Origin of the sequence: Corynebacterium occultum (genome assembly GCF_009734425.1) — a bacterium.
Lineage (GTDB): Bacteria > Actinomycetota > Actinomycetes > Mycobacteriales > Mycobacteriaceae > Corynebacterium > Corynebacterium occultum.
The window spans coordinates 2,234,528-2,292,198 of record NZ_CP046455.1 but is presented as its reverse complement, the minus strand read 5'-3'; the positions used below and the strand labels follow the sequence as shown (position 1 = coordinate 2,292,198).

44 protein-coding genes and 1 pseudogene (2 of these 45 running past the window's edge) are annotated in these 57,671 nt (G+C 64.1%); 36 read left to right on the top strand and 9 right to left on the bottom strand.

Going from position 1 to position 57,671, the window contains the following annotated elements; all coding sequences use genetic code 11:
- The 3 genes in view from COCCU_RS10540 to COCCU_RS10530 are tightly spaced (at most 3 nt apart) and all read right to left on the bottom strand, a layout consistent with a single transcriptional unit that may run on beyond the window.
- On the bottom strand, positions 1-213 hold the 5' end (the start) of the coding sequence (locus COCCU_RS10540) for a carboxymuconolactone decarboxylase family protein (protein ID WP_156231468.1). The gene continues 258 nt to the left of window position 1, outside the view; only the first 213 of its 471 coding nucleotides appear in the window; the start codon lies at positions 211-213; the stop codon falls past the left edge of the window.
- A gap of 3 nt (positions 214-216) precedes the next feature.
- Positions 217-570 carry a GNAT family N-acetyltransferase gene (locus COCCU_RS10535; protein ID WP_156231467.1) on the bottom strand — a complete coding sequence of 118 codons (354 nt, stop codon included), beginning with the start codon at positions 568-570 and terminating at the stop codon, positions 217-219.
- Positions 571-573: 3 nt separating this feature from the next.
- Complete coding sequence (locus tag COCCU_RS10530; protein ID WP_156231466.1) at positions 574-1,605, bottom strand: pirin family protein; 1,032 nt, start codon at positions 1,603-1,605, stop codon at positions 574-576.
- Between the two features lie 126 nt (positions 1,606-1,731).
- Here COCCU_RS10530 and COCCU_RS10525 point away from each other — a divergent pair, with 126 nt between their 5' ends.
- The 10 genes and pseudogenes from COCCU_RS10525 (at position 1,732) to COCCU_RS10480 (ending at position 14,952) form a co-directional block, all read left to right on the top strand.
- Positions 1,732-2,040 carry a hypothetical protein gene (locus COCCU_RS10525; protein ID WP_156231465.1) on the top strand — a complete coding sequence of 103 codons (309 nt, stop codon included), beginning with the start codon at positions 1,732-1,734 and terminating at the stop codon, positions 2,038-2,040.
- A gap of 88 nt (positions 2,041-2,128) precedes the next feature.
- A complete protein-coding gene (gene ndk / locus COCCU_RS10520; RefSeq protein ID WP_156231464.1) occupies positions 2,129-2,539 on the top strand; it encodes a nucleoside-diphosphate kinase in 411 nt (136 codons plus the stop codon).
- Between the two features lie 367 nt (positions 2,540-2,906).
- Positions 2,907-6,617: a translation initiation factor IF-2 N-terminal domain-containing protein gene (locus COCCU_RS10515; protein ID WP_156231463.1), complete on the top strand. Its 3,711-nt coding sequence runs from the start codon at positions 2,907-2,909 to the stop codon at positions 6,615-6,617.
- Positions 6,618-6,816: 199 nt separating this feature from the next.
- Entirely contained in the window at positions 6,817-7,122 is a 306-nt protein-coding gene (rplU, locus tag COCCU_RS10510; protein WP_156231462.1) for a 50S ribosomal protein L21, read from the top strand.
- A gap of 48 nt (positions 7,123-7,170) precedes the next feature.
- Positions 7,171-7,452: a 50S ribosomal protein L27 gene (rpmA, locus tag COCCU_RS10505; protein ID WP_156231461.1), complete on the top strand. Its 282-nt coding sequence runs from the start codon at positions 7,171-7,173 to the stop codon at positions 7,450-7,452.
- Positions 7,453-7,880: 428 nt separating this feature from the next.
- The gene (gene obgE / locus COCCU_RS10500; protein ID WP_156231460.1) at positions 7,881-9,398 is read left to right on the top strand and encodes a GTPase ObgE; all 1,518 of its coding nucleotides are present in this window, start codon (positions 7,881-7,883) and stop codon (positions 9,396-9,398) included.
- Positions 9,399-9,482: 84 nt separating this feature from the next.
- Positions 9,483-10,730: a glutamate 5-kinase gene (gene proB / locus COCCU_RS10495; RefSeq protein ID WP_156231459.1), complete on the top strand. Its 1,248-nt coding sequence runs from the start codon at positions 9,483-9,485 to the stop codon at positions 10,728-10,730.
- A gap of 53 nt (positions 10,731-10,783) precedes the next feature.
- Positions 10,784-11,701, top strand: coding sequence for a D-isomer specific 2-hydroxyacid dehydrogenase family protein (locus COCCU_RS10490; RefSeq protein WP_156231458.1), 918 nt, complete (start codon positions 10,784-10,786; stop codon positions 11,699-11,701).
- 58 nt (positions 11,702-11,759) lie between these two features.
- Positions 11,760-12,676 (top strand): annotated as a pseudogene (locus COCCU_RS10485) (D-isomer specific 2-hydroxyacid dehydrogenase family protein).
- Positions 12,677-13,665: 989 nt separating this feature from the next.
- Complete coding sequence (locus COCCU_RS10480) at positions 13,666-14,952, top strand: glutamate-5-semialdehyde dehydrogenase (protein WP_156232796.1); 1,287 nt, start codon at positions 13,666-13,668, stop codon at positions 14,950-14,952.
- A gap of 123 nt (positions 14,953-15,075) precedes the next feature.
- Here COCCU_RS10480 and COCCU_RS10475 read toward each other — a convergent pair whose 3' ends face one another.
- Positions 15,076-17,976, bottom strand: a complete 2,901-nt coding sequence (locus COCCU_RS10475; protein WP_156231457.1) for an FAD-binding and (Fe-S)-binding domain-containing protein — start codon at positions 17,974-17,976, stop codon at positions 15,076-15,078.
- A 271-nt stretch (positions 17,977-18,247) separates the two neighbouring features.
- Here COCCU_RS10475 and COCCU_RS10470 point away from each other — a divergent pair, with 271 nt between their 5' ends.
- The 7 genes from COCCU_RS10470 (at position 18,248) to COCCU_RS10440 (ending at position 24,060) form a co-directional block, all read left to right on the top strand.
- Positions 18,248-18,928, top strand: coding sequence for a GntR family transcriptional regulator (locus COCCU_RS10470; RefSeq protein WP_156231456.1), 681 nt, complete (start codon positions 18,248-18,250; stop codon positions 18,926-18,928).
- Between the two features lie 118 nt (positions 18,929-19,046).
- On the top strand, positions 19,047-20,210 hold the full coding sequence (locus tag COCCU_RS10465; RefSeq protein WP_156231455.1) for a cutinase family protein: 1,164 nt from the start codon (positions 19,047-19,049) through the stop codon (positions 20,208-20,210).
- Between the two features lie 75 nt (positions 20,211-20,285).
- Positions 20,286-21,176: a hypothetical protein gene (locus COCCU_RS10460; protein WP_156231454.1), complete on the top strand. Its 891-nt coding sequence runs from the start codon at positions 20,286-20,288 to the stop codon at positions 21,174-21,176.
- 89 nt (positions 21,177-21,265) lie between these two features.
- Entirely contained in the window at positions 21,266-21,913 is a 648-nt protein-coding gene (gene nadD, locus COCCU_RS10455; protein ID WP_156231453.1) for a nicotinate-nucleotide adenylyltransferase, read from the top strand.
- Positions 21,914-22,101: 188 nt separating this feature from the next.
- On the top strand, positions 22,102-22,569 hold the full coding sequence (rsfS, locus tag COCCU_RS10450; RefSeq protein ID WP_156231452.1) for a ribosome silencing factor: 468 nt from the start codon (positions 22,102-22,104) through the stop codon (positions 22,567-22,569).
- The gene (locus tag COCCU_RS10445; protein ID WP_156231451.1) at positions 22,566-23,261 is read left to right on the top strand and encodes a histidine phosphatase family protein; all 696 of its coding nucleotides are present in this window, start codon (positions 22,566-22,568) and stop codon (positions 23,259-23,261) included. Before rsfS ends, COCCU_RS10445 begins: the two co-directional genes overlap by 4 nt.
- A gap of 1 nt (position 23,262) precedes the next feature.
- The gene (locus COCCU_RS10440; RefSeq protein WP_156231450.1) at positions 23,263-24,060 is read left to right on the top strand and encodes a DegV family protein; all 798 of its coding nucleotides are present in this window, start codon (positions 23,263-23,265) and stop codon (positions 24,058-24,060) included.
- Between the two features lie 83 nt (positions 24,061-24,143).
- Here COCCU_RS10440 and COCCU_RS10435 read toward each other — a convergent pair whose 3' ends face one another.
- The gene (locus COCCU_RS10435; RefSeq protein ID WP_156231449.1) at positions 24,144-24,899 is read right to left on the bottom strand and encodes a hypothetical protein; all 756 of its coding nucleotides are present in this window, start codon (positions 24,897-24,899) and stop codon (positions 24,144-24,146) included.
- A 231-nt stretch (positions 24,900-25,130) separates the two neighbouring features.
- Between COCCU_RS10435 and COCCU_RS10430 the strand changes: the two genes are divergently transcribed.
- From COCCU_RS10430 to COCCU_RS10410, 5 genes are all read left to right on the top strand, one after another.
- The gene (locus COCCU_RS10430) at positions 25,131-25,964 is read left to right on the top strand and encodes a helix-hairpin-helix domain-containing protein (protein WP_156231448.1); all 834 of its coding nucleotides are present in this window, start codon (positions 25,131-25,133) and stop codon (positions 25,962-25,964) included.
- Entirely contained in the window at positions 25,961-27,640 is a 1,680-nt protein-coding gene (locus tag COCCU_RS10425) for a ComEC/Rec2 family competence protein (protein ID WP_156231447.1), read from the top strand. Before COCCU_RS10430 ends, COCCU_RS10425 begins: the two co-directional genes overlap by 4 nt.
- A 140-nt stretch (positions 27,641-27,780) precedes the next feature.
- Positions 27,781-28,746, top strand: a complete 966-nt coding sequence (holA, locus tag COCCU_RS10420; RefSeq protein ID WP_156231446.1) for a DNA polymerase III subunit delta — start codon at positions 27,781-27,783, stop codon at positions 28,744-28,746.
- Between the two features lie 141 nt (positions 28,747-28,887).
- The gene (locus tag COCCU_RS10415; protein ID WP_156231445.1) at positions 28,888-29,310 is read left to right on the top strand and encodes an ankyrin repeat domain-containing protein; all 423 of its coding nucleotides are present in this window, start codon (positions 28,888-28,890) and stop codon (positions 29,308-29,310) included.
- On the top strand, positions 29,307-29,954 hold the full coding sequence (locus tag COCCU_RS10410) for a LysE family transporter (RefSeq protein WP_156231444.1): 648 nt from the start codon (positions 29,307-29,309) through the stop codon (positions 29,952-29,954). Before COCCU_RS10415 ends, COCCU_RS10410 begins: the two co-directional genes overlap by 4 nt.
- 162 nt (positions 29,955-30,116) lie before the next feature.
- On the opposite strand, the gene rpsT is transcribed toward COCCU_RS10410, so the two are convergent.
- Positions 30,117-30,380 carry a 30S ribosomal protein S20 gene (rpsT, locus tag COCCU_RS10405; RefSeq protein ID WP_156231443.1) on the bottom strand — a complete coding sequence of 88 codons (264 nt, stop codon included), beginning with the start codon at positions 30,378-30,380 and terminating at the stop codon, positions 30,117-30,119.
- Between the two features lie 236 nt (positions 30,381-30,616).
- Complete coding sequence (locus COCCU_RS10400) at positions 30,617-31,183, bottom strand: type II toxin-antitoxin system PemK/MazF family toxin (protein ID WP_231598743.1); 567 nt, start codon at positions 31,181-31,183, stop codon at positions 30,617-30,619.
- A gap of 428 nt (positions 31,184-31,611) precedes the next feature.
- On the opposite strand from COCCU_RS10400, the gene lepA reads away from it, so the two are divergent.
- From lepA to COCCU_RS10350, 10 genes are all read left to right on the top strand, one after another.
- Complete coding sequence (lepA, locus tag COCCU_RS10395) at positions 31,612-33,459, top strand: translation elongation factor 4 (RefSeq protein WP_156231442.1); 1,848 nt, start codon at positions 31,612-31,614, stop codon at positions 33,457-33,459.
- A 319-nt stretch (positions 33,460-33,778) separates the two neighbouring features.
- Positions 33,779-35,401 (top strand): (2,3-dihydroxybenzoyl)adenylate synthase, encoded by a 1,623-nt coding sequence (locus tag COCCU_RS10390; protein WP_156231441.1) that lies wholly within the window; start codon positions 33,779-33,781, stop codon positions 35,399-35,401.
- A gap of 43 nt (positions 35,402-35,444) precedes the next feature.
- On the top strand, positions 35,445-35,672 hold the full coding sequence (locus COCCU_RS10385; RefSeq protein ID WP_156231440.1) for a phosphopantetheine-binding protein: 228 nt from the start codon (positions 35,445-35,447) through the stop codon (positions 35,670-35,672).
- A 2-nt stretch (positions 35,673-35,674) separates the two neighbouring features.
- Entirely contained in the window at positions 35,675-39,487 is a 3,813-nt protein-coding gene (locus COCCU_RS10380) for a non-ribosomal peptide synthetase (RefSeq protein WP_197088343.1), read from the top strand.
- The gene (locus COCCU_RS10375) at positions 39,484-40,194 is read left to right on the top strand and encodes a thioesterase II family protein (RefSeq protein WP_156231438.1); all 711 of its coding nucleotides are present in this window, start codon (positions 39,484-39,486) and stop codon (positions 40,192-40,194) included. The genes COCCU_RS10380 and COCCU_RS10375 overlap by 4 nt, the downstream gene beginning before the upstream one ends.
- Entirely contained in the window at positions 40,191-41,423 is a 1,233-nt protein-coding gene (locus COCCU_RS10370; RefSeq protein ID WP_231598742.1) for an MFS transporter, read from the top strand. The genes COCCU_RS10375 and COCCU_RS10370 overlap by 4 nt, the downstream gene beginning before the upstream one ends.
- 242 nt (positions 41,424-41,665) lie before the next feature.
- Positions 41,666-43,636, top strand: a complete 1,971-nt coding sequence (locus tag COCCU_RS10365) for a hypothetical protein (RefSeq protein ID WP_156231436.1) — start codon at positions 41,666-41,668, stop codon at positions 43,634-43,636.
- 1 nt (position 43,637) lies between these two features.
- Positions 43,638-45,134, top strand: coding sequence for a hypothetical protein (locus COCCU_RS10360; RefSeq protein WP_156231435.1), 1,497 nt, complete (start codon positions 43,638-43,640; stop codon positions 45,132-45,134).
- The gene (locus tag COCCU_RS10355; protein ID WP_156232790.1) at positions 45,118-46,554 is read left to right on the top strand and encodes a glycosyltransferase; all 1,437 of its coding nucleotides are present in this window, start codon (positions 45,118-45,120) and stop codon (positions 46,552-46,554) included. Before COCCU_RS10360 ends, COCCU_RS10355 begins: the two co-directional genes overlap by 17 nt.
- On the top strand, positions 46,554-48,284 hold the full coding sequence (locus COCCU_RS10350; RefSeq protein WP_231598741.1) for a glycosyltransferase family 39 protein: 1,731 nt from the start codon (positions 46,554-46,556) through the stop codon (positions 48,282-48,284). Before COCCU_RS10355 ends, COCCU_RS10350 begins: the two co-directional genes overlap by 1 nt.
- A gap of 234 nt (positions 48,285-48,518) precedes the next feature.
- Here COCCU_RS10350 and cycA read toward each other — a convergent pair whose 3' ends face one another.
- Together cycA and COCCU_RS10340 are read right to left on the bottom strand one after the other, a co-directional pair.
- Positions 48,519-49,979: a D-serine/D-alanine/glycine transporter gene (cycA, locus tag COCCU_RS10345; RefSeq protein ID WP_156231434.1), complete on the bottom strand. Its 1,461-nt coding sequence runs from the start codon at positions 49,977-49,979 to the stop codon at positions 48,519-48,521.
- A 190-nt stretch (positions 49,980-50,169) separates the two neighbouring features.
- A complete protein-coding gene (locus COCCU_RS10340) occupies positions 50,170-52,107 on the bottom strand; it encodes a gamma-glutamyltransferase family protein (RefSeq protein ID WP_156231433.1) in 1,938 nt (645 codons plus the stop codon).
- A gap of 308 nt (positions 52,108-52,415) precedes the next feature.
- Here COCCU_RS10340 and COCCU_RS10335 point away from each other — a divergent pair, with 308 nt between their 5' ends.
- From COCCU_RS10335 to COCCU_RS10320, 4 genes are all read left to right on the top strand, one after another.
- A complete protein-coding gene (locus COCCU_RS10335) occupies positions 52,416-54,572 on the top strand; it encodes a catalase (protein ID WP_156231432.1) in 2,157 nt (718 codons plus the stop codon).
- Between the two features lie 426 nt (positions 54,573-54,998).
- Entirely contained in the window at positions 54,999-56,018 is a 1,020-nt protein-coding gene (locus tag COCCU_RS10330; protein WP_156231431.1) for a hypothetical protein, read from the top strand.
- A gap of 130 nt (positions 56,019-56,148) precedes the next feature.
- Positions 56,149-56,901, top strand: coding sequence for a sulfite exporter TauE/SafE family protein (locus COCCU_RS10325; protein WP_156231430.1), 753 nt, complete (start codon positions 56,149-56,151; stop codon positions 56,899-56,901).
- A 183-nt stretch (positions 56,902-57,084) separates the two neighbouring features.
- Positions 57,085-57,671: the beginning of a glycerol-3-phosphate dehydrogenase/oxidase gene (locus COCCU_RS10320; protein ID WP_156231429.1), read on the top strand. Its footprint extends 1,114 nt past the window's final position; the window shows 587 of its 1,701 coding nt (coding positions 1-587); it begins with the start codon at positions 57,085-57,087; its stop codon lies off the right edge, out of view.

The window sequence follows — 57,671 nt, the reverse complement described above, 5'->3', positions numbered from 1 at the left end:
CACCCCGGCCTTGAGCGCCTGGGGGACATGCAGGCTCAGGCAGGTGCCGCAGCCGTTGATCTGGGAGACCCGGACATTGATCAGCTCGATCAGGTCCTCGCCGAGATCCACGTCGGGGTAGATCTTCCTTAACGTCTTGGTGACGTTGAGCATGGCTTTGTAGGGCTCGGGGAAGAATTTGTCGATATAGGGCGGGTGGGGTTCAGAGGTCATGGATCATTCTCCTTCAAGTTCGCCGCGGATCCAGGTGATATCAGCTGGGGTGGGGTTGCGGAAGGGGCCATCGTGGCCCTTGCGCTCCAGGTGTGTCTTGACGAAGGGGCAGACCGCGACGATCTTCAACCCCTCTGCGGTGGTTGCCGCCAGTGCCTGGGTGACCACAATGCCGGCCAGACCGCGGCCACCAAAAGCTTCGTCAATCTCGGTGTGGAAGAAGATGCGCTCACCTTCCCGGTCGCGGTATTCAGTGAAACCGGCGAGCTCCGCGGTGTCGGGGTAGCGCAGGGAGAAGCGGTGCAGGTGCTCCTCCTTGACCACGGAGACCGAGGTGCCGTGTTTATCAGTGCTCATGGTCTAGATCCTCTCCTCGGGACGGGCCTGGGGTGCCGGGTTCCTGCGTGGTTTGATGGCGGCATTGGGCAGGGCGGGGGCGGGAAGTCGGTGCAGACCATCCGGGGTTTTGCCGACGTACCCCTCGGTCACACCAAAACGTTCCCCATGCTCCTCCCATTCCTTGCGGTACCGGGAGATCTCCTCATGGTTGCGGCCGATGAAGTTCCACCAGATCACCACGTCCTCCTCGAAGGGGGTGCCACCGATCAGCAGCATCAGCGCCGGGGTGTCGCCGTGGTTGCGGATACGCAGCAGTGTCTCCCCGGTGCCGGTGTAGGCCAGTTCGGTGGGGTTGACCTTCACACCCTCCAGGTCGATGTCTCCGGAGTCGACGAGCAGGCCGTGCTCGAAGGTGGGGTTCACCTCAAGCTCGAGGACAGCGCTGGGATCCAGGCGGAGTTCCGCGCCGAGCAGGGGAGTGAAGGTCTTCACCGGGGAGCTCTGGCCCAGCAGCTTGCCCAGGAAGACCAGTGCCTGACCGCCCTCGAATTTGTGGGGGTGGGGAGCGAAGTGGTCGAAGCGACGCGGGCCCTGGCGGGCGTCCTCCGGCAGCACGGTCCACAGCTGGGCACCGTGGAGCACCGTGGTTTCCGGGGTGGAGACCTCGGAGTGGCAGATGCCGGCACCAGCGGTCATCAGGTTCACCTCACCGGGCAGTACCTGCGCGTGGATGTTGCCGGAGTCATGGTGGTCAACGCGGCCCTTAAAGAGCCAGGTGACGGTCTGCAGTCCGGTGTGGGGGTGCGGTGCCACGTCCATGCCGCCGCTGAGGGAGACATCGTCCGGGCCGTAGTGGTCGACAAAGCACCAGGCGCCGATCAGGGAGCGTTGCCGCTGGGGGAGGGTGCGGCGGACCATCATCGCCCGGGGTCCTCCGAGGGGGACCTCGCGGGAGGTGATGATCTCAACATCGGCACCGCCCTCGCAGATGACGTTCACCTCGCCCTTCTGGTTCAGATCCAGCTCCTCTGGCTGGCGCTCAGTGTTGGACATGTGGTGGTCCGCCTTTCGCTGGGGCTGTTGGGCCCGATCATAGTGGGCTGGGCCCTGACCGGAGTTTGATGACGTGTCATCAAATTTAGCATCTGTTCCTTCTCTGGCACAGGTAGGGTGTGAGACATGCGTGGTCTCTATCTCGGGCTGGCCGCAGTTTTTTGCGTCGCGGCCCTGGCAACCAACTTCTTCGACATCCCCCGATTCATCGCCATCGCCGCCATTGTCATCGCGGGAATCTTCCTGGTGCTCGGACTGCGGGCGACCGCGGAGAACCGGGAGCCCGCCCCCATCGAACTCGATGCGAAGAAGAAAGCCACCATCCGCGCCATGCTCGAGCGTGGGGATGAGGGGGCCGCCATCCGGCAGGTCCAGCTCTGGTTCCGCGACACCACATCCGAAGAGGCCCGGCGAGCCGTGCAGGGAATGGGTTGAGCTGAAAAGGTGCTGCGCTGAAAGCGGGACTCACCCACACCCCGCCCTCAACGCGCTGAGTGGCATGGCCTCAGGTAAACTCTCCGACATGACTGAACGCACTCTCATCCTCATCAAGCCGGACGGCGTCACCAACGGCCACGTCGGCGAAATCATCGCCCGCATCGAGCGCAAGGGCCTGAAGCTGGCCGCCCTCGACCTGCGTGTCGCAGACCGCGCAACCGCGGAAAAGCACTACGAGGAGCACGCTGACAAGCCCTTCTTCGGTGAGCTCGTCGAGTTCATCACCTCCGCACCCCTGATCGCCGGCATCGTCGAGGGCGAGCGCGCCATCGATGCATGGCGTCAGCTGGCCGGTGGCACCGACCCGGTCTCCAAGGCCACCCCGGGCACCATCCGCGGCGATTTCGCCCTGACCGTCGGCGAGAACGTCGTCCACGGCTCCGACTCCCCGGAGTCCGCGGAGCGCGAGATCGGTATCTGGTTCCCGAACCTCTAAATCAACATCTCCCGCCCTCTGGCGGGTAGTGCCCCCCGGGTTTCCTCAGGTTGAGGAGGTCCGGGGGGTTTTTCCATGCCCACCCCAGGGGGACGGCGCCCGGTCAGGGGAGGGGTGCGGCCGGGGCGGGGCGTCGATAAGCGCGGTGGGGCAGCGAACACTGCCCGGGCATTCTGTGCCAGAATGGAACGACGGTCAAGGATGAGGTTCACTCCCCGCAAAGATGATGGGGATCTGTTGAACTACTACCGGGCCGTGTGAAACGCCAGACTTTCAAGAAGAGACCGCAGGAACCTGTGCGGCGGCGGCAGTGGAGAAACTGCCAGCGCCCGGGAACCTCCGCGGAACAATGACATAAGGAGCAAACATGGCAGATTCCGCCAACCCAACTGAAAATGACACCGGGGAAGTAGAGCCGCCGCGCAAGCGCCGCAGCACCCGCAAAACCACCCGGAAGACGAGCACCCCGAAGGCCACCACCCGGGATGACAGCGCGGCTCAGGCTTCCGCCACAGAGGTCAATGAGCAGCCGGTGGAGAAGGCCCCCGTCAAGAAGGCCCCCACCAGGAAGGCCCCGGCAAAGAAGAGCAGCCGCCGCACCCGCAGCAGCACCAGCCCGGCCGCACCGCAGGCTGAAACCACAGCTGAAGCAACCTCACCGGAGGTACCTGCCTCCGCGGTGCTCGCCGCCGATTTCGACCGCTCCCAGCTGACCCCGAAGATGCGGGTCCACGCCCTGGCCAAGCTGCTGGGGATGACCTCCAAGGACCTCATCCTCGCCCTGGATGACATCGCCATGGTCAAGGTCGCACAGTCCACCCTGAGCCTGGAGGAATCCACCAAGCTTCTCGACGCCCTGGGCAAACCCGCCCAGGAAGCACCCGGCACCCTCGATGCGGAGCCGGTGGAGAAGATCCGCCAGCGGGTGGAGAAGAACGTCGCCAATGAGATCCACCAGATCGAGGAGAGGGTGGAACGGGAACTGGCCGAGGTCGCGGAACACCCGGAAACCCAGGAGACCACGGGAGCTGTCGAAACAACCGACACCCCGGCGGAGGAAGAGACCAACGACTTCTTCGCCACCACCCCGGGGGAGGATGAACTCCTGGAGGACATCGTCTCTGAGATCACCCCGGCACCACAGGTGGAACCCGCCTTCCAACCGCCGATCTTCCGCGCCCCCACCGCCGCCGAGGCGGCCGCCGCAGCCAGTGGCGGACAGTCCGCGGAACATGAAAACGAGGATGAGGAAGACGCTTCCAGCAGCGCTTCACGACGCCGTCGTCGCGGCCGCCGAGGCGCCGGCCGTGGCCGCGGTGCCGAAGACAACACCGCAGGCAGTGAAGACCACTTCGACACCCCGGCACCCGAGGTGGAAGAGGACGTCGACAAGCAGCCTCAGGTGGACCCCGAGGAGCCGGCCGAACCGCTCTCCGATGAGCCGGTGGCACTGAAGGGATCCACCCGCCTGGAGGCGCAGCGCCGCCGCCGCACCGAGATGCGGGAGGAGGGCAAGAAGAAACGTCACATCGTCTCCCAGGCGGAGTTCCTGGCGCGCCGGGAATCGGTGGAAAGGACCATGGTGGTCCGGGAACGCAGCCGTCGGGATCACCCCGGTGTGGTCACCCAGGTTGGGGTGCTCGAGGATGAGCTGCTGGTGGAGCACTTCGTCACTTCGGAGGAGCAGGGTTCCCTGATCGGCAATATCTATCTGGGCAGGGTGCAGAATGTGCTGCCTTCGATGGAGGCCGCCTTCATTGATATCGGCAAGGGTCGCAATGGTGTGCTCTACGCCGGTGAAGTCGATTGGAAGGCTGCCGGACTCGGTGGTCGGAGCCGCCGCATTGAGCAGGCCCTGCGCAGTGGTGACCAGGTTCTGGTTCAGGTGACCAAGGACCCGGTGGGCCACAAGGGTGCCCGCCTGAGCACCCAGATCTCGCTGGCCGGTCGTTTCCTGGTTTATGTTCCGGGTGGTCGTTCCGCTGGCATCTCCCGCAAGCTGCCGGCCCCGGAGCGCAAGCGTCTCAAGGAGATCCTCAAGGCCGTGGTACCGGGTGAGGGCGGAGCCATCATCCGTACCGCTGCTGAGGGAGTGTCCGAGGACGCCATCGCCGCCGATGTCAACCGCCTGCACTCCCTGTGGGAAGACATCCAGGAGCGCACCGAGAAGGAGAGGAGCGCCAAGGGTGCCAAACCGATCAGCATGTACGAAGAACCGAATATGCTGGTCAAGGTCATTCGCGATCTCTTCAATGAAGATTTCCAGCGGCTGGTCGTCGAAGGCGACAAGGCCTGGAACCTGGTGCACGCCTATGTGAAGTCGGTTGCCCCGGACCTGCTGGACCGCGTGGTGCGCTACCACGCTGAAGAACATGACAATCAGGATGCCTTCATCCACTACCGCATTGATGAACAGCTGCAGAAGGCGCTCTCCCGCAAGGTGTGGCTGCCCTCCGGTGGTTCGCTGGTCATCGACCGCACTGAGGCAATGACCGTCATCGACGTCAACACCGGCAAGTTCACCGGCACCGGCGGCAACCTTGAGGAAACCGTCACCCGCAACAACCTGGAGGCAGCCGAGGAAATCGTCCGGCAGATGCGGCTGCGTGATATCGGCGGCATGATCGTCGTCGACTTCATCGACATGGTCCTGCCCGAGAACCGGGATCTGGTGCTGCGTCGACTCAATGAGTTCCTCGGTCGGGATCGCACCCGCCACCAGGTTTCCGAGGTCACCTCCCTCGGCCTGGTGCAGATGACCCGCAAGCGCCTGGGCACCGGTCTGCTGGAGACCTTCTCCACCGACTGTGAGCACTGTGAGGGCCGCGGCCTGATCCTTCATGAGGATCCGGTCGAACACGTCGAGGACCGGCCCCTCTACGGCCGTTCCGCTGATAAGCGGGAGGAGCAGAAGTCGGAGCCCAGGCAGGGAGATACCCCGGAAGCCACCGGCTTGGCAGCTGCGACCCGCAGGAAGTCGGAGCCGCAGCCGCACACCGGCACCCCGGCCCGCAGCATCGAGGATCTGGCCGCTGCTGTGGTCATCGTCAATGAGCCCGAGAAGGACACGGACACCAGGGCAGCTGAGCCGAAGCAGCGGGAGCGTGAGCAGGAGCCCGCTAACGCTCGCCGTGGTGGTCGGAGCAGGGGGCGTCGTCGCCGCGTTGAACCGGATGAGGTGAGCAACGGCTCCCGTGGTTCGGAGACCAGGCGGGGTGCGGCAGCTGAGTCGGACACCTCCGAATTGGAGAGCATCGTCGCCGCCGCCCTCAACCTGGCTGAGCAGGAGGACCCGGATGAGCCCAGCGCCGCCGATTATGCCCCGCGACTGCATGAGAAGGCTGTCACTGACTCTGTGGCCACTCCTGAAGCGGCCGCTGAGGCTGTTGCTGCTGTCGAACCGGCGGTAGCCCCGGGGCAGAGCTATGAGGCGGCGGTGGCCGAGTTTGAGGCGTCCCCGCGCCGCCGTCGCCGCACCCGCGGCAACTCCCGTTCTGATCAGCGACCCCAGCCGGAGGACTTCAAGGCATCGGCCAAGGATTCCTCCCGCAGCCGTCGCCGTCGAGGTGCCCAGGGCAGTGGTGATCAGGGCCGAGGTGGGCAGGAGTCTTCGGCTCCGGACACCACCGCACAGCCAACCGTTGTGCAGGACGCTCCCATCCGCGCCACTGCCACGGCTCCGGAACCGGAGGTCCAGGTGGAGCGGGTCGGTTCCTCCGGTGGCCGCGGCCGTCGTCGGGTAGTTCGCCGGGTGGTCAAGCCCATTGTCGAGCAGCCTGAGGTTGCTGAGACGCCACAGAAGCGGCAGCGTGTGGCGGCCCAGCAGGCTGCGGTGCGTGAGGAGAAGGGCGCGCTGAACCGCAGTGGTCGGGGCCGTCGTAGAGTGGTGCGCCGCACCAGCACGACACCGGATGATGGGGGTGCAGGTGTGGATCCGCAGGTTCCGGAACAGCGTTCCGGGCGGCCTGGGGAAGCGCCCGTGCAGCAGCCCCCGGCACCGCAGTCGAAGTCTCGACAGGGTGGGGGTGAAGCGCGTCGTTCCGGGCGTCGCTCCACCCGCAGATCACAGCGTTCTTAGCAGCGGTTTGTTATTTTGCCGCCCCACGCGGTAGTCTTTGACAGTCGCTGTTTTGGGTCCCGTGAGCGTGCTTTCAGTGCGCGATCGAGCCCCCGGTTCTCCGGTTGATCCGAAACGCTATACAGCAATTTTTTTCAGTCCAATCAGGCAGCTGATTCCGGCCGCCTGTGTCGAGTTATAGATAAGGGGTAGCCCTCCTATGTACGCGATCGTCAAGACCGGCGGAAAGCAGTACAAGGTTGCCGAAGGTGACCTCGTCAAGGTCGAGAAGATCGAGGGTGAGCCAGGTTCTGCCGTGGCTCTCACCCCGGTTCTGCTCGTCGATGGCGCCAACATCAAGTCCAATGCTGATCAGCTCTCGGGTGTCAGCGTTGATGCAGAGATCGTCGAGCACACCAAGGGCCCGAAGATCCGCATCATGAGGTACAAGAACAAGACCGGCTACAAGAAGCGCCAGGGTCACCGTCAGAAGTTGACGGTTCTCAAGGTCACCGGTATCAAGTAAGCCCTTCTCGGGCTATCGTCAAGCTTTCTCGCTAAGGAGGGAAACACCATGGCAACTAAGAAGGGTGCCTCAAGCTCCAGCAACGGTCGTGATTCCGAGGCCAAGCGCCTGGGTGTCAAGCGATTCGGTGGTCAGCAGGTCAAGGCCGGTGAGATCCTGGTGCGTCAGCGTGGCACCAAGTTCCACCCGGGTGAGAACGTCGGTCGCGGTGGCGACGACACCCTGTTCGCCCTCGAGGCTGGTGCTGTCAAGTTCTCGACCAAGCGTGGCCGTCGTATGGTCAACATCGTCGAAAATGAGCCGGCAGTCGTCGAGACCGTCGACGCCTAACTCACCTGAGCTTCGGCTCTGTCTGAGTTAAGACTTCATCCCCGGGCACCGGAAGGTGTGCCGGGGATTTGTCTTTTCATCCCGCTCAGTCGGCCCAGCGGATAGTCCCGCTGTGCCACTGGAAAACATCCCGGCGTGAGGAATTTTTCCCCTCACCGCCCAATCGTGGAAGAATCGGGGGTGAATGCGGTCACGATGCTTAACCGAGGCGCCAGGTTGGTACCCCGGGGAAGCCCAACTGACACCGGGACCGCCCACACACCCCGCCATCGAATCAACCACCCCCTGGGGCGTTGGAATGAACGCCCCCGTCGATCTCCGGCATTCACCAGAGTCCCGGTACAGTGCCTCCCTGCAAGTAGCAGGGGGGGGAACGCTGGGCCGGTGAGGGGATCGACCCACCTTTAATCTTTATGGAGGAATCCCCAATGTCGACCCGCTTCGTGGACCATGTGGTCCTGCACCTGCTCGCCGGCGACGGTGGCCATGGTTGCGTGTCTGTCCACCGCGAGAAGTTCAAACCGCTGGGCGGCCCCGACGGCGGCAACGGCGGACATGGTGGTGACATCATCCTGGAGGTTTCCAGCCAGGTACACACCCTCCTGGACTTTCACTTCCGCCCCCACGTCAAGTCGGAGCGCGGCGGTAACGGCGCCGGTAACCACCGCAGTGGTGCCCGCGGCGAGGACATCATCCTGGAGGTGCCGATCGGCACCGTGGTTCGTGGGAATAAAGGTGAGGTCCTGGCGGACCTGACCACCCCGGGCACCCGCTTCATTGCGGCCAACGGAGGTGTCGGCGGCCTGGGCAACGCCGCCCTGGCATCCAACGCCCGCAAGGCCCCCGGCTTCGCCCTCAAGGGCGAGGAGGGGGAGAAGAAGGACCTTGTCCTCGAGCTGAAGTCCATGGCCGATGTCGGTCTCGTGGGTTTCCCCTCCGCCGGCAAGTCCTCCCTGATCTCGGTGGTGTCCGCCGCGAAGCCCAAGATCGGTGACTACCCCTTCACCACCCTGGTCCCGAACCTGGGTGTGGTTGATGTCGACCATGAGACCTTCACCATCGCTGATGTTCCGGGTTTGATCCCGGGGGCCAGCGAAGGCAAGGGCCTGGGTCTGGACTTCCTCCGTCACATTGAGCGCACCGCGGTCCTGGTACATGTGGTGGATGCCGCCACCATGGACCCGGGACGCGATCCGGTCAGCGATATCGAGGCTCTGGAGGCCGAGCTGGCCGCCTATCAGGATGCCTTGAAGGAGGACACCGGCCTGGGCGATCTGCGTGAGCGTCCCCGCCTGGTGGTGCTGAACAAGGCTGATGTGCCGGAGGCTCGCGAACTGGCGGAGTTCCTCAAGGAAGACCTGGAGGAGAAGTTCGGCTGGCCGGTGTTCATCATCTCCGCGGCTGCCCGTCAGGGACTGGACCCGCTGAGGTACAAGCTGCTGGAGATCGTCAAGGAGTCCCGCAAGAAGCGACCCAGGGAGAAGATGGACCACTCCCACACCATCATCCGCCCGAAGGCCGTCAAGGCCAAGGGCAAGGTCCAGGAATTCGAGGTTTCCCCGGACAAGCTCAACCCGGGTGGCTATGTGGTCACCGGTGAGAAGGTGGAGCGTTGGATCCGACAGACCGACTTTGAGAATGATGAGGCCGTGGGTTACCTCGCCGACCGCCTGGCGAAGCTGGGCGTGGAGGGTGCCCTGTACAAGGTCGGCGCCCGGGAGGGGGTTGAGGTCACCATCGGTGATGTCACCTTCGAATGGGAGCCGCTGACCGGTTCCGGTGTTGACCCGACCCTGACCGGACGTGGTCTCGATGCCCGCCTGGTGCGCAATGACCGTATTTCCGCGGCCGATCGTAAGCGCGCCTCCCAGGCCCGTCGTGGTCTGATCGACGAGTATGACTACGGCGACGGTGAAGTAGCTGATCGCCAGCGTTGGGAAGGCTAGTTTTCCCTGAGAGTCGCAGGTTAAAGGAGTCCACCCCACGAATGCGGGGGTGGACTTCATACTTTGCATCTACCATCGGTAGCCATGAATCAGTCCAAAGAACCGATTGACACTGATGCCCTTCTTCCGGTGACCCCATATCAGGACGATGAGCTCTCTGATGCGCTCTTTCCATCGGTCACCGAGGAGACCGCAGGGGGACCTGCCTTCGGCCATGAGTCAGCGATGCGGGAGCGGATCCGCAATGCCAAGCGCATTGTGGTCAAGATTGGTTCCTCTTCCCTGACCACCGAAGATCTCCATGTCGACCCAACACAGATCAACAAGCTCGCCGATGCCCTCCAGGCCCGGATGATCCGCGATAATGATGTCATCGTGGTCTCCTCCGGTGCGGTGGCCGCCGGCCTGGCACCACTGGGGCTGACCCAACGCCCCACCGATCTGGCCACCAAGCAGGCCGCTGCCGCGGTCGGCCAGGTCCACCTGGCCTATGAATGGGGCCGATCCTTTGCCCGTTATGGCCGTAATATCGGCCAGGTGCTGCTGACCGCCTCTGATGCGGGGCGACGCGACCGGGCCAGGAATGCACAGCGCACCATTGACCGGCTGCGTCAGCTGCGCACCATCCCCATCGTCAATGAGAATGACACCGTCGCCACCTCCGAGATGCGTTTCGGTGACAATGACCGCCTCGCTGCCCTGGTGGCCCACCTGGCATCCGCCGATGCCCTGATCCTGCTGTCCGATGTGGACGGACTCTATGACAAGAACCCGGCTGAGCCGGGTGCCCGCTTCATCTCTGAGGTTCGCACCGGTGGAGATCTCAAGGGTGTGATCGCCGGTGATGGCGGCAAGGTGGGCACCGGAGGCATGGCCTCCAAGGTCTCCGCCGCCCGCCTGGCGGCCCGGGGTGGTGTCCCGGTGCTGCTGACCTCGGCGGAGAATATCGGTCCGGCTCTGGACAACGCCCAGGTGGGTACGGTCTTCCATCCCCAGGAGAACCGACTCTCGGCCTGGAAGTTCTGGGCGCTCTACGCCGCTGACAGTCAGGGTACGCTGCGGGTCGACGCCGGTGCCGCCAATGCGCTGAGCACCGGTGGCAACTCGCTGCTGGCGGTCGGTATCAGGGAGGTCGAGGGTGACTTCCGTTCCGGTGAGATCGTGGAGATCTGTGGCCCGGAGGGTGAGATCCTCGGCCGTGGTGAAGTGGCCTATGACTCCGAGACTCTGGTGGGCATGCTGGGTAAGCACACCGCTACTCTGCCGGAGGGGATGCAGCGCCCCGTGATCCACGCCGACTACCTCTCCAGTTACGCCACCCAGGAGGACTGACACCCCCCTGGTGCGGAGTGCCCCCTCCGGCGGCTCGGGATACGCTATTCACTATGAAGTTCACCATGTATCCCGGGCCCTGGCCGAATGTGATCGAGGAGATCGCAGCTGCCGGCCACACCTATGTCAGCGATATCAGGGAAGCCGAGTTCCTGATCTACAACGGCGGCCCCGGCGGGCTCCCCAGCCCGCTGCCGGAGTCGATCGGTTTCATCCAGTATCCCTTCGCCGGGGTGAATCACCTGGTGGAATCCGGGACGGTTCAGCCCGATGTGCGCTGGGCCAATGCCGGAGGAGTGTATGGCCGCCCCGTCGCGGAGATCGCCCTTTCCCTGCTGCTGTCCCAGATGCACCAGATCAAGGCGGCGACCATGAGCGGTTCCTTCCGCAGCCGCAACGCCCTGGATGCCCGCCAGGGTTGGCTCTTCGACAACGCCAAGGTTGCCCTGATCGGAGCCGGTGGGATCGGCACCGCCCTGATCGAACTGCTCAAACCTTTCGGGGTTCACAGCATCGCCGTGAACCGCAGCGGTCGTCCGGTTGCGGGGGCCGATGAAACCTTCGCCATGGCGGAGGCCGGGCATGTCTGGTCCGAGGCGGACTATTTTGTGCTCACCGCACCCCTGACCGAAGAGACCCGGGGCCTGGTCAACGATGAGGTGCTGGCGCAGATGAAACCGCATGCCGTGCTTGTCAATGTCGGCCGGGGCGAACTCGTGGTCACCGATGATCTGGTGGCGGCCCTGACCCAGGGCACCATCGCCGGTGCCGCCATGGATGTCACGGACCCCGAGCCGCTGCCGGAAAGCCACCCCCTGTGGGCCTTGCCGAACTGCACCATCCTGCCGCATATCGCCGCAACGGGGAGGATCGCGCAGAAGATGGTGGCCCCGCAGATCATCGCGAATGCCGCCGCCTTTGAGGTGGGGGAGCGGATGCCCACCGAAGTGGATCTCGAAGCCGGTTATTAGTGGCTAGGGTGGGCGGGAGCTAAGAAAGACATTCATCAGGAAGGATCCAGCACCCCCCATGAAGTTCACGATGCTGCCGGAGCCCTGGGACCACACGGTCACCGAGGTGGAGGCTGAGGGACACCAGTTCGTCCGTGATCTGGATCAGGCCGAGTTCCTGATCTTCACCGGAGGCCCTGATGACTATCCGGAATTGCCCGAGAACATCCGCTGGGTGCAGTTCACCTTCGCCGGGATCGACGCTATCCGCGCCTCCGGCAAACTGCTCCCTGATGGACCCCGCTATTCCAATGCCTCCGGCACCTATGGCAAGCCGGTGGCGGAGTCCTCCCTGGCGCTGCTGCTGGCGGTGCTCCACCAACACAAGACGGTCACCCTGGCGAAGTCCTTCGACTGCCGGGATGAGGTGCTGGAAACCACGGATTGGCTGCATGGCGGAAAAACCGTGGCGCTGATCGGTGCCGGGGGCATCGCGAAAGAGATGATCCCCATGCTCCGGCCCTTCAACACGAAGATCATCGCGGTCAACAACTCCGGCCGGACAATCGAAGGCGCGGATGAGACTTACCCGATGGACCAGGCGGCGGAGGTCTTCGCGGAAGCGGATATTTTCGTGGTGCTGCTGCCCCTGACCGGGCAGACCCACCACTTCTTTGATGCGGAACTCTTTTCGAGGATGAAGCCTGGAGCGGTGATCATCAACGCCGGCCGTGGCGGGCTGATCAACACCGATGATCTGGTGGTCGCCCTGAAATCCGGACAGCTCGGTGGTGCCGGGCTGGATGTCACAGACCCGGAACCGCTGCCGGATGGGCACCCCTCTGGGAGATGCCGAATGTGGTGATCACCCCGCACACCGCCAACACCTGGGAACGGATCCGGAGTGCTGCCGGTGCCCTGACCCTGAACAATGCCCGGGCTCTCCTCGCAGGGGAGCGCATGCCCAATGAGGTGGATCCGGTGGCCGGATACTGAGTGTGGAGAAAACACCACCAGCGTCCCTGCCACCGGTCGAAACCTGGACCCTGAGCCACCCGGAGCGTGGCCAGATCCAGGTTCATATCGGGACGGATCAGCAGCTCCGGGATATTGACCCGGGGTTCCCGGTAGCGGAGAACGGGGAGAACCCGGCCACATCATCCGGGGTCCCGTCGGAGGAGGAATCTGAGGTAGCTGAGCAGGTTTTCCTGGAACAGCAGTTGGCCAAGCTCAGTTCGGATGCCCCGAAACAACGGGTACTGATCATGATCGACGGGGATCCGGTGGGCCGCCTCAAGGATCTGGGAAATTCCAAGCTCTCCCTCAAACCGGATCAGATCGGAAAATTGAAACACGGGGAGTACACCCCACCTTCACCGGTCCTCGAGGCCCCGATGCTCAAGCTCGAGAGCAACCTCATGAACTCCTGGATGCGCAGCATCGTGTTCAAGGCAGAAGGAGAGCCCGGCATCGAGCTGGATCCACCGGAGGGCTCCTTCGCGAACAAACGCCTGGCGGCGATGGCGGCCTCGCCGTGGAAGCGGGTCGTCTACCCGCTGGGCGCCGGACTGGGTAAAGGCGGCTGGGCCTTGGCCAGTCTGATTCTGATCCCCATGGTGATCCGGTTTCTGGAGCCGGTGATCACCTGGATCCGCGAGCTGCTGCCGGACTGGGAGATCAACATTCCCTGGCCTGAAATCAACTGGCCGGAGATCAACATCCCCTGGCCGGACTTCGGTTTTCCGGACTTCACTGCCCCGGACTGGGTGCTCTTCCTTCTGGAGTACTCGAAGGTGTGGGTCCCCATCCTCATCGGTCTGGTGCTGGGCGTGCTCGCCTTGCGTCGGCACCGTAAATCCCAGGAGCTCAAGCGCCGCTGGGCGGCTGGTGAGGCAACTCCGAACCAGGATGGAGCAGACGCCGACCGGCGTGCAACACCCCCACGCAACGGCGAGGGGACGGAGAAGTCGTTATGCTGGGGAGGTATGACGGATGCAACGATCGCCCGAGAAACTGAACGCGAAGAGGTACTGGCCAAGGCCCGGGCCGCCAAGGCCGTGACCCGCACCCTGGCCAAGCTGACCAGCACCCAGAAGAACGAGATCCTGTTGGCAGCCGCCGAGGCACTGGTCACCGCCACCCCGGAGATCCTCGCCTCCAATGAGGAGGACATCGCCGCCGGCCGCGAACGCGGTTTGAACGAATCCCTGATCGACCGACTCAAGCTCGATGCCGACCGCATCGAGGGTATTGCCGGCGGTCTGCGCCAGGTCGCCGGTCTGGCTGACCCCGTCGGTGAGGTCATCGGCGGTCACGTGATGGGCAACGGTATCCAGATGAAGCAGATCCGGGTGCCGCTGGGTGTGATGGGCATGGTCTACGAGGCCCGCCCCAATGTCACCGTGGATGCCTTCGGCCTGGCGCTGAAGGCCGGAAATGTGCCCCTGCTGCGCGGCTCCAAGTCAGCCCGCTACTCCAATGAGAAACTGGTGGAGATCCTCCAGAACGTGGTGGAGAAGTTCGATCTGCCGCGTGAGACGGTTCAGCTGCTGCCCTGCGAAACCCATGACAGCGTGCAGGACCTGATCACCGCCCGCGGGCTGGTTGATGTCGTGATCCCCCGTGGTGGTGCCGGCCTGATCGAGGCCGTGGTCACCGGAGCCACGGTGCCCGCCATCGAGACCGGCACCGGCAACTGCCACTTCTACATCGATGGTGACGTGGACCTGGATTCCGCCATCGAGATGCTGCTCAACGGCAAGACCCGCCGCTGCAGCGTCTGCAATGCCACCGAGGTCGCGCTGCTCGACGCCGCCCTCTCAGATGCCGATAAACTCAAGGTCGTCGAAGCCCTTCAGGAGGCGGGAGTCACCGTTCACGGCAAGGTTTCCGAGCTTGAGGCCTTCGGCGCCACCAAGGTCGTCGAGGCCACCGAGGAGGACTGGACTGATGAGTACCTCTCCTTCGACATCGCCGTTGCAGTGGTCGACGGGGTGGATGCCGCGATTGAGCACATCGCCAAGTACACCTCCGGTCACACCGAGGCCATCGCCTCCAACAATGTCTTCACCATCCAGAAGTTCGCCGATGAGGTCGATGCCGCAGCAGTGATGCTCAACGCCTCCACCGCCTTCACTGACGGTGAGGTCTACGGCATGGGTGCTGAAATCGGTATCTCCACCCAGAAGCTGCACGCCCGCGGCCCGATGGCGCTGCCTGAGCTGACCTCCACCAAGTGGATCCTGCAGGGCACCGGCCAGATCCGCCCCTAGTTGCTCACCGGCCGGGCATAATCGGCTCCAGACCCGCTCACCGGGGGAGACAATGATCTCCCCGCCGTGAGCGGGTCTTTTGTCTGCCCCGGAAAGTCGGTGGAGCCTAAGATCCCGGGTTTCCTAACGCGGGGATGTCAGGCCCCCTGGGGCAACAGCCTTGGCCAGGGCCTCCAAAACATGGGTGTAGGGCTGCCCGGTGGCCCGGCTCATCCCGATCTCACAGGTGCGGTTACAGGAGGCATGTGCCCCCGCCCCAAGCTCCGCGACCTCAGCGGCCTCCGGGGCGGTGGCGGCGGCCGTCAACTCGGGGTGCAGCATCCCGCGGTCCCCGGCGAAACCACAACAACCCCAGGCAATCGGGGTGTGCACCTGCGCCGCGGCCGCCTGCGCCACCAGCTGCAGATCCCCGTCCAATCCCAGATGCTTCGAGGAGCAGGTGGGGTGCAGCACCAGCTCCGGCAGCGGATCGGTGACCTCCAGGGCACCCAGCAGATGGTGGGCGGTGAAAGAGACCGCATCCAGCACCGCCACCTCCTCCTCAGCCAGGATCTTGGCAAAACCCTCGGTGCAGCTGGCGGCATCACTGATCACCGGCAACTCACCTTCCCGGGTGGCATGACGGATGAAGTGACGCACCCTGGCGGCCATGGTTTCATGTCCGGTGGCCATCCCCTTGGAGGACCAGGGGGTGCCACAACAGATCGACTCCACTCCACCCGGTACCAGAAGGGTCACCCCGGCCTCGACCAGGAGCTTCCGGAAGGCCTCGGTGACTCCAACCTCACCCTCCTCGGGGCCGAACATGGAGTTCACACAGGCCGGCAGATACACCCCCGCAACTGTGGTGTCGGGACCCGGCGCGGCCCCGAAGAAACCTTCATGACCCCTGCGGGCGCTGCCACCGGCGGGCAGTCCAGCCTCATAGCGGGGTACAGTCTCGGTGCCCATCACACCCCGGGCTATCTCGCTGGCGCCCCGGACCATGGGGGTGGGTAATTTTTGTGCCACATGCAGCGCGGTCGCACCGATGCGGGTGGCAGGGCCCCAGGCTCGGGCGGCCAGGTCCCAGCCGAGATCCTCGATCCGGCCCCGGTTTTCCTGCCTCAACCTTTTGACCAGGTCGCCGGTGTTGATCTGCACCGGGCAGGCGGTCTGGCACATGCCGTCCACCGCGCAGGTCTGTATCCCGTCATAGTCGTAGTCTTTCTCCAGCTCCTCGATGAAGGCCTGATCACCCCTGGCCCGGGCTTTGGCTTCGGCGCGGCGGACCACGATCCGTTGCCGCGGGGTCAGGGTCAGCTGCCGGGAAGGGCAGACCGGTTCGCAGAAGCCGCATTCCACGCAACGTTCGGCCTCTGCCTCGATGGTTTCGGTGACCTTCATGTTCCGGATGTGTGCGCCGGGAGTCTCGTCCAGGATCACGCCGGGGTTGAGCATCAGGCCCGGGTCGATGGCTGCCTTGAGTTCGAGCATCACCTCATAGAGCTCATCGTTGTACTGACCGCGGACGTAGGGTGCCATGGCGCGTCCGGTGCCGTGTTCGGCCTTGAGGTTGCCGTGGAAGCCCCACACCATCTCGGCCATCCCGTCAATGAAGGTTTCATAGCGGAGCAGGGATTCCTCGGTGTCGAAGCGGTCCCCGATCACGTAGTGGAGGTTTCCGTCCTTGGCGTGGCCGAAGATCACGCCGTCCTCGTAGCCGTGTTTTTTGAAGAGCTGTTGCAGGGACTGGCTGGCTGCGGCCAGGTCCGGGACGGGGACGACAATGTCCTCGAGCAGGGCGGTGGTGCCGGGGCGACGTGCCCCGGCAACGCTGGCATAAAGACCTTTGCGGAAATTCCAGGCCGAGTTGCGGTTGGCGGCATCCGGGCTGAAGGTGGCGGGGGAGTGTAGTTCCACCCCGCCGAGTACCTCGGTGCCGAGTCGGGTCAGCTGCGTCAGCTCTTCCTCTTCATCGGCGTGGTATTCAATGAGGAGGGCGGCCTGCTGGTCCACCTCGAAGCCGTTGATGGCCGCCGGGGTGTCCGGCAGGGTTTGGCCGACCCGGATGGAGGTGGCGTCCATCAGTTCCAGGGTGGCGGCCCCGGTGTCCACCAGGGCGGGCAGCACCCTGGCACCGATCTCCAGGGTGGGGAAGACCGCGAGGGTGGTGGTGGCCAGGCGGCTGATGGGGACGGTCCGGAAGATGGCCTCCGAGACGAAGGCGAGGGTGCCTTCGGAGCTGATGATCAGGTGGACCAGCAGGTCCAGCACATTATCGAAGTCCAGGAAAGCGTTGAGACCATAACCCATGGTGTTCTTCATGGCGAACTGGCGTTTGATGATGCGCACCGACTCCGGGGTGGAACGTACCCTGCGCTGCAGTCCGATCAGGGATTCCACAAGTTCCGGCTCCAGCGCCCGCAGCCTGGTCTCCGCATCTGCGTCGGCGGAGTTGATCACGGTCCCACTGCTGAGCACGAACTCCATGGACTCCAGGGTGCGGTAGGTGTTGAACTCTGTGCCACAGGCCATGCCGGAGGAGTTGTTGTTGATCACCCCGCCGATGGTGGCGGCTCCCTCGCTGGCGGGGTCGGGGCCGATCTTGGAGCGGTAGGGGGCCAGCTGGGCGTTGACCTGTCGGACGGTTGCGCCGGATTGGGTCCAGACCCGGGTGCCGCCATCCAGGACCTTGATGGCGCGGAAGTTTTTCCGGACGTCGATAAGCAGACCTTCGGTGCTGCCCTGACCGGCCAGGCTGGTGCCACCGGAGCGCAGGGTCACCGGGGTGTGGCTCTCACGGGCGGCCCGCAGGATCTGCCCCACCTCCTGGGCGCTGTGGGCGATGATCACCGCCTGCGGGGTCTGGTGGTAGTGGGAGGCGTCGCTGGCGTAGGCGACCCGGTCGATCAGGCGGGTGCGGATTCGTTCCGGGTCGGCGACCGCCTCGCAGATGCGCTGGTCCAGGGGTGGGGCCTGCAGGTCGGGGATGCTGTTGTGCGGGGTGTGGTGTGCGGCGCTGGATGCGGTGGCGGTCGACATGGTTGTGGTCCCTGTCTGGTGTGGGGCGGTCCGGGGGTGTGGAGGTGTTGGGGAGGTGCCTGGAAAAGTTGTTCAGCAATATGACTGGATTGTTCAACAAGTATGAAATAGCTTTAGGGGTGAGTCAAGTCACATTTGTGAGGTGTGTGGGAGGTTGGCCTCTTCTTCCTCGAGCTCCCCCCCCCGGGGAATTTCGAGGGGGTGGGGAACCCCTGGGTGGAACCTGGGGAGAGGGAACAGGAACCAGCACAGTTTGAGGAGGGGAGCGGAGATGGTTGCGGAGATGGTTCATTCCGCCGCGGAACAGGTCGGTGCGGACCTGCGGCGTCGGGTGCTCACCGGGGAACTTCCCCCGGGTACCCCGCTCGGGGAGGTCTGGTTGGCGGCGGAATATGAGGTGTCCCGGGCTACCGCCAAAACCGCCATCGAGACCCTGGTTTCCTCCCGGTTACTGAGCCGACAGGCGCACCGCAGTGCCCGGGTCACGGTGCTGAGCAGCGGGGAGGTGGAGGATATCTACCGAACCCGGGAGCTCATCGAATCCGAGGTGGTGCGTCGACTGGCACAGCTCCGCATGGTGCCGGAGGCAGCTCGGGAAGCCAATGCTGAGATCCGCTCCCTGGCCGGGGTGGCTCCGATCCAGCTGGTCGAACCTGATGTGCGCTTCCACTCCGCCTTGGTGGAGTCCCTGGCCAGTGCCCGGACCACCGCCATCTACCGGGGGCTCAGTGATGAAATCAGGTTGTGCATGATCCAGGTTCAGGGTGCCACCCTGCTGGAGGAGGGGGCCATCGCCCAGGAACATGAATTATTGCTGGAGCTGATTGCGCAGGGGTCGGAAGCCCTGGCGGTGCGGTTGTTGCAGGAGCATATTTCCCGTTCCCGCCGTTTGCTCAGCGCCCGGTTGCGGGCCGCCGCCACTGGAATCCGGGGCGGCGACAGGGTGTTGTGAGATTTCCGGCCCATGTCGGACGCTGTCCCAGAGGGTCGTTCTATGATGGGCCTGAGACTGGGGTAGAAGGGCGGATCGCCTCCCGCACGGTCCTGGGAATGAGACGAAGGAGCCTGTGATGTCGGGAAATGTGAAGAAACGGGTTGCGGCGGCTGCGGTGTTGTTCAGCGCCACCCTGCTGGCCACCACCCCAGGTATGGCCGGCGCCCAGTCCGGGCCCGGCAGTTCGCTGAGCAGTCTGGGCAGTTCCGGCAGCTCGCAGAGCAGTTCTGAACTCTCCGCTTTCTCGGAGTGGCTCAGCTCCTCGGATCAGGAACGCCGGGACAGGTACCTGCATGAGCAGGTCGACGCGGGGAATATTGCCCGGCTGGTGGCTGAGGGACATCTGCGTCGTCTGGTGGAACTGGGGTATGTGGAGAAGCTGATCATGGCCGGTTTCATCGATGAGCTGGTGGAGATCGGCTACTACGAACCAGCCATCGGAATTGAGGAATCCGGGGTCTGCCCCGCGGTGGTGGTGATCACGGGGCGGGGGAGCGGACAGAACTTTGTTCTCGTGCCGACTCGCTACTCCGACAACGCCCCCTGGGTCTCCAATGGTCGGGAGGCGGAGACCTGGCGACGCTTCTTCCACGCTGCGGAGGCCCAGTACCAGCTGGATCATCCGGGGCAGTCCCTGATGGAGGATGTCTATGTGCTGGGACTGGATGAAAGTCTCTACCCGGCCACCCATATCCGCCCCACCCAGGATCTCTCGGATGCCGGCAGCAGTGCAGGACAGGTGATCCAGGAGACCGCCAGCGGTTTCTTCGACAGTGTGGAACGAGGCACCAAAGGGGTGAAGGCAGCGGTGGGGATGGTGGAGGACACCGGTTGCTCCCCGCAGTACATTCTGGCCGGCTACTCCCAGGGGGCGGCCGCCCTGGCGCATGCGGAGGAATCGCTGGCGGAGCGCGGTACCCTGGCCGGGGCGATCTATCTGGGCAACCCCCTGCTGGAAACGGGCAGCCCCTGGCTGGTCGGGGAGGGAGCCAAGGGCGGCGGGGTGCTGCGGATCCAGGGACCGACCTCCGGGGAGCTGGCAGCCACCGAGAACCGGGTGGAGTACTGCCTCCACGAGGACCTGGTCTGTGACCTGCGCTTGGCCACCTCCTCGGTGGCTGCTTCCGGGATCATGGGCACCCACCTGCAGTACTTCACCCAGAATCCGGCACACCGCACCGATGATGAGGCTGTGCTGCGTACCTTCGCCACCTGGGTGGATGAGGTACGCGGGAACTGACCCCGCCCCCAGATCCACCGCCCCGGATACCCTGGCCACAGTGATGGTGAAAATCTCTGCGCAAGGAGCTGGGCAATGCGAAAACTCGGGGCTGTCCTGGTGGCAGTACTCACCACCTGGTGCTTGACGACGCCCCCGGTGACCGGGGCGTCGATAAGCGCGGCCGGGTCAGCCGGGGAGCTGATGGGTAGTTGCCCGGCCGTGGTGCTGCTGGTCGCCCGCGGCAATGATGCCGAAGCGAGTTTCGAGCCCCGCCGCTATGGCGGCGCAGCGGGCTTCTGGTCCAACGGCCGGGAAAGCACCCGGATCGGTGACTACCTGGAGCTGGTGGAGCAACGCTACCGGCAGACCCATGGGGGAGCTTCTCTTCTTGATGATGTGCAGGTCCACGGGGTGCCGGAGCAGTATTATCCGGCCGATATCCCCCTGCCGGAGGAGGGCAAGGACGGGGAGCTGAGCGACCTGTTCAGCAGCGCCGGAAAGCTGGTCCCGGCGGTGGCCGCCGGTGTACGACGCGCCATGACAGCCGGCGCCCAAGGCCCCAGGCAGGCCATCACCGCCTATGAGACAGACACGGGCTGCACCCCGAAGTACCTGCTTTTCGGCTACTCCCTGGGGGCCCTGGTGCTGCCCCAGCAGGAGCAGTGGCTGGCCGAGCGGGATCAGCTCGCCGGGGCGGTCTACCTCGGCAGCCCCTTCCTCCGTGACACCGGGGCGGAGGTGATCGGTGTGCCGGGGTACACCACCGGGGCATTGCACTGGTTTGAGCCTGCCGCCCACACCCCCAACCGGATCCATTACTGTCTTCCCGATGACCTGGTCTGTGATCCTTCCCCGCAGGCGGTCAGCCGTTCCCTGCAGGAGGACGGCGGTGGCCCCCACGCCAACTACTTCCGCCAGCTCGGTGACAGCGGACAGCTGGCACTGGCCGATGCCCTGGGAGAATGGGTCGACCAGGTCCGCTGAGGGGAAGCCATCGGCCCCAGGGGGAGGGGGTGGGGAGGGGACGGCACCCCCGATACTGTCGGCCCCCGGCGCGGATATACTTCCGGGCCATGAGCGACTCCACTTCCGCCTCCACCAGCACCCGGCCCCGCCGCCTCGGGATCATGGGTGGCACCTTCGACCCCATCCATCACGGACACCTGGTCGCGGCCAGTGAAGTGGCGAACCGTTTCGACCTGGACTCGGTGATCTTCGTGCCCACCGGCCAACCCTGGCAGAAGGCGGAGCGGAGGGTCAGTCCGGCGGAGGACCGCTACCTGATGACGGTGATCGCCACCGCCTCCAACCCACGTTTCACCGTCAGCCGGGTCGACATTGACCGTGGTGGGCCGACCTACACGGTGGACACCCTCCGGGACTTGGCCGCCCACTATCCCGGGGCCGAGCTCTACTTCATCACCGGGGCAGACGCGATGCACAGCATCATCACCTGGCGGGACTGGGAGAAGATGTTCGACCTGGCACACTTCGTCGGGGTCACCCGGCCCGGTTATGAGCTGCACACCGACATCATCCCCGAGATCCACCGGGAAAGAGTTTCCCTGGTGGAGATCCCGGCCATGGCGATATCCTCCACCGACTGCCGGAAACGTGCCGCCGAGGGGCGCCCCGTCTGGTACCTGGTGCCGGATGGGGTGGTCCAGTACATCGCCAAAAGTGATCTCTACGCCGCCGCCCCGGAGCCGCACACCAGCTGATCCCGGCAGGGATGGGTGCCGCCTCGGGGAGCGCGGAGGTGACCGAGCGGGTTAATCTGGGTGGGAAAACCCACGACTTTAGCCCGTGACTAGGAGAAACCGGCGCATTCGTGGAAAACTGGTGGATAACTCGTATCTGCCCGCATACCCGCGGGGGATCCGAAACCACAAGCTAGTAAAGGACCCATGTGACTGTTACCCAAGAATCCCTGCGCCTGGCCACCATCGCGGCCCTGGCCGCCGATGAGAAGAAGGCCGACAACATCATCGTGCTGGACGTCTCTGATGTCCTGGCGATTTCCGATGCTTTCGTGATCGCCTCGGCAGACACTGAGCGCCAGGTCCGCGCCATCGTCGAAGAAGTCGAGGAGAAGCTCACCGAGGCCGGCATCGAGCCGATCCGCCGTGAGGGAAACCGCGAGAACCGCTGGGTGCTGCTGGACTACGGCATTGTCGTCGTGCATGTCCAGCGTCAGGCCGAGCGTGAATTCTACGGCCTGGACCGCCTCTACCGTGACTGCCCGGTCATCGCCATCGAGGGTCTGCCCGAGGCCAGCCGCCCCGGTGAATTCGGCGATGAAGTTGATGTCCGCAACGTCAGCTCCATCGACGAGATCCCCCTCGCCGAGCAGGAGCCGGAGGTTGAAGAGGAATGACCCGCCGCCTGATCCTGCTCCGACACGGGCAGACCGAATACAACGCGACCCGCCGTATGCAGGGCCAGCTGGATACCGATCTGTCCGACATCGGTCGGGCTCAGGCACAGCGAGCCGCAGAGTTGCTGCGCTCCGAGGGCATCTCCCGAATCATCTCCTCCGACCTGACCCGGGCCTTTGACACCGCCACCGTCGTGGCCGAATTTCTCGGCATCGGGGTCAGCACCGACCGCCGCCTGAGGGAAACCGACCTGGGGCAGTGGCAGGGACGTTCCCATGCCGAGGTCGACACGGAACTCCCCGGGGCACGTGCCCTCTGGCGCCATGACGCCACCTGGGCCCCGCCCGGCGGGGAATCCCGGGTGCAGGTCGCCAGACGGGCCCGTCCCGTCATCGAGGAGCTGATGAGCGACTTCCAACAGTGGGATGATTCCGCTGTCCTGGTGGTTGCCCACGGGGGCACCATCTCCGCACTCACCTCCAGCCTCCTGGGCCTGGAGGTGTCCCAGTACCCCATGTTCTCCGGGTTGGGAAACACCAACTCCTCCCGGCTGAGCGCACGCCCACGTTTCCTCCCGGGAAGCAATGATGCCGATGGAGAATCCGAGCCGGACCCCCTCAGCGCCCGATTCCACAGCGGCAACGTCAACGACGCCCAGTGGTACCTGGACGGCTGGAACGTGGGGGCCTGATATGGCGGTCCGCATCGTCACCGACTCCTCCGCCGGGCTACCGGCGGGGGTCATCGAAGAACTCGACATCACCGTGGTGGACCTCCACGTCATGCGGGGTGAGGAAACCTCCACCTCCGGACTGTCCTCCCTGGAATTGACCGCGGCTTATGCCCGCCAGCTGGAACGCGGTGGAGATGATGGGGTACTCGCCCTCCACCTGTCCAAGGAACTCTCCTCCACCTGGTCCGCTGCGGTGACCGCGGCCGCCGTCTTCGATGACACGGTGAAGGTGATCGAGACCGCGTCGGTGGGAATGGCGGTGGGGGCTGCCGCCATGGCAGCCGCCAAACTTGCCCTGGAAGGTGCGACCCTGGCGGAATGCCAGGACATCGCGGAGGACACCCTCAAACGTTCCGGCACCTGGATCTACCTCCACCGCCTGGATGAACTGCGTAAATCCGGCCGGATCTCCACCGCCACCGCAGTACTCTCCACCGCCCTGGCCACGAAACCGATCATGAAGGTCAACAATGGTCGACTGGAACTGGCGGGCATCACCCGCACCCAGGTCAAGGCCTTCATCAAACTGGTGGAACTGGTGCGGGAACGCGGCACCGAGAAACCCGCCTTCGTGGCCATCCAACACCGCAACACCCCCGAATCCGCGGACAAGCTGGAGGACATGCTGACAGAGGCACTGCCCGAAGGATCCAGTTTCATGATCCTGGACCTGGAGGACACCCTTGCGGTCCACACCGGTGATGGGGCCGTCGGGGTGTCGGTGATCTTCGGGGACCACCCCGAGGGAGCCGACTAGCTTCTCCCCGGGGGGTTTCCCCCGGTGGGACGCTGGTTCCGGATCCCCCAGAATGGGGCGGCTCTTTTCCGCTGCCCGTTTTCCTAGCGGCTGCTGTTCTCGGCGGTGCTGACCCACTCATCGATGAGGGCGCCCACCCGTCGGGCAGGAGCATGGTCCTCGCTGCAGCGATAAGCCCGCAATGCCGCCAACGCCTCCTCGCTCAGTGATTTCCACTCGGCGGTCGGCATCGGGCAACCCCGTTCCCTGAGCATGCCGTGAAAACCACACAGCTGGCGTAGCAGAACCCGTTCCTCAGCGGACAGTGACTGCTCGCCCACATAGAGCACCGGCAGTTCCTCCAGGGTGGTACCCAACTCCTTCTCCAGAGCCTGACGGGATTGCGTGATCTGCAGCTGGGGTCTCCCTGCCGCGCGCAGCAACCCCTTGAGACTGACACCCACACCCAACGCCCCGGGAAGCAACGAACCCGTCACCCAGGCCCCTCGAACCCAGCCTGGGATGTCCCGCCCAACCCTCCCACCGGAGAGGGGGAGGGCGGTGAGCAGGAATGCCGCTGAGATCCCCAACCCCAGGAACAGGGGGCCGCTTTCACCCGTCAGGGAGGAGAACTTCAGCGGCAACCCCTCCGGCTGATGTGCGGCGGCCTCAATCAACTCCTCCGGGGAGGTGGCCACCCCGGCGGCCTCTCCCCGCAACAGCTCAGCAGCAGAGGGACGGCCGCTGAAGGTATGGAAATCATGATGAGCCAGCACCATTCTGACCGCCGGGAAAGCTGCGGCAGCCACGACCTGAGGATCAAAATCAGGCTGCGGGGACTGTGCTGCAGAAAACGTCACAAACGGCTCCTTCAATTCCGAGGGGGTTGCACCCCATCAAAGCACAGGCACCGGACCGAGGTGGGAAGCTTTCCCACCTCTGTCCGAGAACCCGCAAACGGGTATCTGAACTGACCCGCTCACGCCCGAAAGGTCGGGTTCTCCACAGCCGCGGCCTGGAAGGAGAAGTTATCCACAGCCATTTCAGCTGCACAATGGCACTTTTTCCAACCACCCCCTAGCTTCAGCGACATGAGCGCAATCATGGACAGACTCCGCGAATTCACCCGCCCCACCGGGGAAGAGGAACTGATGAACGTGGACTATCCCACCCCCAGACTGCGGGTGGGAGTCAAGGAGGCAGCAGCCCTGGCGGTTCTTCTCCTGCTGGCACTCTTCAGTTGGCTGGGCATCCGGGGGATGAACCCGGAACCCCACACCCCGACCCCCGCCGCAATCGGATCGCAGTTGGAATCCCCGGCAGCCGACGACGCCCTGGCGAGCAGCCTCAGCGAAGACCTCGGGGAGCAGGGAATGCCAACCACCGGCCCTGCTGACATGACCGGCTCCCCGGCCCCGCAGCAGGAAGCGGATGTGGTGGTCAGTGTGGTCGGCGAGGTGCTGCACCCCGGACTGGTGACCCTGGCACCAGGCGCCCGGGTGGCCGACGCCCTGGCGATCGCGGTGCCCCGGGAAGAAGCCCAGCTCCAGTCCCTGAACCTCGCCCAGAAACTCAACGACGGGGAACAGGTCCACGTGAGCACTCATCTTCCAGAAGCACCCGGACCCGGCATTGCAGGTGCTTCCTCCCCGCCGGGGGCCTCCTCGAACGGGGCCGTCTCCGGGGTGATCGGGACCGGGCACGACAATGATCTCCCCGATAAGGAAGCGGCAGGGAAGGTGTCCCTGAACACCGCGGATGCAGCCGAGCTGATGACCTTGAGCGGGGTGGGGGAGAAGACCGCAGCAGCGATCCTGGCCCACCGTGAAACGATCGGTGGTTTCCACACCATTGAACAACTCCAGGAGGTCAAGGGCATTGGGCCCGCCAAATTCGAGGCGATCAGGGAACAGATAACACTATGAGTGAACTGCGCCTGGTACCCACGGCACTCCTGCTCTGGGCACTGACCCTCCTGGCGCTGTTCACCCGGGGAATCTGGCCCAGCCTCGGCCTGGTCCTGCTGGCCGTCCTGATCGCCCTGATACTGCGCCACCCCGGGCAGGCACTCCTGCTCGGCAGCACCGGAACAGTGGCCAGCGGATTCGTCCACACCAGGCTCAGCGCAGTGGCGGCCGCAGAACTCGGCGACACCCTGAAAGGCCGGCTGGTCGGCAGCCCCGCAGAGGTTAACCCCGGGACCTGGATACTCCGGATCCGAGTGGACGACTATCCGACACCGGTGCCCACCCTGCTCAAGACCACGGCACTACCCGAAGAGGCGGTGGCCGGGGCCCTGGTGCACCTGCCGGTCCGACTGCAGGACTCCGAGCGCCCCGGGTTGGGGGAGGTACTCGCCCTGGCCACTGAAATTGAGATGGCACACCCGGCGAGTGGGATGAGTGCCTTCGCCGCGCACGTCCGGGAGTGTTTTTCCACCGCGGTGATGGAGAGCGTGGGACCCTCCTCCCAGGGGTTGCTGCCCGGCATGGTGCTCGGTGACACCTCCCTGCAGACGGAAGTGGAGAACCAGCTCTACCTGGACACCGGGCTTTCCCATCTGAGCGCGGTAAGCGGTTCCAATGTGATGATCGTGACCACCACCGTCATCCTCCTGTGCCGTTGGCTCACCCTCGGCCCCAGGATCCAGACCTGCGCCGCAGGTGGAGCCCTGCTGCTCTTCGTCTGTCTGGTGGGAACTGAGCCCAGTGTGTTGCGCGCCGCCGTCACCGGGGTGGTGGGGTTGTTGGCGGTGCTCAACTCCGCCCGGATGGAACCCATCCATGCTCTCAGCCTCTCGGTGGGTGCCTTGCTGCTCTATGACAGTGATCTGGCGGTCTCCTATGGTTTCGCGCTTTCGGTGGCCGCCACCGCCGGCATCGTAGCCCTGAGCCCACTGCTGGCCCGCGTCCTGGCGCCGACCAGGTGGCCGGAGATCCTCGTGCGTGCTCTGGCTGTGGCCATCGCTGCTGATGTGGTGACCATGCCGCTGATCGCGATGATGAGCGGTCGGGTTTCCCTGGTGGCGGTGTTAGCCAATGTGCTGGTCAGCCCGGCAGTGGCACCCGTGACCCTGTTCGGGCTGCTGGCTGCGGGTCTCAGCCTGCTGCCAGGTGGGTTGGAGTGGTGGCCCCTGAAAGTGGTGGAACCCTGTACCTGGTGGATCCACCACACCGCCGCCTGGTGTGCGCAGTTGCCCTCAGCCACCATCGACACCCCGGATGGCTGGGTGGGTCCGGTGTGGGTGCTGCTCTTCTGCTGCTGGCTGATCGCAGCCTTTCTCCACCACCATCCCCGCAAGGTGCTCGGGGGTCTGCTGTCCTGCTACCTGTGTGCCGGTGTGGCGGGAATCCAGCCATCGTTTTTCCGGTCCCCGGAAATCCCGCTGGCACAGCTGCAGCAGCATGTGGTCGACAGCGAGGCTGGAATTGCGCCGGTGCCGGTGGGAACCCAGGTGGTCATCGTGCAGGATGGGGGAGGTGAACCCAGCCTGCTTCCGCTGTACACGGGGGAGGGGATCCCAGTGCTCTTCCCCAATCGGGATGGGCCGGTCAGTCTCCACCAGGATGGGAAGCAGCATGCTGCGGACGGCCGTTTCTAGAAAGGTGGTTTCGGCTTGGGGGAAGGTCGAAATGAACTGTCCTCAGGATATCGGTTATGAAGAAAGCCGAGGGAAATGGAATCCCACCCCGGGTTTATCGGTGCGCAGCCGGAAAGAGGGGGTGTGGCACGATATATGCCATGAGCAACCCCGTGGCATCCGTCCACCTGATCGAAGGCACCGAGGAGTTCCTCGCGGAGCGTGCCAGGAACCAGATAATCTCCGCGATCCGGGCAAGCATCCCGGAGGGAGCTGACCTGCCGGTCAACACCATGCGGGCCGGTGACATCACCGGCCCGGAGCTTCTGGAGCTGCTCAGTCCCTCCCTCTTCGGCGAGGACCGTGTCATCGTGCTCACCAACACCGATGAGGCGGGAAAGGAACCGGCGGAGCTGCTGCTGAAGGCGGCCCTGGATCCGGCGCCGGGTATCTACCTGATCATCATGCACTCCGGTGGTGGGCGCACCAAGAACATGCTGCCCAAGTACCGCAAGGTGGCCAACCAGGTTTATGAGGTGGCGGAACTCAAGGATCGGGAGCGCCCCGGCTGGGTGAAAAATGAGTTCCGTTCCCATGAGGTGGAGGTCACCCCGGATGTGGTCCAGGCCCTGCTGGAAGGGGTGGGCTCTGATCTTCGGGAGCTGGCTTCCGCGGTCAGCCAGCTGGTGGCTGACACCGGTGGAGCAGTCACCGCGGCGAAGGTACGCGAGTATCATGCCGGTGTCGCCGAGGTGTCCGGTTTCGATATCGCGGACCTGGCGGTCACCGGGCAGACCGCCAAAGCGGTGGCCAGCACGCGGCGTGCCCTGCAGCTGGGTACCTCACCGGTGGCACTGGCCGCGGCCCTGGCTTCGAAGGTGGGGGCGATCGCCCGGCTCTACACCTCCCGGGGCAGTGATTCCCGTCGTCTGGCAGGCACTCTGGGGATGCATCCCTTTGTGGTGGAGAAGACGGTGAAGGTAGCCCGGAAGTGGAATGGGGAGGCGATCAGCGATGCGGTCATCCTGATAGCGGAGCTGGACTCGGCGGTGAAGGGACAGGGCGGCGACCAGAACTATGAGATTGAGGCGGCGGTGCGGCAGATCGCGGAGTTGGCGCAAAAATAGCGACCCGGCCACCTGCCCGGCCCTGCCCGGCCCCGGTCCCGGCGGTAGGAGAAGGGCGCGTCGCAAAGCGGGAGGGGTCGGACCGGTGGGAGAGGGCGGTCCCTGGTACGTTCCCGGCACCACAACAGTACGATACGGGGCATGGAAAACACCCAGAATCAGCCCAATGAGCTGCCGGAGGATGTCCAGCAGCTGGTCACCAAACTCTTTGAACTCGCCCGCACCGAAGGGGCGGAGGCCGCCGCCACCCTGGGGGCCTATATTGACCAGGGGGTTGATGTGAATCTGCGGAACCAGGAGGGCAACACCCTGCTGATGCTCGCCGCCTACAACGGGGCCACCGAGGTGCTCGAGGCCCTGATCGCCCGGGGCGCGGATGTCAATGAGCTCAACGAGCGTGGTCAGTCCCCGCTGGCAGGTGCGATCTTCAAGCGTGAGGATCTGGTCATCGAACAGCTCATCCTCGCTGGGGCAGACCCCTTGGCGGGGCACCCCACCGCAGTGGATTGCGCAAAGATGTTTGGGCGTGAAGATCTGCTCACCCGCTTCGGGGCGGGGGAGTGAATCTCAGCCAACTCGGTGCCCTGGCACTGATGAACATGATGGGGGTGATCACCCCGGGGCCGGACATCTTCCTGGTCACCAGGTTCGCCACCCGCTCCCGTCGGCACGCCCTGGCCGGGACCGCCGGGATCCTGACCGGACTGTTGTTCTGGTCCAGTGTCACCGTGCTGGGTGCGGCCGCCCTGCTCAACGCCTACCCTTCCCTTCTCGGGTTGATCCAGGTGGCCGGTGGCGCCTGGCTCCTGTGGATGGGGCAGGGGATGCTGCGTTCCGGGTTGGATCAGCTGCGCACCCCGAACCTGATCATCGTCGATGCTGAAGAGGTCTTCGGCACCATCTGGCAGGCCTACCGTCAGGGTGTGATCACCAATCTCTCGAATCCGAAGGTGGTGCTTTATTTCGCGGCCCTGATCGCGCCGCTGCTCCCACCCAGCCCGGGTGTGGTGGCCGCGGTGCTGGCGGTGGCGACGATCATTGTCACCGCGGGTGTGCTCTTCACCATTATTTCCCTGGTGATCAGCACCAAGGCGATGCGCAACATGTTCCTCAAGGCTGGCCCCTGGGTTGATCTTGGGGCAGGTGTGTTCTTCCTCATCGCGGGTTCAGTGCTGATCTTCGCCGGGGTGAGTGAACTGCTGGGCTAGAGGGACCGCGGTTTGAGGACCATTGCGCCCCCACCCCTGGCCCGCCTGTGTTCCCGGGCCTCTCCCCGGGATTCCCGGCCAAAAAACTCACCCCCCTGCCTTCCGGAGAACCGGCGGCAGGGGGGTGAGCTGAAGAAGTCTGTTGAACAGACGGCTTAAAACTTAGGCCATCTTGTTGAAGGCAGCTGCGAGGCTGGACTTCTTGTTGGCGGCGTTGTTGCGGTGGAACACGCCCTTGGAGACGGACTTGTCCAGTGCACGGGAAGCGGAACGCAGCTGGGTCTCAGCAGCGGCCTTGTCACCCTCGGCGACAGCGGCCTGGAACTTGCGGATCTCGGTGCGGACTGCGGAGCGGACAGCCTGGTTGCGCTGGCGGGCCTTCTCGTTGGTCAGGATGCGCTTCTGGCTGGACTTGATGTTTGCCATCTTTAAATACCTCTTGGAATCGGATTGATTGGTGTGGTGAAACCACCGGCCGGACATGTCCCGGTTATCGAACGTCCTGGGACGTGATACCTCGGTGTGGATATTCGATGAACGGACCCAAGGTCCTGCCCGCCCCGACCCACACACCCGGAAAGTGAATAACAGCGGAAATTTTAGCAGCCTTGGGTGACAGCTCCAAATAACCTCTGTTCAGCTCCGAAGGTTCTGAAGGTGTTTCAGCCCCAGGCGTAACGGCTGCGCAGGCGGTTGGCCACCCGTTCGAAGCGGCGGCGGGGGAAGATCGCGCCCTGGCGTCGGATGCCCAGTTCGGAAACCTCGACAACGCGGTCGATGCGGAGCCAGCACTGGCGTCCGGAGGTGTCCCACTCGCCGGCCCCGATGTCCATCCACCCCTCCTCGCCGTCATGTTCGGGGTTGGGGGAGATCAACAGGCCGAGGATGGTGTGCCGGGTGCGGCCCACCACCAGCAGCGCGCGTTCCCGCAGCGGCTTATCGGGGCCGTCGGAGGGCGCCCAGATCCAGACCACTTCGCCGGGGTCCGCCTGCCCGTCCATGTCCGGGGCGTAGAAGATGCTTCTCGCCATCTGGTCGGTGGGCTCGACGTGGATTGCGGTGGCGGCCCTGAGCTCCGGGTCGACATCATCATTGTTATTCAGTCCGAGGCGGTCGTTCAGTCGTTGCAGACCCAGTTCCAGGGGACTTTCCGTGGGGGGCGGTGCCGTGGGTCTGAACCTCTCCCGCAATTTGCCGAGGAGGTTGTGGATACCGTCTTTGAGCCCCATGCTCTTCTACCCTTATCTAGCGCTGGCTGTCATGGATTTCATGGAAGCCCATGTTCTGTGACCAGTTTCTCATAGTGGCCACCCTACTCAATAATTTTCATCGCATCCCTCAGGGAAAACGTGACGGGGGCTGATTTCCTTTAATGAATCAGCAGGTCAGGGGGGGGATGTTGTTCAAGGGGAGGGGGTGAGATTGAGGGGTGCTGGGGGTCGCCCTATGGTGGGTTTGCACCCACTACCTTGGGGGGTTGGGGTGGGGGAACTGCCACGTGCCCATGGCTGTGTCGGGCTTCACCGCTTCCCTTCCGGACGTCCCAGGGGGGATCGTCTTCGGCATCCCCGGGGAAGCGATGTGGAACTGCTGGTTAAGCAATCCCCCCTAGTCGGGTAGGGTTGAAAAAGATATATAGAAAGGTGCCGCCACACATATGAGCAGCAATTATGCGGAGAAGACGTTCACTGATCCTTCGCGGATCCGTAACTTCTGCATCATCGCCCACATTGACCACGGCAAGTCCACTCTTGCGGACCGTATCCTCGGTCTATCCAATGTTGTGGCTGCCCGCGACATGCGCGAACAGTACCTGGACAACATGGACATTGAGCGCGAGCGTGGCATCACCATCAAGGCGCAGAACGTCCGGCTGCCCTGGGTGCCGCGGAGTGGTCCTCACATCGGGGAGGAGATCGTCATGCAGATGATCGACACCCCCGGCCACGTCGACTTCACCTATGAGGTTTCCCGCGCTCTCGAGGCCTGTGAGGGTGCGGTCCTGCTTGTCGACGCCGCGCAGGGCATCGAGGCGCAGACTCTGGCCAACCTCTACCTGGCCATGGAAAATGATCTGACGATCATCCCGGTGCTGAACAAGATCGACCTGCCGGCCGCTGATCCGGACAAGTTCTCCCTGGAGATCGCCAATATCGTCGGCTGTGAGCCGGAGGATGTGCTGCGTGTCTCCGGCAAGACCGGCGAAGGTGTGCCGGCTCTGCTGGATAAGATCGTTGAGCTGATCCCGGCACCGACCTCCGAGTACGGCAAGGAAGCCCCTGCCAGGGCGATGATCTTCGACTCGGTCTATGACACCTACCGTGGCGTGGTCACCTATATCCGGATGATCGACGGCACCCTGAAGCCGCGTCAGAAGATCAGGATGATGGCCTCTGACTCGGTCCATGAGGCTCTCGAGGTGGGCATTGTCAGCCCCACCCCGAAGAAGTGTGAGGGCCTGGGTCCCGGCGAGGTGGGTTACATCATCACCGGTGTGAAGGATGTCCGGCAGTCCAAGGTCGGCGACACCATCACCTGGGCCGCCGGCGGTGCCGAGGAACCCCTGCAGGGTTATGCGGAGCCGACCCCGATGGTCTACTCCGGTCTCTTCCCGATTTCCCAGGCCGATTTCCCGGACCTGCGTGACGCCCTAGAGAAGCTGCAGCTCAATGATGCTTCCCTGACCTATGAGCCGGAGACCTCCGTTGCCCTGGGCTTCGGTTTCCGCTGTGGTTTCCTGGGTCTGCTGCACATGGAGATCACCCGTGACCGCCTGGAGCGCGAGTTTGACCTGGATCTGATCTCCACCGCACCTTCAGTGAACTATCACGTAGTCACTGAATCCGGTGAGCATGTCCGCGTCCACAACCCCTCGGACTGGCCGGGTGGCAAGATCCCGCAGGTCTTCGAGCCGATGGTGAAGACCACCATCATCGTTCCCGCGGAGTTCGTGGGCACCACCATGGAGCTGTGCCAGACCAAGCGCGGCGAGCTGGGGGGCATGGACTATCTTTCCGAGGATCGTGTGGAGCTGCGCTACACCATGCCCCTGGGTGAGATCATCTTCGACTTTTTCGACATGTTGAAGTCGCGGACCAAGGGCTATGCCTCCTTCAACTATGAGGAGTCCGGCGAGCAGGAGGCTGACCTGGTCAAGGTCGACATTCTGCTGCAGGGCGAACCGGTGGATGCCTTCAGTGCGATCGTCCACAAAAACAATGCGCAGTGGTACGGCAATAAGATGACCGTGAAGCTGAAGGAACTGATTCCCCGTCAGCAGTTCGAGGTGCCGATCCAGGCGGCCATCGGCTCCAAGATCATCGCCCGTGAGAATATCCGCGCCCTGCGCAAGGACGTTCTCTCCAAGTGCTACGGCGGCGACATCTCCCGTAAGCGCAAGCTGCTGGAGAAGCAGAAGGCCGGTAAGAAGCGCATGAAGAACATCGGCTCGGTGGAGGTCCCGCAGGAGGCCTTCGTCGCAGCCCTGTCGACCGACGCGGAGTAACGCAGGGATCCTGAAGGACATCGCTTAAAGAGCGGGTCTGATCAGTCGCCGAGGGGCGCTGAACCATCACTGGTTCAGCGCCCCTCGGCGTTTTCATGTTCGCGCCCCCTGGGGTAGATCGGATCCTGTTGGTGCAGGTCACCTTCCCTGGTTACCCCCAGGTGAGGTCACAGACTTGGTTGGTGGGCCATATGGGGTGTGAAATTGAGGCTGCCCTAAAAAAGGGCAGGCTAACTTAACTATTTGTTATTGTTCCGGTGGCAACGCATACGGACATTTCCTGTGCTGCACTTCCCACCCATCAGAAAGGCACCACACCATGCCCCAAGAAGTCCGCTACTTCCCGGAGGAATTTGCCGCCCACTATCGCGCCGTGGGTTATTGGAATGAGGAGACCTTCGCCGACTTCCTCCCCCGGGCGGCGACCCGCTTCGCCCGGAATGAGGCGGTGATCGGCAAGGACTACCGGGGCCGGCACCACCGCCTGAACTACCGCGAGTTCGATGAACACGTCGCCCGCTTCGCCGGTGGCCTCCGGGCGGCTGACATCGGCCCAGGCGATGTGGTGGTGCTCCAGCTGCCCAACACCGTGGACTACCTGGTGGCGGTCTTCGCGATCTTCCGGATCGGGGCGATCCCCCTGTTCACCCTCCCGGCTCACCGCCGCGCCGATATCCAGCACTTCCTGAAGGAATCCGAAGCCAAGGGTTATATCGTGGCTGGCCGTCACGCCGGTTTCGACTACCGCGAGATGGCTGATGAGCTGGAGACGAATGCCCATATCTGGGTCGCCGATGAAGACCCCGGCAAACACCGCAGCATCGCCGAACTTCATGAGTCCACCCACCTGGCGGAACCCGTCGAGGTGGCCCCGGAATCCCTCGCCTTCCTGCAACTTTCCGGTGGCACCACCGGCACCCCGAAGCTGATCCCACGGACCCACGCCGATTACCTCTACTCGGTGCGCGAATCCGCCCGGATCTGCGAACTGGATGAACACACCCGCATGCTGGTGGTGCTGCCGGTCTCCCACAACTTCACGATGAGCTCCCCGGGTGTGCTCGGCGTGCTCTGGGCGGGTGGCACCTGCGTGATGTGCCCGGACCCCACCCCCTCCACCGGGATGCGGTTGATCGAGGAGGAGAAGATCACCCTGACCTCCCTGGTCCCACCCCTGGCGATGAGCTGGCTGGCGGCCCGCCCCCGCATCGAAGCCGATATCTCCAGCCTGGAGGTACTGCAGGTCGGGGGCGCAAAATTCGTGGCCGAGGCCGCCCGGCGGGTCACCCCGGAACTGGGTTGCCGCCTGCAACAGGTCTTCGGTATGGCGGAGGGACTGGTCAACTACACCCGGCCCGAGGATTCCGAGGAGATCGTGACGGGCACTCAGGGGCGCCCCATCTCCCCGGATGATGAGATCCGCGTCCTCACCCCGGAGGGTAAAGCGGTGGAACCGGGGGAGCGGGGCGTGCTCTACACCCGCGGGCCCTACACCATCCGAGGTTATTTCAAGGGGATCGCCGCCGAGAGCTTCACCGAGGACGGTTTCTACTGCACCGGTGATGTGGTGCGCCAGCTCCCCAGCGGACACCTGGTGGTGGAGGGCCGAGTCAAGGACCAGATCAACCGGGCGGGGGAGAAGATCTCCGCCGAGGAACTCGAGAATGACCTGGTGGCCCACCCCCTGATCCTGGATGCCGCCGTGGTCGGCATCCCCGATGATTACCTGGGTGAGCAGACCTGCGCCTACCTGCTTGTCAACACCCCCGCCACCGCCCCGGGCGGTGATGAGATCCGGGATTTCCTCCGCTCCCGTGGGGTTGCGGAGTTCAAACTCCCGGACCGCATCGATTTCGCCGAGTCCTTCCCCGCCACCGCGGTGGGAAAGGTCAGCCGTAAAGCCCTGCGACTGCAGCTGAGCCAATGGCTCAGCCGCGTCTGAACCCCCACCCCAGAACATTCAGCAAGCACAAGGAAGCGCACCCATGATTGAACAAGCACGCATCATCGGCGATATCGCCACCATCACCGACACCAACCCGGAAAGCCTCTCCGCGGACACCGTTCTGGCCGACCACGGCCTGGATTCCCTGCGTCTGATGACCCTGGTCGAGGACTGGCGGGCAGCGGGCGTGGAGATCGATTACTACGAGATGTTCTCCCTGCGCACCCTCGGGGAATGGCTGGAACACCTCAACGTAGAGCAGGGCTGAGAATGTCCCCGACCCTGACTGCGGACGCCACCCTGACCCCGGGACAGACAGCGGTGCTCTATGGCCACCTGGCGGAACCGGAATCCAGCCAGTACCAGTGTGCGGAGCTGCTCAACTTCACCGGTGAAGTGGACCTCGACCACCTGGCCGCCACCATCACCACCTGCTTCAACCAGCTTGCAGCCTTCCAATCCGAGTACATCCTCGATGAGGACGGACAACCCCGGAAGGTGCCCCATCCCCACCACTTCGAGGTGGAGGTCCTGGACCTTCCCGTGGACACTGACCCGGTCACCTGGGCGGAATCCGCCATCGAGCTCACCGGCCCCCTCAAGGGCAGGACCCTGGCCGGCAACCACCTGATCCGGCAGGCGGGGAAGATCCTCTGGCTGACCCGGATCCACCATGTGATCGGGGACGGTTTCGCCATTCATGCCCTGATCCGCTGGATCGCCGAATCCTACACCCGGGGCGAAGTGAGCGATCCTCCCTTCGCAGAACATCACACCGCCCTCACCCTCGCCGCAGAATACGAGGCTTCCGAGGGTTTCACCGCCGACCGCCAATTCTGGGCAACCCAACCCCTAAGCACCAATCCACCTGCCCTGCGCCCCGCCACCGGAAAGGAAAATGCCCGCGCCCATGGCCTGGCCTCCGTCTCCCCGGAGGTACGCCGTGGACTGCGGGCACTCGCCCGGGAACTCACTCTTTCCGAAGCTGACCTGCTCACCGCCCTGACCGCCGTCTACGGTGCCCGACTCAGCGGCAGTGAAGACTACACCCTCGGCTTTCCGATGCTCAACCGTCCCATGGGGGCCAGGGTGGCACTGACACCGCAGGCCAATGTGCTGCCCCTGAGGCTGGAATGCCCCCGCGGACGCACCCTGGCACAGCAGGCCCGGGACACCGCCGCAGCCATGGCCAAGGTCAAAGCCCACGGCGCCTACCGCAGTGAATGGCTCCGCCGGGACCTGCGGATCGCCGATCCGGACACCCGGCTCTGGGGAGCGGACGTGAATATCCGGCCCTTCTCCGTGATCTTCCCCTTCGCCCAGGCCCAAGCCACCCTGCAGTCCATTGCGGTCGGCCCGGTCGGTGATGTGGAGATCATCTACCAGATGCTGGCAGACGGGGGACTGATGGTGCAGCTGCTGGCCACCTCCGGCTACCCGGCGGAAGAACTTTCCGCCCACGCCACCCGCCTGGCAGATCTCCTCGCCCGGGTCGTGGCCCAGGGTGCTGAACTCAACCTCGACGAGCTTCCCATGGTCACGGAAACCGAACAGGAAACCCTGATTGAGGGTTTCAATGACACCACCCGGGAATTAGAAACCGAGGTCCTGGCAGGCCTGATCGACAGCGCCCGGCAGCACCTCGATCCCCAGGCCACCGCACTTTACTTCGGGGAACAACAGCTCAACCGGGCCGACTACGACCACCAGGTGGATGGCCTGGCGGCGCAGTTGATCACCCAGCTGCAACTACACCCCGGCCAGGTGATCGCCGTGCACCTCCACCGCAGCCCCGCCCTCCTGATCGCAGTTGCGGCGGTGGTGCGCGCCGGGGCGGCCTTCGTCCCCATTTCCCCGGATCTGCCTGAGGAGCGTCGCCGCGTGATGCTGGAGCAGTCCGGGGCGGTGGGGGTGATCCATGGTGGGGATCCCTTCCCCGGCCAGCTCCCCGGAATTGAACTGCCCGAGGATCGCGTCCATGTCACCACCGCATCCGCCCCCGCGGACTTTGCGCCGGTCCGGCCCGGTCCGGATGAGCTGGCTTATGTGCTCTTCACCTCCGGCTCCACCGGAACCCCGAAGGCGGTGGCGGTGGGGCAACGTGCCATCGTCAATCGCCTGGCGTGGATGACCCGCCGGCTGGGGATCAACGCCTCAACCACCCTGATCCAGAAGACACCGATCTCCTTCGATGTCTCGGTCTGGGAACTGCTGTTGCCGCTGACCCATGCCTGCCCCATCACGGTGGCCACCCCGGATTCCCACCTGGATCCCCGGGTTCTGGCCGCGCAGATGATCGAGACCGGGGTGGAGGTCGCCCACTTCGTGCCCTCCGCACTCTCCGCCTTCGTGGCGGTGGTTGAGGCTGAGGGGATCGCGCTGCCCGCCCTGCGTCAGGTCATCGCCTCCGGGGAAGCCCTGGACCCGGTGCTGGCCAGCCGCACCCTCCGGGTACTGGGGGTGGAGCTGGATAATCTCTATGGTCCGGCGGAAGCCGCCATTGATGTCACCGCCCATGCCTGCCAGCTGGATGAGGGGCTCACCCCGATCGGCGGGCCGGTGGACAACACCCGCCTCTACGTCCTCGATGATGCCGACCACCCCCAGCCGATCGGCTACCCGGGCCGTCTGATGATCGCCGGAATCCAGGTGGGCCTGGGTTACCTGGGGCAACCGGAGCTCAGCTCCGAGAAATTTCGGGCGGATCCCTATGTGGCTGGTGGCCGCCTCTATGATTCCGGTGACCTGGTCTCCTGGACCCCGGTGGGCACCCTGCTCTTCCACGGTCGTCGTGACGGTCAGGTGAAGCTGCGCGGCCAACGCCTCGACCTTGGTGAGGTCAGCGCGGCAGCCGCCGGAACCCGGGGTGTCAGCGGTGCGGTCACCCTGCTGAAGCAGCTGGCCGGTTCTGCTGCCCTGATCACCTATGTCACCGGCGAAGTCACCCCGGCGGCGGTGCGGGAGGAATGTGCCCGGCTGCTGCCTGCCTACATGGTTCCCGCGGCCGTCGTGAAGCTGGTGGAATTCCCGCTGACCCGCAACGGCAAGCTCGACACCTCCCAGCTGCCGGAAGCGGAAATCAGGGCAGAGTTCGGCGAAGCGAGCAATGAAAAAGAAGCACAGGTGTGCCAGATCTTCTCGGAGGTTTTGGGTGGGGTGGCGGTGGGGCCGGAGACCCGCTTTTTCGAGGCCGGCGGCACCTCGCTCACTGCGGTCAGCCTGGCCGTGGCACTGAGTGAACAGCTCGGGGTGACAGTTGGCATCGCCGATGTCTTCGCCGCTCACAGCCCCCGGGAACTGCTCGCGGCCCTGGGGCAGGAAGAACAGCTGGGTCTGGCACGGCTGCTCAGCCTGCGCGCCCACACCTCCGGGGTGCCGGTGATCTGCCTACACCCCGCAGGTGGGCTCGGTTGGTCCTACACCGGGCTGCTGCCCTTCCTCGACCAGGTGCGGGGGGTGATCGCGGTGCAGTCTCCGGGCCTGGATGGTGGGCCCCAGGCCAGTTCTCTGGCACAGGAGGCTGCCGAGGTTGCGGAGGCCCTGTGCGAGCTGGGTCATCCGCAGATTGACCTGGTCGGTTGGTCCGTGGGAGGGGTACTCGCCCAGGAACTCTCCTGTGTGCTGGCGGAACTTCCCGGGGCCCCGCAGGTGCGGAAACTCTGCCTGCTGGATGCCTACCCGGCGGAACTCTGGCGCAGCCTCCCCGCACCCACCGAGTGGGAACTGCTGGAGGGGGTTCTCACCATGGCCGGCACGGATGCCCACCCGGGGGAGGAGCTGGACCTGGAGAGGGTGATCGCCCGGATCTCCGCGGCGGGATCCGCCTTCGCCCAACTGGGGGACCAGACCCTGCGCCGGGTGATCAGGCTGATCGGCCACAATGCGGCTCTGATGAAGTCTCACCGCACCCGCCGCAGCGACCTGAAGGTGGAGATGTTCAAGGCCGAACGCAACCCCCAGCACATGGACGAGCAGGCCTGGGAACCCTTCCTGGGTGAGTTAAGGGTCCATCGTCTGGATGTCACCCATCCGCAGCTGGTGGCACCGGCGCAGTTGCGTTACCTCGGGGAGGTCCTGGTATGAGCACAGCTGTACTAGTTGAGCTTTCTGCGGGGGAGAACCCCCTGATCTGCTTCCCACCAGCCGGTGCCGGAGCCAGCTACTTCCGCTTCCTTGCTCAGGATCGGGCGGTGAGCGCGGTGCAGTACCCGGGCCGGGAAAGCCGCTTCCGGGAACCCTTCGCCACCTCCCGACCGGAACTGCTCAAGGAGATCACCGCGCACCTGGCGCTGCTCCCCAACCTGGGGCAGGCCACCTTCCTGGGGCACAGCCTCGGTGCCACCCTGGCCTTTGAAAGTGCCCTGGGACTGCAGCGACTGGATCTGAGTCCCGCCCGGGTGGTGCTTTCGGCCCGCAATAACACCCCGCCGGGAACCTCCCCCAAAGCCCCGGACGGTGATGCCACCACCGACGAAGAACTCAAGGAATGGCTGTTGGGGCTGGGTGGCACCCGACCGGAGGTGCTGGCCCATCCGGAGCTGGCCGAGCTGATCCTCAAGGTTGCCCGCGCCGACCTCCGCCTCGGTGCCCAGGGCGGGGCCACCGGGCTTATCGACGCCCCGATCCTCACCCTCTGCGGTGACCATGATCCGGCCGCCACCACCGCCGACATGGCGGGCTGGGCGGAGCGCACCACCGCAGCTTTCCACCAGGTCACCCTCAACGGTGACCATGACGCATTGCGCCACAACCCCCAACTATTCATTGAGCTCCTGGAGGAGAAATCTTGAGCACCGACAACCCCGCCCTGTGGCGCACCGTGCTGATCTGCGGTGCCGCAGTGGCCTTTGACGGTTATGACCTGGTCGCCTATGGCACCACCCTCAGTGAACTGCGCGCGGAATGGGGGATCAGTGCCACCCAGGCGGGACTGCTGGGTTCCGCACCCCTGATCGGCATGCTGCTCGGTTCCATCAGTGCCGGGGCATTGACCAGCCGCTGGTCCCGGAACACCGTGCTGGCGGCCTGTGTCACCTGGTTCTCCATCTTCATGGCGGCCTGCGCCCTGGCACCCGGTCCGGGCTGGTTCCTGGCGCTGCGTTTCCTCTCCGGCCTGGGACTGGGTGCCACGCTGCCGATCGCCGCGGCAATCACCCAGCAGGCCGCTCCAGCGGGACGCCGCAACCTGGTCTACGTGATCATGCAGTCCGGTTTCCCACTGGGTGGTGTCGCTGCCGCTCTCGCCGGCATGGTGCTCATCCCCAACTTCAGCTGGCATGCCGTCTACCTGATGGGTGCCCTGCCCCTGATCACCATCCTGCCGGCGATCCTGTTCTGGCTGCCGCGGGAAAAGAGCACCCCAACCGAGCTGGGTGGCGCGATGCAGGCACTGGCACCGCTCTTCGCCCCGGGTTGGCGGGTGGTCACCCTGCTGTTCTGGGCGCTGGCCTTCTGCGCCATGCTCTTCGTCTATGGCGCGAATACCTGGCTGCCGGCGCTGATGCGGGAAAATGGTCACGGGGTGACCTCCTCCCTGGTGTTCCTGCTGACCTTCAACCTGGGTGCCATTGTCGGTGGGGTCCTGGCAGGTTGGCTGGCGGACCGTTTCGGCTCCCGGCCGGTGGTGGCCGCCTCCTTCCTCCTCGGGGCGGTGGCGGTCGGCGCCTTTGCTTTCCTCCGCGGCGAATCCACGCTGTTGCTCTGCGCTGCGCTGGCCGGTTATGGGGCGGTGGGTACCCAGACCCTGATCAACAGCTGGGCCACCGCCGCCTACCCGGAAGCCGCCCGGGTGGCAGGCGTCGGTTGGGCCCTGGGGGCGGGCCGCCTCGGCGGCATCCTCGGCCCCACCCTGACCGGCATGGTCATCGCTCTCGGATTCACACAGACCGGCCCCTTCCTGCTGTTCTGCGTGGTGGCGGTGGTGGGCGCCGTGCTGGCCAGTGGCCTGCGCCCACCGAAGCAACCCGCCGCGGTGGGCAGTTCACCGGTGGTGGGGATCCCGGTTCCAGCTGCCCACTGAGGTGTGCTTCGCGGCGCGGAGCTGCGGCACTGAAAGTCGCCTGGGAAGTTATTTATGGGGGGATATGAGGGTGCTGATAGCCCCGTGCGTTCGCCCTCAGGTGCCCTGGCTGGCAAAATGGGATCTGTTTCCGATTATGTCCGCCTGTTGCGGGGCAGATCAGCTTCTGGTGGTGATTGCGGGAAGTAGATCTGGCTTGGTGGCGGCACCGTACTAACAGCCACTCCCCGGGAGAATCTGCCATGCCGCGTCCCAAATTTCTGAGTTTAACTGCCCTGGGTGTGATTGCCGGGTTGAGTCTTCCGCTCGCCCCCACCGCCACGGCAGTCACCGACCCCACCCTGTCCTTCAACAGCCTGGGGTTGGGGGAGATCGCGGACTTTCCGGGCAGGATCGCCACCGTGGAGCTGGTGATTCCGGTCCCCGAGGGAACCAGTCCGGTAGTGCTCAACGGCCAATTCCAGATCCCGGCCGAGTATTCCGGTGGACGTATTGAGGTCTACGCCGAAGGAGAACTACTGGGGATCCAGGAACTTGACCTGGATCGTGCGGATGAGGATGATCCCGGTTCCGTGACTGTGGAACTGCCGATCGCCGGGGTTCCCGTGGATCAGGGAGTGGCGAGCATCCAGGTGCGCAGCTTCCTGGATCCGCTCATCGAAGACTGGTGCACCTGGGATGATGGCCTCTTCCAGCCGCAGTTGCGGGATGCCACGGTGGAATTTTTCGGCCAGACCCGTCACCCGGAGTCGGTGGCGGATTTCCTGCCCCAGGTGATGGAGAAACTGAGCATCTACCTGCCCGCGGAACCTGATGAGGCGGAAGCTGCCGCGGCTTTCGAGGTGACCACCGCAATGAGCCAGCGCTACCGCTCCCAGGCCCCTGAAATTGAGGTGCTTGCCCTGCCCGCGGGTAGCGCACAGCCGTCGGCGCTGGCCGGGGACTTTGAGCGGCAGATCGTGATCATCGCTGAGGACAAACCCGAGGTTTCGGTGGGGCAGTCCGGTGCGGAAGGTGTCCATCTGCGTTTAGCGGGTGAGGACCTGGCGCTGCTGGATCAGGCCCGTCTGCTCAGCACAGAGCTGCTTGAGCTGGCGGATGAGGAGAACGCCACGGTGGAGAATCTGGTGGAGGCGCCGGATCTGGCCCCGGCCGCCACCACCGTGCAGGAACTGGGTAATTATCGCCTGGCTGGTGAGGGTCTGGCACGCACCCAGGTGAGCATCGGGCTGGACCGTTCCCGGCTGGGTTCCTTCCCCGGGGACCTGGAGCTGAAGCTGCAGGGTAGTTACACCCCGCTGCCGGAGGCCAATGCGGGGCAGGTGCTCTACCGCGTGGGAGAAACGATCCTGGACCAGCACCCGATGGATGACAGCGGAATCATCGACCGAGACATCCTCATTCCCCGTGATCTGCTGGGGCGTTTCAGCCAGCTGGATGTGGAGGTGTTGAGCACGGGTACCGTCGACTGTGGCCACACCCAGCCGATTAGGTTGCGGATCGACGGCACCAGTGAGATCTCCACGGACCTGGTGGACATCCCGAAGTCGGTGGGTTTCCTGGCACTGCCCCAGGCCCTGCTGCCCCGGGTGGATGTGGCACTGGCGGACATCACCCTGGCTGAGGTGCAGCGCACCGTGCGGATCCTCAACGGGATCCAGTCGCTTTCCGGCTCCCGGCTCCGCCCCGAGCTGGTGTCCTGGGAAGAAGCCCTCGCAGGGCAGCGCCCAGCTCTGCTCATCGACACCACGGGGCAGCGCTTCACTGAGCTTGATCTGCCGGTACGAAAAGAGGGGGAGGTTCTCAAGGTGGCCGGTGGGGAAGGAGAGCTACGGCTGGCAGAGAAGGACTTCGCCTCGCTGCAGACCAGTTGGGATGCAGAGGGCTCCCGGATGATCATCGCCGCCGGTTCCACTGCCGCCCCGGAACTGCTGGATCAGACCCTGAACTGGCTTGAGGCACAACCTCGACGATGGTCCCAGCTGCAGGGACAGGCCCTGGTCACCTTCGCTGGAAGCGAACCGGTGGATGTGCTCGGTGCGGCTCAGTCGGATCCCGGCCAGGACCGCTCCGCTCACCGCTGGGGGTGGATCCTCGGCGGGATTTTCCTCCTCCTGATTCTGGTGGGGGCGGTGGTCTTGATGCTGCGTTCCCGGGCCCAGGGCCCAGTCCCGCAGGCAGATCCCCAGGAGTCGGAGCAGAGGGGTCGCTGAGATGAGCACCCTGACGGCAACGCCTGAGAAAAGTGCGCCGACCCCCGCACCCAGCATGCGGGGTTATTGGCTGCGCTGGGCGGTACTGGGCATCCTGGCGTTGATCGCCTTCCATAACCCTTTTCTGCGTTCTGCGGAGTATATCCGGGACGGTACGGCGGTTTACAGCCTCACCTCCCTGATCATTGTGGTGGTTCTGCTCTTCACCATCGATCGCCGCCGAACCCGGGAACTACCGATCCATGATCGTGAGGTCGACTACATCGTCGGCATCATCTCCCTGGTCGTCGCTGTGACCATGATGTGGCAGCTGGTGCCCCGCTTCGCGGACTGGTTCTCACTGCTCAGGTTGGATCTTCTGGCCACCTACATCTGGTTCTTCGGGGCCTCAGCCCTGCTCTTCGGAACTCGTTCCACGCTGCGTTTTGGCCCGGCCTGGCTGGTGCTGATTTTTCTCAACGCCCCGCTCTACCAGCTGCTCTGGTTGCTCCTCGGCGGGGACTGGTTCGGGGCGGCCTTCACCACCGTCTGCTTCCTCGCCATCTCCATCAGCACCTGCATCGGTGGCACCTGGCGACGGAAACTCCTGGCGGGGGTGTTGATCCTGGGCTATGGACTCATCCTCTGTGTCACGATCGAGCGGATCTGGCCGGAACAACCGCTGTCCACCACCCAACTGCCGGGTGTGCTGGCGGTACTCCTGGGGGCCGGCTCACGTGTTCTCATGAACCGGGGGGAGAGAACCCGCCGGACGCTGTTGCGGCGCCGCGAACCCACGGTCAAGCAGGTGAGGTGGGCAATGGTGCTGCTAAGCTGCTCCGCCCTGATCATGGGTACGGTACAGCTGCCGGAGAGGGTCGCTGAGGTGGCAGTGGCGGGACCATCGACCTCATCCGGATCGGGTGTCGCAGTGCCTGCCAACTGGGAGGAAATCGGCAGGGAAGAGTATTTCTGGGCGGAGAATTTCTTCGGTCCGGGTGCCACCCTGACCCGGCAGGAGTTAAGGGCCGAGAACTACGTCCCCAAATGGGATCCCGATGGTCGGCATCGTGAGGTGGTGGTGGACACCCTGCGTGGGGACAACACCTACCGTCGTCGTCTCTTCGGCGATGAGACGCTCTACTCCACCATCAACGGCCGGGTGTCTGAAACCCAGCAGGTCTATCTGGGGTATGGGGTCCACGGAAATCTCTACACCGTACTGGATGAGGACAAGTTCCTCACCTCCACCCGCCTGAACTTCATCTGGACCCGCGAGGACGGGGTGGCCAAGTATGTGTCCGTGATCGCGGTGGATGACCACCGTGAGAAAGCCCCTTTCCCGGAGGTGAACAGATCCCTGACCGAGTTGTTGGGAAGACTGCTCACCATCTTCTTCCGCGGCAATGCAGTGACGCAGGATGAGACCCCCCGAATCAAGGACCAGGACCTGGTGACCGTACTGTCCCGTGGACTGGTGGAACAGGCATGGAAGGACCATGATGCCGCTACCGGTTGATGCCCCAGAGGCTGCCAAGCGTGAGGCCCTGATCGACGCCATCGACGGTCTGCGCCTGAAGGACCCGGAGGTTTCCGCCGCGATTGCCTTCACCCGCTCCCAGAAGTTCTTCTTCCTGGGTCTGATCGCAGTGATGACCCTGGGCATGGTCCTGCTGCAACGGTGGACCCTGATGCTGGTGGCCGGTATCGCCACCGCCGCCTACCTGATCACGCTGATCGACCGTTTCCTGATGTTCTGGCGGGGCATCGAAAAGAACGCCATTCTCCGGATCAGTGATGAACAGGCCCTGGCCATCCCTGATGATGAGCTGCCGCGCTACACGGTGCTGGTGCCCGCCTATGGTGAGCCTGAGGTGATCGGTCAGCTGCTGGACTCCATGCGCGCCTTTGACTATCCGGCGGATAAACTCCAGGTTCTGCTCCTGCTGGAGGAGGATGACGCGCCCACCATCGAGGCGGCCGAGGCCGCGCATGTCAATGAGGTGGCCACCATCCTCAAGGTCCCGGCCGCCGAGCCCCGCACCAAGCCGAAGGCCTGCAACTATGGTCTGCACTTCGCCACCGGGGAGATCACCACCATCTTCGACGCAGAGGATATCCCGGACCCCCTCCAGTTGCGTCGGGTGGTGGCCGCCTTCTGCAGCCTGGACAGCTCAGTGGCCTGCATCCAGGCGCGCTTGTCCTACCGCAATGCCCGCCAGAACCTGCTCACCGCCTGGTTCACCGTGGAGTATGACGTCTGGTTCAACTACCTGCTGCCGGGCATCATGCGGATGGACGCCCCGGTTCCCCTGGGCGGTACCTCCAACCACCTGCGCACCAGTGTGCTGCAGGGGCTGGGGGCCTGGGATCCCTATAACGTGACCGAGGATGCTGACCTGGGGGTTCGGATCAAGGCTTTCGGCTATTCCACCGCCGTCCTGGATTCAGTGACCTGGGAGGAGGCCAACAGTGACACCATCAACTGGTTGCGCCAACGTTCCCGCTGGTACAAGGGATATTTGCAGACCTGGCTGGTGTACATGCGCCGCCCCGGCTGGTTGATCCGGGAGATTGGTCCGCTTCCAGCGCTTCGCTTCACCCTGCTGATGGCGGGCACCCCGATCATCGCCGTGGTCAACATGATCTTCTGGTACCTCTCCCTGACCTGGTTGCTTGGCCAGCCAGACACCATCGCCGCGATGTTTCCCGCTCTCGTCTACTATCCGGCTCTGCTCTGTCTGATCATCGGCAACGCCGGCACCATGTATATGAATCTGGTCGGGGTGCGCGAAGGCAGAGACCCGCTCATGGTGGTGGCGGTGCTGACCTTCCCCCTCTATTGGGTGCTGATGTCCATCGCCGCGATCAAGGGAGCCTGGCAGCTGATCTTCCGCCCCTCCTACTGGGAGAAGACCGCCCATGGTCTGGATGCCTGATGAGTCTGCTCCACGATCCCCACAACCAGCGCAACCTCCCGGAATACAGTTTCCGTCACCATGATCCTCGCCAGGGGTTGAGCCTCCGTTGGAATCGGCTGAGTCGGTGGATCCTGCTGGCATCATTCCTGCTTTATCTGGGCGTGGGGGTATGGCTGGCCCGGGGGGAGGGGTTCATGATGGGAGACTCTCTCAGCCGGGTGCAGTCCGCCCAGGCGGTGCTCTACAGCCGTTATCCGCATCTGGCTGCCATGGGCTTCGTGTTCACCCCCTTGAGCACCCTGGCTGAACTGCCTTTCGTGGCCCTGAGCCCCCTGCTCCCGGGGATGACGAAGTGGGGTCTGGCGGCGGTGATCGTCTCCGCTGGTTTCATGGCGGCTGCCGTGCAACAGCTGTGGAAGATCACCGGGGATCGGGGCCTGTCCCTCCCCGTGGCAGCACTGATGATTTTGGTCTTCGCCCTGCACCCCATGGTTGTTCTCTACGGTGCCAGCGGCATGAGTGAAGCACCTTTCTGCTTCGCGATGCTGCTGAGCACCCGGAGGCTGATCCGCTGGCTCAGCACCGATGATGTCCATGATCTGGTCGGTGGTGGGGTGGGCCTGGCGTTGGCCTTCCTCGCCCGTTATGACGCCCTGGTGGTGGCCGCCGTAGCCACCTTGATGGTCGGATTGTTGAGTTGGCGCCGCAGTCGACCCGGTCGGGCTGATTTCCACCCCGGTTATGCGGTGGTGGACATGATTGTATTCGCCGCCCCACTGGCACTTGCCTTCCTGGTCTGGGTGGCCTCCAGCTGGTTGGCCACCGGTGACCTGTTGGCCCAGTTCACCTCCGCCTACGGCAACACCGCCATCATCGATCAATCCGGTGGGGTGGCCAGCGGTGTGACTGCGCTGGGGGACTCCCTGATGCGGACCTGGCTGCAGGCGCCCCTGCTCATCCTGCTTCTGCCCGTGGTCGGATGGCTGAGCTGGCGACGTCGCGATCCGGAGCCCCTGATCGCCCCGGTCCTCTTCGGAACTGTTCTGGCTTTCCAAATGCTCACCGCCATGATGGGTGGAGCATTCGGATTCCTCCGCTTCTTCATGGTCGGCGCGATCTTGGTGGCAGTACTGCTGATTCAGCTGGCTCCACCGCGGGGACACCTCGCTGCCAGAAGAACGGGCAGGGGATTCACCCCGCGGCACAGCTCAACGCCCCTTCCGGCCACCCTGCTCATCCTGCTGTCGGTGCTGGTCTTCGGCGGTCATGCCATCACCTGGCAGGGGATGAGTTCCCTGCGTTGGGCACCACAGGAATATGCCCTGGCAGAACTGTTCCCCGGAGCGGAGAGCTCCCCTTCTGAAGAAGCCGGGAGAAGGGAGATCCTGCGGACCTTTTCCACTGAACGGCGACTGGCGCAGCATCTGGACTCCCTGGATCTTGAGGATGGTGAAGTACTCACCGACACCACCTTCGCTTTCGCAGTGCTGACCGCCTCCGAGAACCCGAAGCAGTTCACCGTGCCCTCCGACTCGGACTTCATCATCCGGCTGGAGGAACCGGCGGTCACCCAGGTGCGGTACATCCTCACCGTCGCTCCAGAAGGCCGGGGTGCCAATGATCCGGTTAACCGCCGCTATCCCTCCATCTATGCGGATGGGGCAGACCTGGCGACCCTGGAACTGGAGATCCCCAACGAGGGTTCGGGGCAGCCGGACTACCGGCTCTACCGGGTGATGGAACCCTAGGTGATGTCAGAGGGCCGCCACGGACCCCCTGTTTAAGCGGCTGCTGGCATCACTTCCAGGTCTCAGCGCAACGCTGTTTTCTTTAGATGCCCCATCTTCGTGGGGCATGATAATCACGACACACCTTGGTTATGAAGGGGTCAGCATGCCTACCTCATCGGCCGTGACTCTGGGAACGTGCCGGAGTAGACCAGGATTCCAGGGGGCGCAGCGGGAACCGGGGGTTTCCCGCGCCTAGAAGAGCTGGCGTATCTTGGCACGCTTCTGGGCACCCTGAACCCCGCCGGTGGCCCACCAGCCGATGAAGAGCAGGATAAACCAGACCGGGGTGACCATGAGTGCAGAACGGGTGTCATTTTCCATGGTCAGCACGACCACCATGAAAGCGAAGAAGCCGAGAACCACCCAGCACATGAAGACACCACCGGGGACCTTGAATTTGGAGGCGGCGTGGCGTTCCGGATGCTTGCGACGAAAACTCAGGTAGGCGACGACAATAAAACTCCACACCACCATGAACAACACCGAGGAAACGGTGGTGATCAGGGTGAAAGCCTCAATCACGCTTGAACCGGCGTAGAGCACCCCCAGGCTGGGAACCAGGCAGAGCACGGAAAATATCAGTCCCCGGGCGGGCACCTGGGTCCGCGAGAGCTTGCCCCAACGGGTGGGAGCCTGGCCTTCGAGAGCGAGGCCGAAGAGCATGCGGGAAGTGGAGAAAATGCCGCTGTTGGCGGAGGACGCGGCAGCGGTGAGCACCACGAAGTTGATGACACCCGCGGCGGCAGGGAGACCCGCCAACGCGAACATCTGCACGAAGGGGCTGGCATCCGCCGGAACCCGATCCCAGGGGGTGACCATCATGATCACGGCCAGTGCGACGACGTAGAAGAGGACCACCCGGATCGGGATGGCATTGATGGCCTTGGGGAGGGTCTTCTCCGGATCGGCGGTCTCGGCGGCGGCGGTACCGGCCAGTTCGACACCCACAAAAGCAAAGATGGCGATCTGGAAACCGGCGAGGAAGCCCGCCAGTCCATTAGGGAAAAAGCCCCCGTGCGCAATGAGATTTGAAAAATCAGCCACCGAACCGTCGGGGGACTGGAAATGTGTCAACACCATGACAACACCGGTGAAGATCAGGGCGATGATGGCAATGATCTTGATGATGGAGAACCAGAACTCGATCTCACCGAAGAGACGGACAGCAACCAGGTTCAGGCCCAGCATCACCAGGATGGTGATCGCGCCGGGTACCCAGAGTGCGATGTCCGGCCACCAGAACTGGGTGTATCCGGTCACCGCGACAATATCGGCCATGCCGGTGACGATCCAGCAGAACCAGTAGGTCCAGCCACAGATGAACCCGGCGGTGGGACCGAGGATGTCGGAGACCGCGTCACGCAGGGATTTGTAGCTCAGGTTCGACAACAGCAGCTCGCCCATTGCCCGCATCACGAAGAAGAGCATGAACCCGATGATGGCGTAGACCAGCAGCACGGAGGGGCCGGCCACCGAGATGGTTTTTCCTGAGCCCATGAAGAGCCCGGTACCCACCGCACCACCGATGGCGATCAGCTGGATATGTCGATTGCTCAGCCCGCGGTGGAGGTCTGTGGAACCCCCTTCAGATTGTGCTGTCTCCTGCCCCGCCAGGGGTGGGGCTGCTGCGAGGTCATGTTCGGGGATTGCCATGTAATTACCTGTCTGACTAACAAGGTGCTCGGGTCATCCAACGAATAAGCAATTTAACCTATCGGTTGTTAGACAGGTTCCTCTGGGGTGGGGGAAGGAAAGCTTGTAGCAGCAAGAATGAGGTCTGAGGTGGTCGTTTTCCTGGATCGCGCCGAGGTGGCGAGGGGCGTCGAGAAGCAGGGGGTGGGGGTCATCCGCCGCGCACCACACCCTCACGGCGGGGATCCGCACCCCCGGTGATCATCCCATCCGAACCGCGGACCAGAACGGAGAGTCCGCTGGACTGCACGCTGGAGAAGACCTGGTGGCCGAGCACTTCCAGCGCCGTGGCGAGCTCGGTGCCGTGCTCGAGGAGGAGGGGATGTTCGATGCCCAGCCGGGTCTGCGGCTGATTCAAGGCCCCGAAGCTGGGTGCGGAGACCGCCTGCTGTGGGTCCATCCCCCAGTCGATGATGTTGATGAGGGTCTTGATCACGAACTGGATGATCAGGGAACCTCCCGGCGAACCCAGGCTCATGAAGAGATCCCCGCGTTCCCCTTCCGCGGTGGTGTGGAACACCAGGGTCGGTGACATGGAAGATCGGGGCCTTTTACCTGGTTCCACCCGGTTGGCCACAGGTGTTCCGGCGTTGTCGCGGGGGATGGTGGAGAAGTCCATGAGTTGGTTGTTGAGGAGGAAACCGCGGGTGAAGTGAAAGGAGCCGAAGGCCGCTTCCACGCTGGTGGTCAGCGCGGCGGCATTGCCGTAGGTGTCGATGACCGAGATGTGGCTGGTGCCGGATTCGGTGACCGGGGCGCTGTTGGCCACGATGTCCAGCCCTGGGACGGCCCGCCCCATGGAGCGTTCCTGGTTGATCAGTCCGGCGCGGTATCTGGTGTATTCCCGGCTGAATAATTCATTCACTCCACCGGGGATGTCCACGAAGGCAGGGTCGCCGAGGTAGGCGTCGCGGTCTGCGTATGCCAGGCGTTGGGCCTCGCTGATCAGGTGAATGGCCATCGGGTGGGGGAGTCCGCCGTTGTCGCCGACCTGGGTCGGGGGATACCTGGCCAGGTCAAAATTCTCGAGGATGCCCAGGGTGTTCAACACTGCCACCCCGCCAGCGGAGGAAGGGGAGATGCCATAGACGAGCAGGTCACGGTAGGTGGCGCTCAGTACCTCTCGGTACAGCGGGGTGTAGTTTTCCAGGTCGGTGTGGCTCATCCGGCCTGGGGTGACACCGGGTGTTTTCCGGTTGACCCGTTCCACGATGTCGGCGGCGATCTCTCCCCGGTAGAAGGCTGCCGGACCGCCCGCGGCGATCAGCCGGAGGGTTTCGGCGTAGGCCGGGTTGCACAGCAGGGTGCCCGCCGGTTTGGCGTGTCCGTCGGGTTGCAGGAAATAGGCGGCCGCGGCGGGGTCGCGGGAAAGATCAGCGGCGAAGCTGGCAACGGATGCCGACATTCGGGGGCTGATCCGGAAACCATTCTCAGCCAGCTCCCGGGCGGGGGTGAGTAATCTCGCCCAAGCGGTGTGGCCGTGGGTGGCATGCAGCTGTCCCAGGGCCGCCACGATGCCGGGCACCCCGATGGAACGCCCCGAACGGCGGGCGTCGGGAAGCGGGGGAGTGGGGTCCTGGGCGGAGATCTGGATCAGATAGTTCTCCTCGGCGGCGCATGGTGCGGTCTCCCGGCCGTCGATGGCGAAGAGCTGATTTTGTGCCGCATCGAAGTAGAGGACATAACCACCGCCGCCGAGTCCGGAGGATTGGGGTTCCGTCAGGCCCAGCACGAATTGCGCAGCGACCAGGGCATCAGCGGCGGTGCCGCCCTCAGCCAGAATCCGGTGGGCAGCTGCGGAAGCCAGTGGGTTTGCGGTGGCGACAGCGAAGTGGGGGTGGCTCACCGCCTTCATTCCGGAGCGGTAGCCGGTGGTGATCTCCGGGGTGACGGAGGTGTCCTCCGGGGGAGTCAGCGCTGCGGGCGAACTTCCGGGGCCCAGGGCCGGGGGCGATGCTGATGGTGGGGTTGTGGGAGGACCTTTGCCCCGGGGTTTTCCCGCGCTGGTCGTTGTGGTGGCGGTGAGCAGCAGAAGCAGGCCGGAAATGAACCCCGACCACGCCATTGCTGTGTGGCAGGTCACCTTCATGGTTGTGACTCTAGTTAACCCGAGGATCTTCGTATAGCGGACAGTGGCTGATCGACCTGCCGCGGGTCCGGGAAAATCATCCTCGCCGACGTTCCCTCCCATGAGTCGAACCGGGGAGGAGGAAGGCCGGGGGGGCTGGGACAGTGCATTCGGAAACTTTCACGGAGATGAGTTTTTCCTGATTCCAGCAGGAATTTTCCTTGAGTTTGTGATCCACGTCTCTCAGGGTGGTGATTAGACGTACACTCGCAGCAACGGGTCAGCAGCTCATCTCAACTCACCCGACCCTGACCCGGCAGGAGAATCTGATGTCTAAAAACGACCGCGCATCCTCCCAACCGAATGGGCAGGCTCCGGGCGTACCGCAGTCCGAGCCGGCCAGCTTCGCTGAGCCGACCTCACCGCGACCCCCGCTGCCCCCGAAGCCTGATCAGCGCACCCCGGCGGATGTCTCACCCACCGGTTGCCCCTTCCAAATCCCGCTGGGTGGAGATGGGCAGCAGGGGGAATTTCAGACCACCGCCCAGGGCACGAGGGTTCCCACCACCGACCGTTCCCTCAAGGCCGGACCCCGTGGCCCGGTTCTGCTGCAGGACCACCATCTCCGCGAGAAGATTACGCACTTCGACCATGAGCGAATCCCGGAGCGGGTGGTTCACGCCCGCGGTGCAGGTGCCCACGGTGTCTTCCGCGCCAATGGGGCCGCGTCCTCGTTGAGCCGGGCACAGGTTTTTGCTGAGGGTGAAGAGACCGAGGTGTTCGTCCGCTTCTCCACCGTGCTGGGTTCCCGTGGCTCGGCCGATACCGTCCGTGACACCCGCGGTTTCGCCACCAAGTTCTACACCGCCGAGGGGGTCTGGGATCTGGTGGGCAATAACATCCCGGTCTTCTTCATCCAGGACGGCATCAAGTTCCCGGATGTCATCCACGCCGGTAAGCCGCACCCTGACCGCGAGATCCCGCAGGCACAGAGCGCGCATGATACTTTCTGGGATTTTGTCACCCTCCACACCGAAGCCACCCACCACACCATCTGGAACATGTCTGACCGTGGCATTCCGCGTTCCTACCGGATGATGGAGGGCTTCGGTGTCAACACCTTCCGTTTCTTCAATGCGGCCGGGGAAAGCAGTCTGGTGAAGTTCCACTGGAAGCCTCGCCTGGGCGTGCACTCCCTGGTCTGGGAGGAAGCCCAGATCGCCGGGGGTGTGGATCCTGACTTCCACCGCCGTGATCTGGCGGATGCCATCGAGGCCGGAGCTTTCCCGGAGTGGGATCTGGGTGTGCAGGTGTTCCCGGACACGGAAGATCAGATGTTCCAGGGAATTGACCTGCTGGATCCCACCAAGATCGTGCCGGAGGAACTGGTTCCGGTGCAGATCATCGGCACCATGACCCTGAACGCCAACCCCACGAACTTCTTCGAGGAGACCGAGCAGGTAGCCTTCCACCCCGGCCACCTGCCACCAGGCATCGATGTCACCGCCGATCCGCTGCTCCAGGGCAGGCTCTTCTCCTACCTGGACACCCAGATCTCCCGGTTGGGCGGGCCGAATTTCTCCCAGCTGCCGATCAACCGGCCGCATGCCCCCGTCAATGACATGTTCCGGGATGGCATGCACCAGGTGGGCAAGCACGCCGGGGTCGCCCCCTACCGGCCCAACTCCCTCGACGGCGGCAATCCCTTCATCGCCACCGAGGAGCAGGGGGCGCGTATCGACGTCCCCGTCCCGATCCTCGAAACCACCATCACCAGGGAGCAGGCGGTCAGTTTCGATGACCATTACTCCCAGGCCCGCCTGTTCTATCTCAGCCTCAGCGAGGTGGAGCAGCGGCATGTTACCAACGCCTACACCTTTGAACTGGGCAAATGTTATGAGCAATCCATCAAGGAACGCGCGGTGGGGGTGCTGGCGCACATCGACCAGGGCTTGGCCAATACTGTCGCCGATGGGCTCGGTCTGCCGCACCCCGAACCGCAGGACACCGCTGAAGTCACCCCCAGCCCGGCACTGAGTCAGGTGGGGCAGAAGTGGCCGGTCCAGGGCCGCCAGCTCGGCATCCTGACCACCGAAAACTCTGATCCGGCAGCCGTTGCTGAATTGGTTGCGGCGGCCTTCGCCGCTGACCTGGTTCCCCTGGTGATCGGGGAGAGCGGTGGCACCCTCGGCGAGAGTGAGGTCCCGATCTCCCGGACCTACACCACCGCCCGTTCCGTGGAATTTGATGCAGTGGTGGTTGCCGACGCCCCCGACCTGCCAGAGGCCAGGGTGCTGCTCGATGAGGTATTCCGGCATAACAAAGCCGCCGCAGTGCTCAGCGCCGCCGCAGCCAAGGCAGCTGAGCTGGGCTTGTCTACCAGTGGGCCGGGCGTGGTGGAGATCGACACTCTGGCTCAGGCGGTGGAGGCATTGGATCCATTGCTGGCCACGCACCGCGTCTGGGAGCGTGAGCTGGGGGCTTAACCGGGTCCTCTGCAGATGACGCAGGGGGGATCTGTCGCAAGCGGAAAGGACATATTAATCGGGATCCCCTGGTTCAGGGGCACCCGCGGTGGTGGTCGACCGCCGGGGGTGCCTTCATGTTCTGGGGGTCCTTTTCAGGTGGCGGGAAGTCTGCCGGTGGTGGCGGGGCAGGCGAGAAGATATGATGATGGTCACAATTAAATCAGGTATAGATTTTATCTCACCTTGACCATCGCCTGCTGGGTCGGGAGTACCTTTTCAGTCTCGTTGACAACGGATAGGGTGAATAAGTTAACTTAGGCTAACCTATATTGCCCCGGCATGTGTGATGGCGCTAACCGCCGCGGCGATCCGGGCATCCGGTCGACGGCTGAGCTTCTTCCGGCCCCGCCGCGAAGTGCAGGCCCACCCCCCCTAGGAGTACCCATGATCTACACCGAGATTGAATACCGCCTCGATGCGGAAGAGGATCCGCAGCGCCGCAAGCGTCTGGAACAGTTCATCATTGAAGTGGTCCGGAGCCTGCCCCTGTTCCCGGTGGAGCAGGCCGTGGAAATTGCGCTTCAGACAGATCAGTCCCTCGACATCTACTCCAGCGCCAACCTCCAGGAGGTCACCCAAAAAGCCGAGCGGATGACGATCCGACCGGCCGGTGAATGGAAGCTGCTGGGATACACCCCGCAGAGTGGAGCCCGGCCGATCCACCTGGAGATCCCCCGGGAAGGACCTGTCCCGGGTCCCGCCAAAACTGAAGCACACTACCTCTTCCAGGACATGCACCTGGAGCCCTCGGCGGCGGTGTTGATGGGTCGGAACGAACAGGCCAACGCCCTGCTCAGCGCCACCCACACCTGGGTGCGCCGCCTGCAGAAGGACTTCGCTACCGAACAGGTCTACCGCCATCTGGATGAGAACCTGGTCTGGCACTGCAGGGCCAAACTGGGCAACCTCTGGAAGGTCGGTGCGGTGGCTGCCTGGTCTGATCAGCTCGGCTCCGCCAGCAGCCGCCAGCGGGTCAACCCCTCCGCGGTGGGCAGGATGCCGATGTCCCCCCAGCTGAACCGTCATGATGCCTGGTACACCTTCGACATCAACAGCTCCCTGGGGCCCGATGACATATTCGCGGAAATCTGCCTCTGCCTCGCCTCGGTGCTGATGGGCTACTCCCCGCAGGTATGGCGCAATCCCTATATCACTCCGCTCCGGGGCCCGCTGCGGCTCCTGGAGTGCGAGGCCGCCAGCTATCTCGCCTGCGGTCGACTGGGTGCCCCGCACCGCAAGGCCAGCACCGAGTTCTCCCGCCTGCACACCGACCCGGTCCTGGAACTACCGGCGGAGCTGGACTGGGGCAGGGTGTTGCGCACCGCCGCAGAGATCGAGGACCTGCTCCGTGGGGACACCACCCCGGTGTGGATGGATGCCGGAGCCACCCCCAGAGGGGAATAGCCACCCCCAACCTGTGGTCCCTGAGGTCACCTGGGCAGGTCCCTAACCCCAGGGAAAGCAGGCCAACGGGGATGGCTGAAGCCAGTGGCGATTCTTTGAGCGGGGAGCGCACCGCATATCCTGATCTTTCGTGATCACACTTGCAATAGTTCTGATTTTGACGGTCCTTCTAGGATCCATCTTCCAGCGCATCACCGGACTGGGACTCGGTCTGGTCGGTGGCCCGGTGCTGGCTTTCGTACTTGGCCCGGTGGCCGGCGTGACCATGATCAATGGCCTGTCCATCATCAACGCCGCCAATAACGCCTGGGCGGTGCGGAAGAAAACCGACTGGGCCAAGTTCCGCGTCCTGGCCGGCGGTCTGATCCTGGGTTCGCTGCCGGCGGTCGGCATCATCTTCCTGGTCGACGGTCCCTGGCTGATGATCGCGATCGGTGTGATGGTGCTGCTGGCGTTGAGCGTGGCATCCTTCAAACCGGAGCGTTTCAACATCAGCCCCGAAGCCAAGCTGCCGATGATCATCGCCGGCACGGCCGGTGGTTTCATGTCCACGGTGGCCGGTATCGCTGGCCCCGCACTCACCGTCTACGCGCGGATGGTCAAATGGGAACACCGGGACTTCGTCTCCACCCTGCACCCCATCCTGCTGGTTGCCAACACCCTCTCCTTCCTGCTGAAGATCTTCCTGGTCGGCGGCATGGACTTCGCCGCGGTGCCCTGGTGGCTGTGGCTGCTGTCGATCGTCTTCATCTTCGTCGGTGCCTCCGCGGGTGATGCCCTGAACAAGTTCGTCTCCAATACCTGGGCGCGCCGCCTGGCCACCCTGCTGGCCGCCGGTGGTGCCATCTCGGTGCTGATCCGCGGCATCATCGAGCTACTCTAAACACTTTCCCGCCCTCCCCGCACCAGCTGCGGCAATGGGTAGCGGGAACCCACCTTGAGGGCGGGGGCACACACATCATCTGCGCCCTCGCCCTTCCTAGTTTCAAAAATCCCGTGCCAGGCCCCACCCGGCGCGCCTAGACTGGGTTTCCACTGCTCTCCGGGACCGCAGAAGGGAAGGCCCATGGCTTCTTTAGGCACAGGTGACTTCGGGGATCGGGTGCTGGGTCCCGCGGTGCACGGTGAATATGATCTGGCGGTGATCGGCGGTGGTATCTCCGGGGTTCAGATCGCCCGGCATGCCGCCGGTCATGGTCTGCGCACCATCCTCCTGGAGCGTGAGGACTATGGTTCGGGTACTTCCTCGGCCACCACTAAGGCGATCCACGGTGGGCTGCGTTACCTGGAGCAATATGATTTTGGGGTGGTGGCGGAATCCCTGGCGGAACGCCGTTATCTGGGGATCGCCGCCCCGCATCTGGTGCAGCCGCGTAGTTTCCTGCTCGCCGCCTATGAATGGTCCGCCCCCAAGGCCCCGGTGTTGGGGGCGGGGGTCGCTCTCTATGAGGCGATGGCCGCCAACCGTAACTTCCGTGTTCCCAAGGACATCCGTTCCCGGCGTTTCCGCTGGGTGAACAAGCAGGAGCTGCTGGCCCAGGTGCCCTGGCTCCAGCCACAGGATCTGGTGGGGGCCTGGCGCCATGATGACACCCTCAATCTTCATCCGGAACGTCTGCTGTTGGCGATCCTGGGATCAGCCATCAGTGATGG

What these genes read in the sequence shown, in the direction of transcription:
- COCCU_RS10535 (WP_156231467.1), bottom strand. Translation starts at nt 570, where the DNA reads ATGAGCACTGATAAACACGGCACCTCGGTCTCCGTGGTCAAGGAGGAG.
- COCCU_RS10530 (WP_156231466.1), bottom strand. Translation starts at nt 1,605, where the DNA reads ATGTCCAACACTGAGCGCCAGCCAGAGGAGCTGGATCTGAACCAGAAG.
- COCCU_RS10525 (WP_156231465.1), top strand. Translation starts at nt 1,732, where the DNA reads ATGCGTGGTCTCTATCTCGGGCTGGCCGCAGTTTTTTGCGTCGCGGCC.
- ndk (WP_156231464.1), top strand. Translation starts at nt 2,129, where the DNA reads ATGACTGAACGCACTCTCATCCTCATCAAGCCGGACGGCGTCACCAAC.
- COCCU_RS10515 (WP_156231463.1), top strand. Translation starts at nt 2,907, where the DNA reads ATGGCAGATTCCGCCAACCCAACTGAAAATGACACCGGGGAAGTAGAG.
- rplU (WP_156231462.1), top strand. Translation starts at nt 6,817, where the DNA reads ATGTACGCGATCGTCAAGACCGGCGGAAAGCAGTACAAGGTTGCCGAA.
- rpmA (WP_156231461.1), top strand. Translation starts at nt 7,171, where the DNA reads ATGGCAACTAAGAAGGGTGCCTCAAGCTCCAGCAACGGTCGTGATTCC.
- obgE (WP_156231460.1), top strand. Translation starts at nt 7,881, where the DNA reads ATGTCGACCCGCTTCGTGGACCATGTGGTCCTGCACCTGCTCGCCGGC.
- proB (WP_156231459.1), top strand. Translation starts at nt 9,483, where the DNA reads ATGAATCAGTCCAAAGAACCGATTGACACTGATGCCCTTCTTCCGGTG.
- COCCU_RS10490 (WP_156231458.1), top strand. Translation starts at nt 10,784, where the DNA reads ATGAAGTTCACCATGTATCCCGGGCCCTGGCCGAATGTGATCGAGGAG.
- COCCU_RS10480 (WP_156232796.1), top strand. Translation starts at nt 13,666, where the DNA reads ATGACGGATGCAACGATCGCCCGAGAAACTGAACGCGAAGAGGTACTG.
- COCCU_RS10475 (WP_156231457.1), bottom strand. Translation starts at nt 17,976, where the DNA reads ATGTCGACCGCCACCGCATCCAGCGCCGCACACCACACCCCGCACAAC.
- COCCU_RS10470 (WP_156231456.1), top strand. Translation starts at nt 18,248, where the DNA reads ATGGTTGCGGAGATGGTTCATTCCGCCGCGGAACAGGTCGGTGCGGAC.
- COCCU_RS10465 (WP_156231455.1), top strand. Translation starts at nt 19,047, where the DNA reads ATGTCGGGAAATGTGAAGAAACGGGTTGCGGCGGCTGCGGTGTTGTTC.
- COCCU_RS10460 (WP_156231454.1), top strand. Translation starts at nt 20,286, where the DNA reads ATGCGAAAACTCGGGGCTGTCCTGGTGGCAGTACTCACCACCTGGTGC.
- nadD (WP_156231453.1), top strand. Translation starts at nt 21,266, where the DNA reads ATGAGCGACTCCACTTCCGCCTCCACCAGCACCCGGCCCCGCCGCCTC.
- COCCU_RS10445 (WP_156231451.1), top strand. Translation starts at nt 22,566, where the DNA reads ATGACCCGCCGCCTGATCCTGCTCCGACACGGGCAGACCGAATACAAC.
- COCCU_RS10440 (WP_156231450.1), top strand. Translation starts at nt 23,263, where the DNA reads ATGGCGGTCCGCATCGTCACCGACTCCTCCGCCGGGCTACCGGCGGGG.
- COCCU_RS10430 (WP_156231448.1), top strand. Translation starts at nt 25,131, where the DNA reads ATGAGCGCAATCATGGACAGACTCCGCGAATTCACCCGCCCCACCGGG.
- COCCU_RS10425 (WP_156231447.1), top strand. Translation starts at nt 25,961, where the DNA reads ATGAGTGAACTGCGCCTGGTACCCACGGCACTCCTGCTCTGGGCACTG.
- holA (WP_156231446.1), top strand. Translation starts at nt 27,781, where the DNA reads ATGAGCAACCCCGTGGCATCCGTCCACCTGATCGAAGGCACCGAGGAG.
- COCCU_RS10415 (WP_156231445.1), top strand. Translation starts at nt 28,888, where the DNA reads ATGGAAAACACCCAGAATCAGCCCAATGAGCTGCCGGAGGATGTCCAG.
- rpsT (WP_156231443.1), bottom strand. Translation starts at nt 30,380, where the DNA reads ATGGCAAACATCAAGTCCAGCCAGAAGCGCATCCTGACCAACGAGAAG.
- COCCU_RS10400 (WP_231598743.1), bottom strand. Translation starts at nt 31,183, where the DNA reads ATGGGGCTCAAAGACGGTATCCACAACCTCCTCGGCAAATTGCGGGAG.
- lepA (WP_156231442.1), top strand. Translation starts at nt 31,612, where the DNA reads ATGAGCAGCAATTATGCGGAGAAGACGTTCACTGATCCTTCGCGGATC.
- COCCU_RS10390 (WP_156231441.1), top strand. Translation starts at nt 33,779, where the DNA reads ATGCCCCAAGAAGTCCGCTACTTCCCGGAGGAATTTGCCGCCCACTAT.
- COCCU_RS10385 (WP_156231440.1), top strand. Translation starts at nt 35,445, where the DNA reads ATGATTGAACAAGCACGCATCATCGGCGATATCGCCACCATCACCGAC.
- COCCU_RS10380 (WP_197088343.1), top strand. Translation starts at nt 35,675, where the DNA reads ATGTCCCCGACCCTGACTGCGGACGCCACCCTGACCCCGGGACAGACA.
- COCCU_RS10375 (WP_156231438.1), top strand. Translation starts at nt 39,484, where the DNA reads ATGAGCACAGCTGTACTAGTTGAGCTTTCTGCGGGGGAGAACCCCCTG.
- COCCU_RS10365 (WP_156231436.1), top strand. Translation starts at nt 41,666, where the DNA reads ATGCCGCGTCCCAAATTTCTGAGTTTAACTGCCCTGGGTGTGATTGCC.
- COCCU_RS10360 (WP_156231435.1), top strand. Translation starts at nt 43,638, where the DNA reads ATGAGCACCCTGACGGCAACGCCTGAGAAAAGTGCGCCGACCCCCGCA.
- COCCU_RS10355 (WP_156232790.1), top strand. Translation starts at nt 45,118, where the DNA reads ATGCCGCTACCGGTTGATGCCCCAGAGGCTGCCAAGCGTGAGGCCCTG.
- COCCU_RS10350 (WP_231598741.1), top strand. Translation starts at nt 46,554, where the DNA reads ATGAGTCTGCTCCACGATCCCCACAACCAGCGCAACCTCCCGGAATAC.
- cycA (WP_156231434.1), bottom strand. Translation starts at nt 49,979, where the DNA reads ATGGCAATCCCCGAACATGACCTCGCAGCAGCCCCACCCCTGGCGGGG.
- COCCU_RS10340 (WP_156231433.1), bottom strand. Translation starts at nt 52,107, where the DNA reads ATGAAGGTGACCTGCCACACAGCAATGGCGTGGTCGGGGTTCATTTCC.
- COCCU_RS10335 (WP_156231432.1), top strand. Translation starts at nt 52,416, where the DNA reads ATGTCTAAAAACGACCGCGCATCCTCCCAACCGAATGGGCAGGCTCCG.
- COCCU_RS10330 (WP_156231431.1), top strand. Translation starts at nt 54,999, where the DNA reads ATGATCTACACCGAGATTGAATACCGCCTCGATGCGGAAGAGGATCCG.